General features: G+C 73.7%; 58 protein-coding genes (1 of these 58 running past the window's edge). 21 read left to right on the forward strand and 37 right to left on the reverse strand.

The features are described 5' to 3' along the window. Nucleotides 1-180: 180 nt before the first annotated feature. Nucleotides 181-777, reverse strand: a complete 597-nt coding sequence (locus tag ACWEGE_RS43240; RefSeq protein WP_449666322.1) for a TetR/AcrR family transcriptional regulator — start codon at nt 775-777, stop codon at nt 181-183. A 94-nt stretch (nt 778-871) separates the two neighbouring features. Here ACWEGE_RS43240 and ACWEGE_RS43245 point away from each other — a divergent pair, with 94 nt between their 5' ends. After that, nucleotides 872-1,630, forward strand: coding sequence for a class I SAM-dependent methyltransferase (locus ACWEGE_RS43245; RefSeq protein WP_449666323.1), 759 nt, complete (start codon nt 872-874; stop codon nt 1,628-1,630). A gap of 85 nt (nt 1,631-1,715) precedes the next feature. Here ACWEGE_RS43245 and ACWEGE_RS43250 read toward each other — a convergent pair whose 3' ends face one another. Beyond that, nucleotides 1,716-2,477: an SDR family NAD(P)-dependent oxidoreductase gene (locus ACWEGE_RS43250; protein ID WP_449666324.1), complete on the reverse strand. Its 762-nt coding sequence runs from the start codon at nt 2,475-2,477 to the stop codon at nt 1,716-1,718. A gap of 112 nt (nt 2,478-2,589) precedes the next feature. Further along, complete coding sequence (locus ACWEGE_RS43255; RefSeq protein ID WP_449666325.1) at nt 2,590-4,035, reverse strand: MFS transporter; 1,446 nt, start codon at nt 4,033-4,035, stop codon at nt 2,590-2,592. A gap of 97 nt (nt 4,036-4,132) precedes the next feature. Here ACWEGE_RS43255 and ACWEGE_RS43260 point away from each other — a divergent pair, with 97 nt between their 5' ends. Then, on the forward strand, nt 4,133-5,335 hold the full coding sequence (locus tag ACWEGE_RS43260) for a cytochrome P450 (protein ID WP_449666326.1): 1,203 nt from the start codon (nt 4,133-4,135) through the stop codon (nt 5,333-5,335). Nucleotide 5,336: 1 nt separating this feature from the next. Here ACWEGE_RS43260 and lexA read toward each other — a convergent pair whose 3' ends face one another. Beyond that, nucleotides 5,337-5,990: a transcriptional repressor LexA gene (lexA, locus tag ACWEGE_RS43265; protein ID WP_449666327.1), complete on the reverse strand. Its 654-nt coding sequence runs from the start codon at nt 5,988-5,990 to the stop codon at nt 5,337-5,339. A gap of 273 nt (nt 5,991-6,263) precedes the next feature. On the opposite strand from lexA, the gene ACWEGE_RS43270 reads away from it, so the two are divergent. From ACWEGE_RS43270 to ACWEGE_RS43280, 3 genes are all read left to right on the forward strand, one after another. Beyond that, entirely contained in the window at nt 6,264-6,776 is a 513-nt protein-coding gene (locus ACWEGE_RS43270; RefSeq protein WP_449666328.1) for a lytic polysaccharide monooxygenase auxiliary activity family 9 protein, read from the forward strand. A gap of 202 nt (nt 6,777-6,978) precedes the next feature. Next, nucleotides 6,979-7,833 (forward strand): MmyB family transcriptional regulator, encoded by an 855-nt coding sequence (locus ACWEGE_RS43275; protein WP_449666329.1) that lies wholly within the window; start codon nt 6,979-6,981, stop codon nt 7,831-7,833. A gap of 61 nt (nt 7,834-7,894) precedes the next feature. Beyond that, nucleotides 7,895-8,791 carry an NADP-dependent oxidoreductase gene (locus ACWEGE_RS43280; protein WP_449666330.1) on the forward strand — a complete coding sequence of 299 codons (897 nt, stop codon included), beginning with the start codon at nt 7,895-7,897 and terminating at the stop codon, nt 8,789-8,791. Here the strand turns inward: ACWEGE_RS43280 and ACWEGE_RS43285 are convergent. Continuing rightward, nucleotides 8,781-10,424, reverse strand: a complete 1,644-nt coding sequence (locus tag ACWEGE_RS43285) for a beta-1,3-glucanase family protein (protein WP_449666331.1) — start codon at nt 10,422-10,424, stop codon at nt 8,781-8,783. The genes ACWEGE_RS43280 and ACWEGE_RS43285 overlap by 11 nt on opposite strands. 203 nt (nt 10,425-10,627) lie before the next feature. Then, a complete protein-coding gene (locus ACWEGE_RS43290; protein ID WP_449666332.1) occupies nt 10,628-11,092 on the reverse strand; it encodes a hypothetical protein in 465 nt (154 codons plus the stop codon). Between the two features lie 218 nt (nt 11,093-11,310). Here ACWEGE_RS43290 and ACWEGE_RS43295 point away from each other — a divergent pair, with 218 nt between their 5' ends. From ACWEGE_RS43295 to ACWEGE_RS43305, 3 genes are read left to right on the forward strand one after another with little or no spacing between them, the layout of a single operon-like run. Beyond that, nucleotides 11,311-12,519 (forward strand): cytochrome P450, encoded by a 1,209-nt coding sequence (locus tag ACWEGE_RS43295; protein WP_449666333.1) that lies wholly within the window; start codon nt 11,311-11,313, stop codon nt 12,517-12,519. Nucleotides 12,520-12,550: 31 nt separating this feature from the next. Beyond that, on the forward strand, nt 12,551-12,940 hold the full coding sequence (locus ACWEGE_RS43300) for a hypothetical protein (RefSeq protein WP_449666334.1): 390 nt from the start codon (nt 12,551-12,553) through the stop codon (nt 12,938-12,940). Nucleotides 12,941-12,944: 4 nt separating this feature from the next. Further along, the gene (locus tag ACWEGE_RS43305) at nt 12,945-13,589 is read left to right on the forward strand and encodes a LuxR C-terminal-related transcriptional regulator (protein WP_449666335.1); all 645 of its coding nucleotides are present in this window, start codon (nt 12,945-12,947) and stop codon (nt 13,587-13,589) included. Nucleotides 13,590-13,641: 52 nt separating this feature from the next. Here the strand turns inward: ACWEGE_RS43305 and ACWEGE_RS43310 are convergent, their stop codons facing one another. From ACWEGE_RS43310 to ACWEGE_RS43320, 3 genes are read right to left on the reverse strand one after another with little or no spacing between them, the layout of a single operon-like run. Continuing rightward, a complete protein-coding gene (locus ACWEGE_RS43310; protein ID WP_449666336.1) occupies nt 13,642-14,784 on the reverse strand; it encodes a S53 family peptidase in 1,143 nt (380 codons plus the stop codon). Nucleotides 14,785-14,798: 14 nt separating this feature from the next. After that, complete coding sequence (locus ACWEGE_RS43315; RefSeq protein ID WP_449666337.1) at nt 14,799-16,925, reverse strand: hypothetical protein; 2,127 nt, start codon at nt 16,923-16,925, stop codon at nt 14,799-14,801. Between the two features lie 29 nt (nt 16,926-16,954). Continuing rightward, nucleotides 16,955-17,878 carry a DMT family transporter gene (locus ACWEGE_RS43320; RefSeq protein WP_449666338.1) on the reverse strand — a complete coding sequence of 308 codons (924 nt, stop codon included), beginning with the start codon at nt 17,876-17,878 and terminating at the stop codon, nt 16,955-16,957. 53 nt (nt 17,879-17,931) lie between these two features. On the opposite strand from ACWEGE_RS43320, the gene ACWEGE_RS43325 reads away from it, so the two are divergent. After that, nucleotides 17,932-18,879, forward strand: coding sequence for a LysR family transcriptional regulator (locus tag ACWEGE_RS43325; protein ID WP_449666339.1), 948 nt, complete (start codon nt 17,932-17,934; stop codon nt 18,877-18,879). Here ACWEGE_RS43325 and ACWEGE_RS43330 read toward each other — a convergent pair. The 4 genes from ACWEGE_RS43330 to ACWEGE_RS43345 all read right to left on the reverse strand — a co-directional run bounded on the left by ACWEGE_RS43330 (nt 18,833) and on the right by ACWEGE_RS43345 (nt 22,111). Beyond that, nucleotides 18,833-19,171 carry a hypothetical protein gene (locus ACWEGE_RS43330; protein ID WP_449666340.1) on the reverse strand — a complete coding sequence of 113 codons (339 nt, stop codon included), beginning with the start codon at nt 19,169-19,171 and terminating at the stop codon, nt 18,833-18,835. The genes ACWEGE_RS43325 and ACWEGE_RS43330 overlap by 47 nt on opposite strands. A gap of 15 nt (nt 19,172-19,186) precedes the next feature. Beyond that, on the reverse strand, nt 19,187-20,545 hold the full coding sequence (locus ACWEGE_RS43335) for a protein kinase domain-containing protein (RefSeq protein WP_449666341.1): 1,359 nt from the start codon (nt 20,543-20,545) through the stop codon (nt 19,187-19,189). 96 nt (nt 20,546-20,641) lie between these two features. Then, nucleotides 20,642-21,103 (reverse strand): HNH endonuclease, encoded by a 462-nt coding sequence (locus ACWEGE_RS43340; RefSeq protein WP_449666342.1) that lies wholly within the window; start codon nt 21,101-21,103, stop codon nt 20,642-20,644. A gap of 81 nt (nt 21,104-21,184) precedes the next feature. Then, complete coding sequence (locus ACWEGE_RS43345; protein ID WP_449666343.1) at nt 21,185-22,111, reverse strand: alpha/beta hydrolase family esterase; 927 nt, start codon at nt 22,109-22,111, stop codon at nt 21,185-21,187. 156 nt (nt 22,112-22,267) lie between these two features. Here ACWEGE_RS43345 and htpG point away from each other — a divergent pair, with 156 nt between their 5' ends. Beyond that, nucleotides 22,268-24,163 carry a molecular chaperone HtpG gene (gene htpG, locus ACWEGE_RS43350; RefSeq protein ID WP_449666344.1) on the forward strand — a complete coding sequence of 632 codons (1,896 nt, stop codon included), beginning with the start codon at nt 22,268-22,270 and terminating at the stop codon, nt 24,161-24,163. 123 nt (nt 24,164-24,286) lie between these two features. On the opposite strand, the gene ACWEGE_RS43355 is transcribed toward htpG, so the two are convergent. The 6 genes from ACWEGE_RS43355 to ACWEGE_RS43380 all read right to left on the reverse strand — a co-directional run bounded on the left by ACWEGE_RS43355 (nt 24,287) and on the right by ACWEGE_RS43380 (nt 29,415). Further along, nucleotides 24,287-25,714, reverse strand: a complete 1,428-nt coding sequence (locus tag ACWEGE_RS43355; RefSeq protein WP_449666345.1) for a glycoside hydrolase family 76 protein — start codon at nt 25,712-25,714, stop codon at nt 24,287-24,289. A 94-nt stretch (nt 25,715-25,808) separates the two neighbouring features. Beyond that, entirely contained in the window at nt 25,809-26,417 is a 609-nt protein-coding gene (locus ACWEGE_RS43360) for a cupredoxin domain-containing protein (RefSeq protein WP_449666346.1), read from the reverse strand. Next, nucleotides 26,414-26,854: a hypothetical protein gene (locus tag ACWEGE_RS43365; protein ID WP_449666347.1), complete on the reverse strand. Its 441-nt coding sequence runs from the start codon at nt 26,852-26,854 to the stop codon at nt 26,414-26,416. The genes ACWEGE_RS43360 and ACWEGE_RS43365 overlap by 4 nt, the downstream gene beginning before the upstream one ends. Nucleotides 26,855-26,913: 59 nt before the next feature. Next, on the reverse strand, nt 26,914-27,882 hold the full coding sequence (locus tag ACWEGE_RS43370) for a cupredoxin domain-containing protein (protein WP_449666348.1): 969 nt from the start codon (nt 27,880-27,882) through the stop codon (nt 26,914-26,916). 23 nt (nt 27,883-27,905) lie between these two features. Continuing rightward, on the reverse strand, nt 27,906-28,814 hold the full coding sequence (locus tag ACWEGE_RS43375; RefSeq protein WP_449666349.1) for a copper resistance D family protein: 909 nt from the start codon (nt 28,812-28,814) through the stop codon (nt 27,906-27,908). A gap of 4 nt (nt 28,815-28,818) precedes the next feature. Further along, complete coding sequence (locus tag ACWEGE_RS43380; RefSeq protein ID WP_449666350.1) at nt 28,819-29,415, reverse strand: hypothetical protein; 597 nt, start codon at nt 29,413-29,415, stop codon at nt 28,819-28,821. A 380-nt stretch (nt 29,416-29,795) separates the two neighbouring features. Here ACWEGE_RS43380 and ACWEGE_RS43385 point away from each other — a divergent pair, with 380 nt between their 5' ends. The 4 genes from ACWEGE_RS43385 to ACWEGE_RS43400 all read left to right on the forward strand — a co-directional run bounded on the left by ACWEGE_RS43385 (nt 29,796) and on the right by ACWEGE_RS43400 (nt 31,846). After that, nucleotides 29,796-30,332, forward strand: coding sequence for a copper resistance CopC family protein (locus ACWEGE_RS43385; protein ID WP_449666351.1), 537 nt, complete (start codon nt 29,796-29,798; stop codon nt 30,330-30,332). Nucleotides 30,333-30,361: 29 nt separating this feature from the next. Beyond that, nucleotides 30,362-30,700: a hypothetical protein gene (locus ACWEGE_RS43390; protein WP_449666352.1), complete on the forward strand. Its 339-nt coding sequence runs from the start codon at nt 30,362-30,364 to the stop codon at nt 30,698-30,700. A gap of 4 nt (nt 30,701-30,704) precedes the next feature. Then, a complete protein-coding gene (locus ACWEGE_RS43395) occupies nt 30,705-31,340 on the forward strand; it encodes a phosphoribosyltransferase (protein ID WP_449666353.1) in 636 nt (211 codons plus the stop codon). Between the two features lie 83 nt (nt 31,341-31,423). Continuing rightward, a complete protein-coding gene (locus ACWEGE_RS43400) occupies nt 31,424-31,846 on the forward strand; it encodes a DUF6292 family protein (protein ID WP_449666354.1) in 423 nt (140 codons plus the stop codon). 1 nt (nt 31,847) lies between these two features. Here the strand turns inward: ACWEGE_RS43400 and ACWEGE_RS43405 are convergent, their stop codons facing one another. The 5 genes from ACWEGE_RS43405 to ACWEGE_RS43425 all read right to left on the reverse strand — a co-directional run bounded on the left by ACWEGE_RS43405 (nt 31,848) and on the right by ACWEGE_RS43425 (nt 34,293). Then, complete coding sequence (locus ACWEGE_RS43405) at nt 31,848-32,210, reverse strand: VOC family protein (protein ID WP_449666355.1); 363 nt, start codon at nt 32,208-32,210, stop codon at nt 31,848-31,850. Next, nucleotides 32,207-32,635: a hypothetical protein gene (locus tag ACWEGE_RS43410; RefSeq protein WP_449666356.1), complete on the reverse strand. Its 429-nt coding sequence runs from the start codon at nt 32,633-32,635 to the stop codon at nt 32,207-32,209. The genes ACWEGE_RS43405 and ACWEGE_RS43410 overlap by 4 nt, the downstream gene beginning before the upstream one ends. Next, entirely contained in the window at nt 32,632-32,799 is a 168-nt protein-coding gene (locus ACWEGE_RS43415) for a hypothetical protein (protein WP_449666357.1), read from the reverse strand. The genes ACWEGE_RS43410 and ACWEGE_RS43415 overlap by 4 nt, the downstream gene beginning before the upstream one ends. A 65-nt stretch (nt 32,800-32,864) precedes the next feature. After that, nucleotides 32,865-33,302 carry a DUF4383 domain-containing protein gene (locus ACWEGE_RS43420; protein ID WP_449666358.1) on the reverse strand — a complete coding sequence of 146 codons (438 nt, stop codon included), beginning with the start codon at nt 33,300-33,302 and terminating at the stop codon, nt 32,865-32,867. A 166-nt stretch (nt 33,303-33,468) separates the two neighbouring features. Beyond that, nucleotides 33,469-34,293 (reverse strand): SDR family oxidoreductase, encoded by an 825-nt coding sequence (locus tag ACWEGE_RS43425; RefSeq protein ID WP_449666359.1) that lies wholly within the window; start codon nt 34,291-34,293, stop codon nt 33,469-33,471. A 78-nt stretch (nt 34,294-34,371) separates the two neighbouring features. Between ACWEGE_RS43425 and ACWEGE_RS43430 the strand changes: the two genes are divergently transcribed. Both ACWEGE_RS43430 and ACWEGE_RS43435 read left to right on the forward strand, forming a co-directional pair. Then, nucleotides 34,372-35,391, forward strand: coding sequence for a Ppx/GppA phosphatase family protein (locus ACWEGE_RS43430; protein WP_449666360.1), 1,020 nt, complete (start codon nt 34,372-34,374; stop codon nt 35,389-35,391). A 60-nt stretch (nt 35,392-35,451) separates the two neighbouring features. Then, nucleotides 35,452-35,640, forward strand: a complete 189-nt coding sequence (locus ACWEGE_RS43435) for a DUF2795 domain-containing protein (protein WP_449666361.1) — start codon at nt 35,452-35,454, stop codon at nt 35,638-35,640. A 39-nt stretch (nt 35,641-35,679) separates the two neighbouring features. Here the strand turns inward: ACWEGE_RS43435 and ACWEGE_RS43440 are convergent, their stop codons facing one another. Then, nucleotides 35,680-36,720 (reverse strand): glycosyltransferase family 9 protein, encoded by a 1,041-nt coding sequence (locus ACWEGE_RS43440; protein ID WP_449666362.1) that lies wholly within the window; start codon nt 36,718-36,720, stop codon nt 35,680-35,682. Continuing rightward, the gene (locus tag ACWEGE_RS43445) at nt 36,717-38,195 is read right to left on the reverse strand and encodes an HAD-IIIA family hydrolase (protein ID WP_449666363.1); all 1,479 of its coding nucleotides are present in this window, start codon (nt 38,193-38,195) and stop codon (nt 36,717-36,719) included. Before ACWEGE_RS43445 ends, ACWEGE_RS43440 begins: the two co-directional genes overlap by 4 nt. Before the next feature lie 90 nt (nt 38,196-38,285). On the opposite strand from ACWEGE_RS43445, the gene ACWEGE_RS43450 reads away from it, so the two are divergent. Together ACWEGE_RS43450 and ACWEGE_RS43455 are read left to right on the forward strand one after the other, a co-directional pair. Further along, nucleotides 38,286-39,635 carry an aldehyde dehydrogenase family protein gene (locus tag ACWEGE_RS43450; protein ID WP_449666364.1) on the forward strand — a complete coding sequence of 450 codons (1,350 nt, stop codon included), beginning with the start codon at nt 38,286-38,288 and terminating at the stop codon, nt 39,633-39,635. 422 nt (nt 39,636-40,057) lie between these two features. Further along, nucleotides 40,058-41,185, forward strand: a complete 1,128-nt coding sequence (locus tag ACWEGE_RS43455) for an FUSC family protein (protein WP_449666365.1) — start codon at nt 40,058-40,060, stop codon at nt 41,183-41,185. A 3-nt stretch (nt 41,186-41,188) separates the two neighbouring features. On the opposite strand, the gene ACWEGE_RS43460 is transcribed toward ACWEGE_RS43455, so the two are convergent. The 9 genes from ACWEGE_RS43460 to ACWEGE_RS43500 all read right to left on the reverse strand — a co-directional run bounded on the left by ACWEGE_RS43460 (nt 41,189) and on the right by ACWEGE_RS43500 (nt 49,692). After that, the gene (locus tag ACWEGE_RS43460) at nt 41,189-41,368 is read right to left on the reverse strand and encodes a hypothetical protein (RefSeq protein ID WP_449666366.1); all 180 of its coding nucleotides are present in this window, start codon (nt 41,366-41,368) and stop codon (nt 41,189-41,191) included. A 96-nt stretch (nt 41,369-41,464) separates the two neighbouring features. Then, on the reverse strand, nt 41,465-42,070 hold the full coding sequence (locus tag ACWEGE_RS43465; protein WP_449666367.1) for a flavodoxin family protein: 606 nt from the start codon (nt 42,068-42,070) through the stop codon (nt 41,465-41,467). Beyond that, nucleotides 42,067-43,377 (reverse strand): UDP-glucose dehydrogenase family protein, encoded by a 1,311-nt coding sequence (locus ACWEGE_RS43470; RefSeq protein WP_449666368.1) that lies wholly within the window; start codon nt 43,375-43,377, stop codon nt 42,067-42,069. The genes ACWEGE_RS43465 and ACWEGE_RS43470 overlap by 4 nt, the downstream gene beginning before the upstream one ends. Beyond that, entirely contained in the window at nt 43,370-44,320 is a 951-nt protein-coding gene (locus tag ACWEGE_RS43475) for a glycosyltransferase family 9 protein (RefSeq protein WP_449666369.1), read from the reverse strand. Before ACWEGE_RS43475 ends, ACWEGE_RS43470 begins: the two co-directional genes overlap by 8 nt. Beyond that, nucleotides 44,311-44,997 (reverse strand): SDR family oxidoreductase, encoded by a 687-nt coding sequence (locus ACWEGE_RS43480; RefSeq protein ID WP_449666370.1) that lies wholly within the window; start codon nt 44,995-44,997, stop codon nt 44,311-44,313. Before ACWEGE_RS43480 ends, ACWEGE_RS43475 begins: the two co-directional genes overlap by 10 nt. A gap of 34 nt (nt 44,998-45,031) precedes the next feature. After that, the gene (locus tag ACWEGE_RS43485) at nt 45,032-46,399 is read right to left on the reverse strand and encodes a PfkB family carbohydrate kinase (protein ID WP_449666371.1); all 1,368 of its coding nucleotides are present in this window, start codon (nt 46,397-46,399) and stop codon (nt 45,032-45,034) included. Beyond that, nucleotides 46,396-46,956, reverse strand: coding sequence for a D-sedoheptulose-7-phosphate isomerase (locus ACWEGE_RS43490; RefSeq protein WP_449666385.1), 561 nt, complete (start codon nt 46,954-46,956; stop codon nt 46,396-46,398). The genes ACWEGE_RS43485 and ACWEGE_RS43490 overlap by 4 nt, the downstream gene beginning before the upstream one ends. After that, complete coding sequence (locus ACWEGE_RS43495; RefSeq protein WP_449666372.1) at nt 46,956-48,629, reverse strand: carbamoyltransferase family protein; 1,674 nt, start codon at nt 48,627-48,629, stop codon at nt 46,956-46,958. The genes ACWEGE_RS43490 and ACWEGE_RS43495 overlap by 1 nt, the downstream gene beginning before the upstream one ends. A gap of 112 nt (nt 48,630-48,741) precedes the next feature. Next, a complete protein-coding gene (locus ACWEGE_RS43500) occupies nt 48,742-49,692 on the reverse strand; it encodes a UDP-glucuronic acid decarboxylase family protein (protein ID WP_449666373.1) in 951 nt (316 codons plus the stop codon). A gap of 87 nt (nt 49,693-49,779) precedes the next feature. Between ACWEGE_RS43500 and ACWEGE_RS43505 the strand changes: the two genes are divergently transcribed. From ACWEGE_RS43505 to ACWEGE_RS43515, 3 genes are read left to right on the forward strand one after another with little or no spacing between them, the layout of a single operon-like run. Next, nucleotides 49,780-50,646 (forward strand): polysaccharide pyruvyl transferase family protein, encoded by an 867-nt coding sequence (locus ACWEGE_RS43505; RefSeq protein WP_449666374.1) that lies wholly within the window; start codon nt 49,780-49,782, stop codon nt 50,644-50,646. After that, the gene (locus tag ACWEGE_RS43510) at nt 50,643-51,509 is read left to right on the forward strand and encodes a glycosyltransferase family 2 protein (protein ID WP_449666375.1); all 867 of its coding nucleotides are present in this window, start codon (nt 50,643-50,645) and stop codon (nt 51,507-51,509) included. The genes ACWEGE_RS43505 and ACWEGE_RS43510 overlap by 4 nt, the downstream gene beginning before the upstream one ends. Then, entirely contained in the window at nt 51,488-52,378 is an 891-nt protein-coding gene (locus tag ACWEGE_RS43515; RefSeq protein WP_449666376.1) for a glycosyltransferase family 2 protein, read from the forward strand. The genes ACWEGE_RS43510 and ACWEGE_RS43515 overlap by 22 nt, the downstream gene beginning before the upstream one ends. 53 nt (nt 52,379-52,431) lie before the next feature. Here the strand turns inward: ACWEGE_RS43515 and ACWEGE_RS43520 are convergent, their stop codons facing one another. Next, complete coding sequence (locus ACWEGE_RS43520; RefSeq protein ID WP_449666377.1) at nt 52,432-53,640, reverse strand: glycosyltransferase family 4 protein; 1,209 nt, start codon at nt 53,638-53,640, stop codon at nt 52,432-52,434. A gap of 23 nt (nt 53,641-53,663) precedes the next feature. After that, nucleotides 53,664-54,485: the 3' portion of a glycosyltransferase gene (locus tag ACWEGE_RS43525; RefSeq protein ID WP_449666378.1), read on the reverse strand. It continues 120 nt past the right edge of the window; the window shows 822 of its 942 coding nt (coding positions 121-942); its start codon lies beyond the right edge, outside the window; its stop codon occupies nt 53,664-53,666.

Here is a 54,485-nt window from a genome sequence, read left to right on the forward strand (position 1 = left end):
TGTCGATCCCGACCACCGGGAACGTCACGGTCTTCTTTTCTTTGGCCGCCAGTGATCCCCACACCCCCGCCGGGGGCAAGCCCCCGGACCCCCGCGTGTGGTTGCGTTGTTCTGTGGGGCGCGGCTTTGCGGGGGTGGTTTTTCGTCTACATTGGACTGACTGACTGACTGGTTGGCTGGTTACAGTAGGCGGCGCTGTAGTGCGTCGGCCATTACTGTGTGGACCATTTTTGGCAGTTCGTCCGTGTTGGGGAGGGTTTCCCGGCGGCGGCCCGCGAAGAGCAGGTGGGCTGCTCCGATCAAGGAAAGGGCCAGGGAGTTCGTGTCGGCGTCCGCGGCGATGCGGCCCTGTTCCCGCTCGGCCGACAAGTAGCCCGCCAGCATGTCGCGTGCCTCCGCCAGGATCGGGAGGCCGCCCTGCCCGCGCACGCGGGCGCGCAGCTCGTCGCGGAAGAAGACCAGGCTCGTCAGGGCCACCGTGACCGGGTCGAAGAACTCGATCAGGGCGTCGACGAGGTTTTCCGCGACCGCGCGGGTGCCCGCCGCCGCGCGCAGGAGAACGGCCTGGTCCGCCAAGCGGGCGAGGCGGTCGCGGACCAGTTCGGCCAGGAAGTCGTCGAAGTCGGTGAAGTAGCGGTGCAGGACACCCTTGGCGACGTCGGCTTCGGCGGTCACCGCGCGGCTGGTCAACGCGTTCGGGCCGTCGCGCAGGAGAACCCGCTGGGCCGCGTCGAACAGCTGCTTGCGCACATCGCGCAGGTGGACTCCGGTCGGCATGGTGGTCATTCTCCGGTACGCCCGGTGGTTGTCCTAGTGGGCGAGTGCCCATTATAGTGGGCGCATGCCCACTCGACCCCATGAAGCACGTTCGATGGCGGAATCCTTCGGAGCGGACGCCGAACGCTACGACCGGGCGCGGCCGGAGTACCCGCGCGAGCTGGTGGACCGGATCGTCGCCGCGAGCCCCGGAACCGAGATCCTCGACGTCGGCTGCGGGACGGGGATCGAGGCGCGGCAGTTCCGCGCGGCGGGCTGCCACGTGCTCGGCGTGGACCCCGACGCACGGATGGCCGAGTTCGCCCGCCGCGGCGGCCTCGACGTCGAGGTGGCGACGTTCGAGAGCTGGGAGCCGGCCGGTCGAATGTTCGACGCGGTGGTGTCCGGCCAGGCGTGGCACTGGGTGGACCCGGCAACGGGCCCGGCCAAGGCGGCCCGGGTCCTGCGGCCCGGCGGGCTGCTCGCGGTGTTCGCGCACGTGTTCCAGCCGCCTGCAGAGGTGGCGAAGGCGTTCGCGGAGGCGTACACGCGCCTGCAGCCCGACGCACCGTTCGCCGGGGAGACGCGGTCGGCGGAGCAGATGTACGACGTGATGTTCACCGGATTCGCCGACGCGATCGCCAAGGAGGACGCCCTCGGCGCCCCGGCCCGCTGGCGTTTCGAGTGGGAGCAGAGCTACACGCGCCGGGAGTGGCTCGACTTCCTGCTGACCACAGGCGGCCTGACAAGCCTCCCACCGGAGACGCTGGAGCAGCTGCTGTCCGAGGTGGGGGCGGCAATCGACGCGCTCGGCGGAAGTTTCCTGCTGGCACACTCGACTTTGGCGGTGGTCGCGGAAAAACCTCGAAAGTAGCCGAGGCGTTCGGGTCGGCGAAAAGGAAACCACGACCCGGGAAAGCACAATTCCCGAGCCGTGCCACCACCGCCGACCCGCCACTTCACCCGGCCGCAATCGGCCCGAGGAACGTCCCGCCGGACACATCCACCGTCTGCCCGGTGACCCACCGCCCACCCGCCCCGGCCAGGAACCCCACGACGTCGGCCACGTCCTCCGGCTCCCCGATCCGCCCGAGCGCCGTCATCGCCGTCAAGCCCGCGGCCGCCTCCGGGATGGCCAGCACGGGTTCCGTCATGTCCGTGCGGATCGGGCCGGGCGCCACGGTGTTGACCGTGATCCCGCGGTGGCCGAGTTCGTTGGCCAGCGTCGGCGCCAGCGCCTCGACCGCCGCCTTGCTCACCGTGTACCCGAGCTGCGTCCGGACCGCGATGCGGGTCGCCATCGAGCCGACCGTCACGATCCGGCCGCCGTCGTTCAGGACCGGCAGGAGGCGCTGGATCAGCAGCAGCGGCGTCTTCACGTTCACCGCCAGGAGCCGGTCCAGCTCGTCCTCGGTCAGGGCACCGATCGGGCTGTGCGAGCCGATGCCCGCGTTGTTGACCAGGATGTCCAGGCCGCCGTCGCCGAACGCCGACGTCACCGCCTCGGCCAGCCGGTCGACGGCCCCCGGCGCACCGAACCGGGCCGCCACGGGGAAGGCCCGGCCGCCCGCGTGCTCGATCAGCGCCACGGTTTCCTTGGCCGCCACCTCGTTGCCGCCGTGGTGCACCGCGACCACCGCGCCGTCCGCGGCCAGCCGCAGGGCCACCGCCCGGCCGATGCCCCGCGAAGCTCCCGTCACCAAGGCGTTCCTGCTCGTCATGTCCGGCTCCCCAAGGTCGGTGCCGGGCCGTCGTGGCCCGGCGCTGACCGAAGGTTTCCGCCCGGCGCTGACCGGCCGCGCACCGTGCGCGCACCCGCCCGGCCGGCGCCGGTCAGCGGCCGGCCGCGAGCGCGGGTTCGGGCCGCGACGCCGTCGGCGACCGGCGGGGCAGGAACGCGGCGACGGCCAGCGCGATCAGCGCCGCGGCCGATCCCGTGCCCAGCACCAGGCGGAACCCGTTCTGCGACGGCAGGGTGGCCGGGCCGAAGGAGATCGTCAGCCGGGCGAGGACCAGCCCGGCCGTGGCGCTGGAGACCGACGTGCCGATCGACCGCATCAGCGTGTTGAGGCTGTTGGCGGCCGCCGTTTCCGACACCGGCACCGCACCCATCACGAGCGACGGCATCGCGCCGTAGGCGAGCCCGATCCCGGCGCCGATGACGCACGAGATCAGCACCAGGTGCCAGATCGCGCTCATCAGCACGATGCCGAGCGCGTACCCGGCGGCGACGACCACCGCGCCGAGCATCAGCGTCGTCTTCGGGCCGCGGGTGGCCGAGATGCGTGCGGACACCGGGGCCAGCGCCATCATCACCAGCCCGGACGGCGCCATCACCAGGCCCACCGCCAGCATCGACTTCCCGAGGCCGTACCCGGTGGCCGCCGGCAGCTGCAGCAGCTGGGGCAGGACCAGCGACATCGCGAACATCGCGAAGCCGAACACCGCGGAGGCGATGTTGGTCAGCAGCACCTGGCGCCGCGCGGTCGTCCGCAGGTCCACCAGCGGCCGCGCGGTCCGCAGCTCCCAGCGGCCCCACAGCAGCAGGACGACCACGGCGGCCGCGAACAGGCCCAGCGTCGCCGCGCTGCCCCAGCCCCAGTCGGCGCCCTTCGAGATGGCCAGCAGCAGGCACACCAGCGCGACCGACAGGCCGGCCGCGCCCGGTACGTCGAACCGGCCGCCGGTGCGGACCGGCGACTCCGGCACGAGCGCGACGACCAGCGCCGTGACGACCACGCCGAGCCCGGCCGCGGTCCAGAAGAGCGCGTGCCAGTCGGCGTTCTCGGCCAGCAGCGCGGCCGCGGGCAGACCGAGCGCGCCGCCGACGCCAAGCGACGCGCTCATCAGCGCCGTGGCGGAGCCGAGCCGTTCGGCGGGCAGCTCGTCGCGCATGATGCTGATCCCGAGCGGGATGACGCCCGCGGCGAGGCCCTGCAGGGTCCGCCCGGCGACCATCGGCACGAGGCTGTCGGAGAGCGCGCCGATGGTCGAGCCCACGACGAGCGCGCCGAGGCTGACGAGCAGCATCCGCCGTTTCCCGTACATGTCGCCGAGTCGGCCCATGGTCGGCGTCGCGACCGCGCCCGCGAGCAGGGTGGCGGTGATCGCCCAGGTGGCGTCGGCCGCGGAGGCGTGCAGGAGCCCCGGCAGGGCCGGGATCAGCGGGATGACCAGCGTCTGCATCAGCGAGACGGTGATGCCCGCGAGGGCGAGGACCGCGACGACGAGGTTCGCGCGCGGTGACGCCTCCCCGGCGGCTCCGGACGGATCGGGCACGAGCAGTCCTCCGAAACGGTGATTAAATCAGTCGCTTGACTTAGCGTAGCAGCCTCCGGTTGACTGCCGACCGACCGACGGCCACCGCGGAGGAAAGATGACGACCACCGAGATCCCCGAGTTCCCGATGCCCCGGGCCGCGGGCTGCCCCTTCGACCCGCCGCCGGCCGCCCGCGCGCTGCAGGAGGCGGCCCCGCTCGCCCGCGTCCGGCTGTGGGACGGCAGCACGCCGTGGCTGGTGACCCGCTACGCCGACCAGCGGGCGCTGCTGGTGGATCCCCGGGTCAGCGCCGACGCCACCCGGCCCGGGTACCCGAGCCCCGCGCCGCTGCCGGAGGGCGGCACCGGGATCGGCTTCATCCTGATGGACAACCCGGAGCACGCGCGGCTGCGCAAGATGGTGACGGCGCCGTTCACGATCCGCCGGGTCGCCGCGCTGCGCCCGGCCGTGCAGCGGATCGTCGACGACCTGATCGACGAGCTGCTGGCCGGCCCGAAGCCGGTGGACCTCGTCGAGGCGTTCGCGCTGCCGGTGCCGTCACTGGTGATCTGCGAGCTGCTCGGCGTCCCGTACGCCGACCACGGCTTCTTCCAGGAGAACAGCAAGGTCATCGTCCGCCGCGACGCGAAGCCCGAGGAGCGGGCGGCCGGGCACCAGGCGCTGATCGGCTACCTCGACCGGCTGGTGGGGGTGAAACTCGAGAATCCGGCCGGCGACCTGCTGTCCGGACTCGCCGCCCGGGTCGCGGCGGGCGAGCTGACCCGGGCCGAAGCGGCGCAGATGGGCGTCCTGCTGCTCATCGCCGGCCACGAGACGACGGCGAACATGATCGCGCTCGGCACCCTGGCCCTGCTGGAGCACCCGGACCAGCTGGCGCTGCTGCGCGAGAGCGACGACCCGGCGCTGGTCGCGTCGGCGGTCGAAGAGCTGTTGCGCTACTTGAACATCACGCACAACGGCCGCCGGCGCGTCGCGCTGGAGGACATCGAAATCGCCGGCGGGACGATCCGCGCGGGCGAGGGCCTGATCCTGGCGAACGACCTCGCCAACCGCGACCCGGAGGTCTTCCCGGACGGCGACCGGCTGGACCTGACCCGCGACGCGCACCGCCACGTGGCCTTCGGCTTCGGCGTCCACCAGTGCCTCGGCCAGCCGCTGGCCCGGCTGGAGCTGCAGGTCGTCTACCGCACGCTGTACCGGCGGATCCCGACGCTGGCGCCGGCCGCCGGGCTCGGGGAGATCCCGTTCAAGCACGACGGGTCGGTGTACGGCGTGTACGAGCTGCCGGTCACCTGGTGAGTCAGACGCTGCGCAGCACCGAAACGACCGCGCCCAGGATCACCGCGCGGTCGCCGTCGATGACGTCGTAGGCCGGGTTGCGGGGCTCGAGGTACACGTGGCCGTCGCGGCGGCGGTAGACCTTGACCGTGGCCTCTTCGTCGATCATCGCGGCGACGATCTGGCCCGAGTGGGCCTCGGACTGCTGCTTGACCACGACGATGTCGCCGTCGCAGATGGCCGCGTCGATCATCGAGTCGCCGCGGACGCGCAGGCCGAACACCGTGCCGCGGCCGGTGAGGTCGCGGGGCAGCTTGAGGACGTCGTCGGTGTGCTCGACCGCCGAGATCGGCGTGCCGGCGGCGATGTCGCCGACCACGGGCACCGGCACCGAGTCGCCGTCTTCGGCCGTCGCGGAGCCGGTGAGGAACGCGCGCACGTCGATCGGCCGCGACACCGTGGCCCCGCGGCGCAGGAAACCCTTGTCTTCGAGGCTCGCCAGGTGCTTCGAGACCGACGACGTCGACTGCAGGCCGACGGCCTCGCCGATTTCGCGCGTGCTGGGGGAGTAGCCGTGCTGGACCACCCAGTCGCGGATCGCCACCAGGATCCGCTGCTGCCGCTCCGGCAGGGCCGAAGGGTCGAGGTGCTCGAACGTGTCGTCGTAGGTGGTCACCGGCGTGATCCTAGAGGCACGCGCCCCGCCGCTTCCTGCCGGTCCGGCCGTCGCGGTCCCGCTCAACGGAACACCGGGTGACAGTTGGCGCCTTACCAACACCATTCTTTACTTTGCCAGCCGTTGACCTGGGTAACCGTTCGACGTATGGTCTAGACCACAATTTCCTTCGCTCGTAACCCTTCCCGTCGCGGCGGACCTCCCGTGGAGGCCGGGGCCGCGGCTTCGCCGTGCCCGGCGGCGGGAGGCGAGCCTGTCCCCGAAGGAGCTGCTATGAACCGCAAACTGGTCGCGGCCGCCGTGGGTGCTCTCCTCGCCCCGGTGCTGGTGGTGCTCAACCCCGCCGGGATCGCGAGCGCGCACGGCTACGTCAGCTCGCCGGCCAGCCGGCAGGCGCAGTGCGCCCAGCACGTCGTGTCGTGCGGGGCGATCCAGTACGAACCCCAGAGCGTCGAAGGGCCGAAGGGCCTGCAGTCCTGCAACGGCGGGGTGGCCCGCTTCGCCGAGCTCAACGACAACGGCAAGGGCTGGCGGGCCGCGTCGGTCGGCCGCACGGTGACCTTCAACTGGACCTTCACCGCCCGCCACCGCACGTCGAACTACCAGTACTTCGTCGGCGGCCAGAAGATCGCGGAAGTGAGCGGCAACAACCAGCAGCCGCCGTCGACGGTCGCGCACCAGGTGAACCTGGGCAACCGCACGGGCCGGCAGACGGTGCTGGCGGTGTGGAACATCGCGGACACGGCGAACGCGTTCTACGCCTGCATCGACCTGCAGGTGAGCTGAGCCGCGGAGTCCATTGTGGCCACCGGCCCTCCGGTCACGCGAGTTCGCCGGGTCCGGTACGCGCAACTCGCGTGACCGGAGGCGGATCTCGTGTGATCGGAGGGGGATCTCGCGTGATTGAGGGGGCATCTCGCGTGATCTGAGGGGCGACACGAGTTCGAGGCGGGTGGTGAGGGCGGCCGCGGGCCGGGATCCTGGGGGCATGGCCTTGCACGATCTCGGTGCCGCGGTGCGCCGGCTGCGCGAAAACACCGATCCCGCCTCGGCCGGGCTGCCGGGCGGGCGGCGGCGGACCCGCGGGTTGCGGCGGGAGGAGCTCGCCGAGCTGGCCGGGGTGTCCGCCGACTACATCCGGCGGCTGGAGCAGGGGCGGCGGCACCCGTCGGCCGGCGTGGTGACCGCCCTCGCCGGTGCGCTGCGGCTCGGGCGGGCCGACTACGAGCGGCTCTGCGCCCTGGCCGGGTACGCCCCGGTGGACGGGCAGGTGCCGCGCGAGGCCGGGCCGGCGGCGCTGCGGCTGCTGGAGCGGTTCGGCGGCACCCCGGCGTTCCTGACCGACGCGGCGTGGAACGTCGTGGCCGTCAACAGCGCGTGGTTCGCGCTGCAGGCCGGCGGGCCGACCGGGCACGACCGGGACTGGAACGTCGCCTGGCGCACGTTCCGCGACGCGCCCCGCGGGATCAGCCGGACCGACGAGCGCGCGGCCGGGTTCCGGGCCATGCTCGCCGCCCGGCTGCGGGACACCTCCCTGCGTTACCCCGCGGACCCCGCCCTCGCCGAGCTCGTCGACGAGCTGCGGAGCACGAGCCGGCCGTTCGACACCCTGTGGCGCGCTCCGGAACCGGTGGCCGCGTACGAGAACCGCGCGGTGTTCCGGCATCCGGACGGCGGCTCCATCACCCTCGACGGCGCTTTGCTCGACGTCCCGGGGGACGACCTGATGGCGGTGGTGCTCACGGCGGCACCGGGCTCGCCCGACGCGGCGCGGCTCGGCGAGGTCGTCAGCGCGTCGGGCCGGCCTTCCGTCGTCGAGGTGGGCCAAACCGGCCCAGGCTGATCGGGCGCGCGGCCGCGATCCTGGTGGCGAAGTGGATCACGGACGAAAGCGAGCGAACCCGATGAAGGCAGTGCGGTTCCACGAGTACGGCGACCCCGGTGTCCTGCGCCACGAGGACGTGGAGCTGCCCGTCCCCGGTGCCGGGCAGGTCCGGATCCGGGTCGCCGCGACGTCGTTCAACCCGGTCGACGGCACCATCCGCGGCGGCTTCATGCAGGGCCCGATCCCGGTGGTGCTGCCCCACACGCCCGGCATCGACGTCGCCGGCGTGGTCGACGAGCTGGGTGCCGGGGTAACGGCCTTCGAGGTCGGCACCGAGGTGATCGGCTTCCTGCCGATGGACAAGCCCGGCGCGGCCGCCGAGTACGTGCTCGCGCCGGCCGAGGTGCTGACACCGGCGCCGAAGACCGTCCCGCTGGCCGACGCGGCCGCGCTGCCGCTGGTCGGCCTCACCGCGTACCAGGCGTTGTTCGACCACGGCAAGGTGACCGCCGGGCAGCGGGTGCTCGTCAACGGCGCCCGGGGAGCGGTCGGCGGGTATGCGGTGCAGCTGGCCGAAAACGCCGGTGCCGGCGTGATCGCCGTCGACCGCACCACCGCCGACGTGTCGGCGGTGGTGCCGGAGCCGGTCGACCTGGTGCTGAACCTCGCCCCGGTCACCCCGGAGCAGCTGGCGGCGCTGGTGCCGCTGATCCGCCCGGGCGGGGTCCTGGTCAACACGACGGTGTGGATGCCCGCGCCGGGCGACGAGGAGCGCGGCGTCCGCGGCATCGACCTGTTCGTCCGCAGCGACGCCGATCAGCTGGCCCGGCTGGTCGCCTCGGCCGACCGCGGCGAGCTGCGGATCGACGTCGCCGAGCGGGTGCCGCTGCCCGAACTGCCCGCCGTGCACGCCCGGGCCGCCGAGGGCGGCGTGCACGGCAAGGTGATCGTCGTCGTAGCGGCCGCTAACGGGTGAAGGTGAACCAGTTGACGTTGACGAAGTCCGCCGAGCCCCCGGAGAAGGTCAGGTAGAGGTCGTGCACGCCGGTGGCCGGGGCGACGATGTTGGCGGGCACGGTCTGCCACTGCTGCCAGCCGCCGTTGTTCGCGAAGTCGATTTCGGCGATCACCGGGCCCGTCACGCTGTCCAGGCGGGCCCGGATGGCGCCGCTGACCCCGGCGGCCGCGCCCGAGGCGAGGCGCGCGACGAACTGGTTCGGCGAGCTCGCCCCGAAGTCGACGCGGGCGTACTTCAGCCAGTCGCCGTCGGCGATCCAGCCGACGTCCACCCCGCCGCCGGTGTCGGCGCACGACTCGTTCTGGGTGCCGTTCTGGGCGTTGTAGGCCTCCGCCTGGATCGTGGCGTACGCGCTCGTGCCGCCGGAGCCGGGCGGGGTCGTGCCGCCGCCCGCGCCCGGCCCGAGCGAAACCGTCCAGGACGTCGGGGCCGGGTCCTGGAGGTGGCCGTCGACGGGCTGGGCGCCGGTCGGGCCCACGTCGTCGTACGGGAAGGCGTAGCCGATCGACGCGTACTGGTGCACCAAGCGGGCGTAGTGGTTGGTGGTGGCGTCCCGGTAGTACTGCGAAGGCGCGACGCCGTCGGGCTGGTTGTTCCCGCCGGCCACCAGCAGGCTGCTGCGGTTCAGCGCGGCGGCCAGCCGGGCGGCGACCGCGCCGCGGGCGTCGCTGCCGGAGTTGTACAGCGGCCCGCTCGCGCAGCCGAAGATGTCCGCCGCGCTCGGCTTGGTGAACGGCACGCCGTTGGTGTTCAGGCCGGCGAACACGATCGCGTCCCCGCTGACCGTGCCGGTGTAGGAGCCGATGCCGCCCTGGCCGTTGATCGTCAGCGGCGTCGACCGGTAGTGGTCCCAGACGGCGTTGAGGTAGTTGGTCCAGTAGCCGCCGAAGTCGACGGGGGAGTGGCCCGGCGCGAGCACCCGCACCACCTTGCCGGAGGAGTCGGTGACGACCAGCCGGTCCCACGGCGCGCCGTCGGCGTTGTGCTGCGCGCGCAGGCCGTCGGCGATACCGCCGAGGGCACCGTCGGGCAGCGGGCTGACCGACTGCGCGCCCGCCGCGCCCGTGGTGGCCATCGACACCGGCAGCGCCACCATGTCGACGTAGCTGATGTTCGCGTAGAGGTTCGCGCTGTTGTAGGTGAACTCGCAGAAGGTCCAGTTCGTCTGCCAGTTCGGGTCCGCGCTCGCGAACCCCGGCTGCACCAGACCCGGCCCGGGGTTGACGAAGAACTGGATCTTCCGGTCGACCGAGAACCACACCCGGCCGCCGATGAGGTAGTCGGTCAGCGGCACCGTGACCTGGGAACCCGGGCCACCGAGCGGGATCGCGTAGTCCGGGATCGGCGTCACCGGCGCGGACGGGTTGGCCAGCGGCTGGAACCGGCCGTCGGCGGTGACGAAACCGGGACGGCCCGCGGTGTCCGCGCCGCTGATGTAGGCGTAGACCGTGCCGCTGCCGGAATTGTTCTTCAGCGTCAACGGCAAGGCCGCCGCGGCGCGGGCTTTCGGCGCGGTGACGGCGGACCACAGCGGCGTGCTCGCCGCGGCGGCGACCAGGCCGGCGGTGACGAAGGTACGCCTCGACAGCATGGCACCTCCTCGAAGGCGGGCGGCTTCCGCGGGGCCGGCGGGCCCCGCGTCCACCGGGAACGGTGACCGGACGGTAGGTACGCGTTGCGCCGAGGTCAATGTCCCGCGGACCCGCTCGGGTACGGACGGCCCTCCACACTGCCCTTTGTGGCCCGGACCACCGATCGCGGTGGTCCGGTGGGCGTCCGATGTGGACGGTGCGCTCAGTGGTCGCGCGGGGCGGGGAGCCCGGCGGCGGCGAGGGCCGTCCAGAGCGGCGTCCCGCCGACCCGCGGGGTCCCCAGCCCGTCGACGAACCGGCAGCCGAACGCGGCGGCGGTCAGGGTCGTCGCCCGGCCCCGTGCGTCGACGAACCGGAGCTCGAAGCTGGGCCCCATGTCGGCGGTGCAGGCGAGGTCCGACGGTGGTTCCGGCAGCTCGCACGCCGTGGCGGCGACCTTCTTGATCGCGGCGACGTCGGTGGTGCGGGCTCCGGCGGCGGCGGTTTCGGAGGCGGTGGGCAGGGGCGGGTACAGCGGCCCGCTCACGACGAGTTCCCGGGGTTCGTAGGACGCGGAGCACAGCGCCGACGTCGACGCGGGCCGTGCGTTGGCGCCGCACGCGACGGCTCCCGAAACGACGGCGCCCACGACGAAGACCACGGCCGGGACAACGGACAGCCTGCGCATGCCAGACGCCTCCTTCGGTTCCATTGCCACGAGGACGGAACCACCCGGCCGCCCGGTTGCACGGCCGGTGCTCGCCCGATCGGGCGGAGAACCGCCGGTGCGGGCCCGGCGGCCCGGTTCGTGAGTACCGTGGATCGCGGGGGGACCGGGGGAGCGGCCGGTGACCGGCCCGCTCGCGTCCGCGCACGAATCGGCCGCGCACCCGGGAGGAGAAACCCATGACCGTCGGCACGGACACCCCGCGCCTGCCGTTCGACCGGCCGAACGTCCTGGAAATCGCACCGCTGTTCGAGGTGCTGCGCCGCCGGGGCCCGGTGGTGGCGGTGACCACGCCGGCCGGGGACCCGGCCTGGCTGGTGACCGGGTTCGACCAGGTTCGCGCCGCCTTCACCGATCCGCGGTTCGGGCGGTCGCACCCGGCGCCGGAAGAGGCGTCGCTGCTGTCGGACGCCGTTTTCCTCAGCCGTCCGCAAGGCGACCACGAGACCGAGCACGTGCAGCACGAGCGGATGCGGCGGCTGCTCGTGCCCGCCTTCTCCGCCAACCGGATCCGCCGGCTCGCCGGGCACATCCAGGAGCTCGCCGACGGCTGCTTCGCCGCCATGGAACGCGCCGCCCGCGGCGGCGAGCCGGTCGACCTGCACGAACACCTTTCGTTCCCGCTTCCGGTGCTGGTGATCTGCGAGCTGCTCGGCGTCCCGTACGAGGACCGCGAGCTCTTCCGGAGGCTGTCGGACCGGATGAGCCGGATGGACATCGGCACCGGCTCGGACGCCGCTCTCGACGAGTTCGCCGCGTACATGAGCCGGCTCGCCGCCGCCAAACGCCGCGCTCCCGGCCAGGACGTCGTCTCGGACATGGTGCGCGCGCAGGCCGCCGATCCGACCTTGGGCGACGACGACCTCGCCCGGCTCGCGGCCGGCCTGTTGTTCGCCGGCCACGAAACGACGGCCAACCGGATCGACCTCGGCGTCCTCTACCTGCTCACCGACCTCGCCCGCCGGGACGCGCTGGCCGCCGACCCCGAAAACCGGGTGCACGGCGTCGTCGAGGAGATCCTGCGGATGGCCGCCCCGAGCGGGCTCGGCGTGCTGCGGTACGCCCACGAGGACGTCGAGCTCGGCGGCGTGCGGATCGCGCGGGGCGACGCGCTCGTCCTGTCGATCGCCGCGGCCAACCGCGACGAAACCGTGTTCCCCGCCGCGGAGACGTTCGATCCGGAGCGCAAGCCGAATTCGCACGTCTCCTTCGCCTACGGTGGCTGGTTCTGCATCGGCGCCAGCCTGGCGCGCACCGAGCTGCGGGTCGTGTTCGGGTCGCTGTTCCGGCGGTTCCCGGGGCTGCGCCTGGCCGTCGGCGTCGATGAACTCCGGATCCGGGCCAACCGTGTCACCGGGGGAGTGGACCGAGTGCCGGTCCTCTGGTAGACCAACGGCGGTCGGGAGCGGAGGAAAAGACGTGACGTTGTGGGACAAGCTCGGGATGGACGCCAAGCTCATCAAGGTGCTGGAGGAGATCCCGCCGGGTCCGGACGCCGAGGAGTTCGGCCGCGCCTACGTCACGATCCACCAGCTGGCCGTCGAGCTGGACCAGCGGTTCCCGGAGGTGCGCAAGCAGCTGGACGTGCCGCTGGGCGGCGGCGCGACCCGGCACGCCGGGCTCGTCGAGCTGCTCGGCAAGGAGCTGGTGGACAAGATCAAGCGCTACGGCGACGTCTACCCGATCGAAGCCGCGCAGCTGTCGTCGGTGCGGTTCCGTGAGGTGCGGCTGCGCGGCCCGGGCGGCCGGGACCTGGTCGGGGCGTCGAAGACCGACCTGCCGCTGATCCGCCTGCGGCCGAAGGACTGACGCGGTGCTCCCGCCGCCGGTCCGGGTCCTGGTGGCCGATCGCGACCCGGCGGTGCGGGGCCGGCTGAGCACGGCCCTCGACGAGGCGGACGGCATCGAGCTCGTCGGCGCGGCCGGGGACGCGGCGGCGGCCCGGGTCACCCTCCGCCGCCGGTTGCCGGACGTGCTGCTGCTGGACCTGCGCCTGAGCCCGCCGGAGGAGTTCCCCCGCCGCCCGGCGGTGGTGGCGCTGGTGACGTTCGACTCGGACGCGCGCATCCTGCGTGCCCTCCGCGACGGCGCGGCGGGGTTCCTCCTGCGGTCGGCCCGCCCGCGGGACCTGGTCAAGGTGGTGCGCCTGGCCGCGGACGGCCACCTGGTGCTGTCCCCGGACGCCTCCCGCAGGCTGGTGTCGGCGTCGAGCCGGCTGTCCGGCCCCCGCGACGAACGGATGGCGGCGGTGGACCGGCTCTCGGCCGTGGAGACCGAGGTGCTGGTGGCGGTGGGTGCGGCGCTGACGAACGCGGAGATCGCGCAGCGGCTGGAACTGCCGGAGCCGGTCGTGCGGGAGCACGTGGCCAGGATGGTGCGGAAGCTGGGGTGCGCGCACCGGACGGGTGCGGGGTTGCTGGCCTACGAGCGCGGGCTGTGCCGCCCGGGCGGCCCGTGACCGGCTCTTTCCCGACGTCGGACGCCGGGAAAGAGCCGGTCGGGTCAGGCGCTCAGAAGCCCGCGAGGCCGTTCGGCACGCCGGCTCCCGTCGGGGCGTCGTAGCCGGGGCCCGCCACGCACAGGTAGTCGCCGCCGCACTTCTTGCCCGCGCCCGCCGGGTCGTTGTTCCCCGTGGTTACGTCGGTGAACGACCCGGCGTTCGCGTACAAGTCCGCCGGCTGAACGGCGCCCGCGTGCCCGGACCGGCCGATCAGGCCCGCGACGAAGGGCGCCGATGCGCTCGTGCCGCCGGCCGGGAGCCAGCCGCCAGCCTCGGCGTAGTGGATCGCGATGTCCTCGGCCGCCGCCGCCACGTCCGCGACGGTTCGCTTGCCGCAGTGGGTGTCCTTCTGCCACGCCGGTTTCGCGACGTAGGCCGAACAGCCGCTGCCGCCGTAGGTCCAGGCCTGCTCCGCCCAGCCGCGCGGGGAGTCCGGGTCACGGGCCAGCGACGTCCCGCCGACCGCGACCGTCGAGGTCAGGACCGCCGGGTAGCTCGCCGCCGTGAAACCGCTGTCGCCGGAGGAGGCCACCACCGTCACACCCGGGTGCCGGTAGTGGCTCGCGTACGCCAGCGGTGCCCCGCCTTCCCGGGCGCCGTAGCTGTTCGACACGACCTTCGCACCCAGGCGCACCGCGGTGTCCTCGGTCTCCGCGAGGTCGGCGAACCCGGGCGAGTTGCCCTCCACGACCAGGATCCGGCACGAGGGGCAGGCCGCCGACACCATCGAGACGTCCAATGTGGACTCCAGGGCCCAGCCGAAGTTCACCTCCGGCAGCGGGGCCGCCGCGCCCTGCTGGTTCACCTTGCGGAAGCAGCCGTTCGCCGTCGTGCACGGCGGCAGGCCGTACTGCGCCCGGTAGGCGGCCAGGTCCGCCTCCAGATCCGGGGCGTCGAAGGCGATCGAGATGCCGACGACCGCGTCCGGCCCGGCCTGGTCCGGCAGCCGGTAGGCCGAGGCCAGGTCGTCGGCACCCCAGCCGGCCGGGCCGAAGGCGCGTGCCGCATCCGGTGTGTAGGTGGTGAGGCAGCGCAGCACGCCCGGCTGCTCCGGGCACGCCGCTCGCGGCCCCGGCGCGGCACTCGCCGCCGGCGTCACCACGCCGGCGGCCGCAACCGCGGCCGCCAGCACTCCCAGCCATCTTCTGTTCACTGTGGACAGTCCCCTCATGACGCGTAGACGTGGTAGGCGGCGGTGATCGTTTCGGCGATCGTCGCCCCGGCGGCGTCGGCCGCCGTGACGCGCAGGGAGACGTCGATGCCGCGGAAGGTCTCCGTGGTCGCGGCGAAGCCCGCGTGGAAGACGCCGTCGCCGCGGGCGGTGACGGTCGCGTCCTGCCAGGTCGTGCCGTTGGTCGAGTACTGCACGGTTGCGGCCGTCACCGGCGAACCGGTGCTCTGCTGCAGGTGCCCGACCGTGAGGTCGAGGCCCTGCGGGCCGGACGCCGTCGACCCGTCCGGCCGCAGCCCGCCGACGGCGTACTGCAGCGTCAGCAGCGGCTCGACCGCGCAGTTCCGGTCCGGCCCGTCGCCCCCGCGGGCGCAGTACAACGCCGGCGGCAGCGTCGCGCCTTCGACGTGCCGCGACGGCCACGTCCACTCCGTGTGGCTCGCGGTGCTCTGGTGGTACATCGGTCCGGTGCGCCCGGCGTCGACCGTGAGCCCCAGCGTCGACGGCCCCGCACCGGCCTCCGCCGCGAAGGCGGCCTCGTAACCACCCGACGGGGTGCCCTCGGCGATGGTGGTGCCGTCCTGGGTGAGCCGGTAGTGCCCGGTGACGGTGTCCCGCGGCTCGCCGTAGTAGCCGAAGCCCAGGTGGCCCGGCTGGTTGTCGCTGAACGGCGTGATCGAGAACCGCAGCAGGTCACCGGCCCGCGTCGCCGCCGGCAGCGTGTAGACCGTGGGGTCGGCGGGCAGCGCCACCCCACCCGCCGGGTGCAGCGGGAAGCGGTTCCAGTCCTCGGTGACCGACGAGCCGCCCCGGTAGGTGTGGAACGCCTCGTGCTGGCCGCCCGCCCAGCCGGGGAACGGCCCGGGCTGGACGTACTTCGACATCCCCCCGAACCACGCCAGGTCCGGCGCGGCCGAGACGTACTCGGTCTGCTTGCGGGGCAGCTCGATCGGGTGCGACGGCCGGCCGCTGACGTCCTCGAACGAGAACATCCCGCTGCGCTGGCGCAGGCCGAGCGAGGAGTACTCGCTGAAATAGGTGGCGTCGACCGCGGCGACGTCCTTCGCCGTGATCACGTACCGCTGCTGCGGGATCACCCCGGTGCTCGCCTTCTGCAGCACGTATTCGTACGGCGTGCCGGGCCCGGGCGGGGACACGAGCCTGCTGTACGGGTAGGTCTGCAGCGCGCCGGTGCGCACCGGGGTGCTCGTGGGTGACACCGAAATCGGCACGCCGGGCCCGGCGTCGAAGTCGACCAGCAGTGCCGGCCCGGTCTTGGCGGCCCGGCGGAACAGGAAGCCGGTGTCGTCCAGCAGCGCCGGGCGCGGGGTCACCCAGGTCAGCTTGCTGGACGCCCGTTTCGCGTCGACGCGGACGGTGGCGTCGGCGGTCACCGTCAGCTCCGGCTGCGCGCTGAACCGCAGCTCGGTCGGGTTGCCGTCGGCGTCGGTCGTCCAGAACACGCCGAGCGCGCTGTAGTGGCCGTCCGGCACGCTGAACTTGGCCGTGCCGCCGAAGAAGTAGTTGAAGTTCTCGTCCGGGGCGAGGGTGTCGCCGTCGTCGGTGTTGTAGAGGAACGCGATGCCGGTGTCGGCGGGCCGGCCGGCGATGTCGGTGGCGTCGACGGACACCGTCCGCATCACCGACCGCGGCCGGACGGCCCGCCGCGACGGCGCGCCCGGCAGGGCGTACCGGACCCCGTCGGCGAACAACCCCTGGCCGCCGAACCGGCCGCGGGCGGTGTCCTCCTTGAACTGCTTCGCCAGCGCGGCCCCGAAGGTCGCCGGGTCCACCGGGGATTTCGCGCCCGCCAGCAGCGCCTTGACGTCGAACAGGCTCAGGTCGAGCCCGCGCCCGAGGTAGGGCAGCGCGGTGCCGGGCACCTCGTAGTCCCGGCCGCCGAGGCGCAGGTGCACCAGCGCCCGCGCCATCCCCTTTTCGGCGGCGGGCCGGACTTCGAAGGTGTCCCGGCCGTCCGGGGCGGTCCGGACGGTCACCCGGTCGCCGGTGGGCAGGGTGACGGTCGAGGGCGGCTCGGCGGCCACCGCCGTCGGCGGGGCGAGCCCGGTGAGCCCCGCCGAACCGGCGAGCAGGACCGCGAGTACCGAAAATCTTCTTCGCACTGGCACCTCCGTGTGGTGGTTGATCACCACTACCGACGAGCCAGCGGTCCCCGCCGTTGAGCCGGGTTCTCGATCTTCCGCGAATTACCCTGACCGGCCCAACGACGGACAGTGGCGTTGATCAGGACGACTCCGGCGACGCTGAGCGCGCCGCCCGCGAGGTCCACCCAGGTCGGCCTCTCGCCGAGCCAGGCGAAGGCCACCGCGAGCGCCACCGCGGGAACGAGGTAGAGGGCGGCCGTCGCGACCGTGAGCGAGTGCCGGGCCACCGCGTACCCCCAGGCGACGAACCCGGCCGCCGACGGGAACGCACCGAGGAACACCACGGCCAGTGTCGCTTCCGGCGGCGCCGTCGCGAAGGCGTGTACGGCGTCGGGCGCGAGCGGCGCGAGGAACAGCGTCCCGGCCCACATCGCGTAACAGGCGACCTCGAGCCCGGTGTAGTGCCGCAGCAACGGCTTGCTGCCGAGGTGGTAGACCGCCTGGACCGCGGCCGCGGCCAGCACGACCCACGCCGCGCCCGAGTAGCCCAGGCCGCCGCCGGTGGCGATGAGCGCGCTGCCGCCGAGCGCCACCGCGCTGCCCAGCAGCTTCGCCGCGGTGAGCCGCTCGCCCAGGAACGCGGCCGCGAGCAGCGCGCTGAACACCGGCGCCACCGAGACCAGCAGGCTCGCCGTGCCCGCCGGCACGTGCACCTCACCCCAGTTGAGCAGCAGCTGGTACGCGCTCATCCCGGCCAGCCCGCAGCCCGCGATCGCCGGCAGGTCCGCGCGGCGCGGGCGGCGCACGCCCAGCACGGGGGCGGCGAGCAGCAGCACGGCCGACGCCACCGCGAGCCGGGCGAACGACAACCCGGCGACGCCGTAGCCGTCCAGGCCCACCTTGATCGCGGGGAACGCCGACGCCCACAGGACGACGGTGACGGCCAATGCTGCGGTCGCTTTGAGCTTCACCAGTCCATCGTCGGCGGTACGATGCCGAAGTACCAGTTACTCTTTCTTGCCCGATGGGAAAGCCGGACTTCATGTTGGAGCTGCGTCGCCTGCGGGTCCTGCACGGGCTCGCCCAGCACCGGACCGTGGCCGCGACGGCCGCGGCCCTGCACCTGACCGGCCCCGCCGTTTCGCAGCACCTGGCCGCGCTCGAACGCGAGGCCGGCGTCCCGCTGCTGGAGAAGCGGGGCCGCACGCTCGCCTTCACCCCCGCCGGACGGCTGCTGCTCTCGCACGCCGAGGTGATCCTCGACGACCTCGCCGCCGCGGAGTCGGCGCTGGCCGCGGCGGCCGGGAACGGCGGCACCGGCACGGTCCGCGTCGCGGCCTTCGCCTCCGCGGCCCGGCAGCTCCTGCCGCGCGCCTGGGCCGGACCGGTGTCCCTGCGCCTGGTCGAGCAGGAACCCGACGTCGCGCTCGAGTCACTGCGCCGTCAGGACGTCGACGTGGCGGTCGTGCACAGCTATTCGCTCCTGCCGCGGGAAATCCCGCCGCGGTTCGCCGAGCGGGCCCTGCTCGACGACCCGGTGCTGCTGGCGCGCGACCCGGCCTCGCCGGGGCCGGCCGACGGCGAACCGGTGGACCTGGCCGCGTTCGCGGGCCGGCCGTGGCTGGTGCCGACGGCCGACCTCTCCTGCCACGCGATGATCCAGCGGGCCTGCGGCGCGGCCGGCTTCGTGCCGGAGGTCGCCGCGGAGTCCGCGGACTTCGCCGTCCTCGTCGCGCTCGCGGCCGCCGGCGCGGGTGTCGCGCTGGTGCCCGCCATGGCGCTGCCCGCCGGAACGCCCGGCGTCAGCCTGCACCCGCTGCGGGAACCGTTGACCCGCAGGGTGTTCGCGGTGACGCGGGCGGGACTGGCGCGGCGGCCGGACGTCTCGGCGGTACTGGACCGGCTGGAGCGGGCGGCGCGCGAAGCTAGTTCTTCTTCCGGGCCTGCTCGACGGCTTCCAGGAACGCCTTGACGCGGGCCAGCTTCCCGTACCCGTAGCGGAAGGTGTTGCCCGGCAGCTTGTCGCAGCCCATCGGCACGTTCGCCACGACCTCCGTGGGCGCGTCCGGGGTCACGAACACGACTTCGCCCGGCTTCCCGCGGGTCGCCTCCGTGTGCTTGACGTCGGTGAGCTTCGCGACCGGGAACCGGTGCGGCTTGTCGTCGGGGAGGAAGCCCAGCACCTTCGTGGCGACCTTGAGGGTGACGGTCCGGCCGTCGAAGTGGATCGACCGGCGCCGGTCCCGGACGTGGTGGGACTGCAACGGGCCTCCCGGCGGTCAGAGCGTCCGGCAGGTGAGCGCCGGGCGGGCGTCGGCACTTCCGTTCTGCGTCAGGGCGATCAGGCCGAACGTCGTGGTCTTGTCCGCGTCGAGCTTCGCGTTCCAGGCGGCGTTTTCGACCGTCACCGTGGAACCATCGACCGAGAAGGTGCCGTTCCACAAGCCGCTGATGCGGTGACCGGCGGGCAGCTGCCAGCGCACGCTCCAGCCGGACAGGCCCGCCGTCCGGTCGTTGCGCACCGTCACCTCCACCTGGTAGCCGCCGGGCCAGGAGTTCGTCACCTGATAACGCGCGGCGCAGCCGAGGTCGGCGGGGGTCGTCGGCGCCGGGTTCGAGGTCACCGGAGCCGGGGGAGGGGACGGGACCGGTACGGCGACGGTCGTCGTGTCGCCGGGGACGAGCACCGTGCCGATCACCACCCCGAGGGCCAGCAGGACCGCTCCGGCCGCGGCCAGGACGAGCCGGCGCCGCGGACGGCGGACGCGCAGCAGCCGGGTTCCGGCGCGGGGCCGCGGCCGCGGCGGCGGCAGGGGACGGCCGTCGGTGACCGCTTCGAGCAGCTCCTGGACCTCCGCCATGGCCGGGCGCGCTTCGGGGTCCCGCTGCAGCATGCGGGTGAGCACTTCGGCGAGTGGCCCGCGGTGGCGCGGCGGGACGATCTCCTCCTTGCCGATGCGCAGCAGGAGCGTGATCGCGTTGTCGTCGTTGCCGAACGGCGGAGCGCCCTCGAGCGCGCGGTAGAGCGTCGCCCCCAGGGAAAAGACGTCGGACGGGAAGCCGGCTTCGCGCCCGCCCGCGACTTCCGGGGCCAGGTAGGCCGGGGTGCCCGCGATGAAGCCGCCGCCGGTCACGGTGCCTTCGCCGGTGGCCCGCGAGATGCCGAAGTCGGCGATCTTCACCACGCCGGACTCGGCGAGCAGGACGTTGCCGGGGGTGACGTCGCGGTGCACGACACCTTCGGCGTGCGCGGCCGCGAGCGCGGACGCGATCGGCGCGCCGATGCGCGCCACCTCCTCGGCGGGCAGGGTCTCCCGGTCGAGCAGGACTTCCGCCAGGCTGCGCGAAGGCAGGTACTCCATCACCAGGTAGGGCCCGCCGGGCGCCTCGACGACGTCGTGCACCGTGATGGCGTGCGGGTGGCGCAGGCGGGCGGTCAGCCGCGCTTCGCGCAGGGCGCGCTCGCTCGCCTGGGCGCTCGCGGCCGGCCCGAGGGCGGCGTCGTAGTCCAGCTGCTTGACCGCGACGACCCGGTCGAGGCGCTCGTCGCGGGCGCGCCAGATGACACCCATCGAGCCCTGGCCGATCCGCTCGGCCAGCCGGTAGCGCCCGGCGATCAGCTCTCCTGCGTCGGTCACGCGACCTCCCCGGCTTTCCCCAGAGCACACGGATGCGGGCGGCGATCGGTTCGAGCCTAACGGCCTGCCCGCCGCCGCGCGACGGACAGGCCGGGCTCAGGCCCCGGGCCGGTGCAGCTGGTCCCACGCCGGGACGTACGGCGTGAACCGCAGCTTCATCCCGGCCTCGGCCGGCAGCTTGTCCGCCTTGCGGGCGTTGCAGCTGCGGGCCGTGCCGCCGCACGCGGCGACCGTGTTGAGCCAGTCGGTCCGGGCGCCGCCGCGGCTCAGCGGCGTCACGTGGTCGATCGTGGTGGCGCGCTGCCCGCAGTAGGCGCAGCGGTGGCCGTCACGGACCAGCACGCCGCGCCGTGACCAGCGCGGCGGCTGCGTATATCGCCACTTCATGACGACGTACCGCAGCAACCGCACGATCTTCGGGCGCGGGAACAGGCCGTACGCGAGACCCTCCTCGGCCTCGTGGATCTCGGCGACGTGGCGGACCAGCATGCGGATCGCGTGCGGGACCGAAACGGTCTGCAGCGGCTCGTAGCCGGCGTTGAGGACGAGTACCTTCACGGCGCACCTTTTCCTTCGTGAAATCCGGAAAACTTGTGCGCAACATCGTCGCCGAGCGGCTTGACCTGCGTCAATCGTGTTTCACCGCAGCGGATGGCTGCGGAAGAACCGCCAGATGACCGGGGTGGCGTCGATGACCGTCGGCGTCGCGGAGTCGTTGTTGGGCCGGGTGCTGGGCCAGACGTGCCCGGCCCCTTCGACGCGGTAGTGCTCGAGGGCGCAGCCGAGCCACTTCTGCGCGACGACGCCCGCCACCGGCGTCCACGACACCGGGTCCGGACGGCAACCGTCCCTTGTGGACCACGCGGCCAGCCAGTCCGGGATCGCGGGCAGGCCCTTCGCCGGGTTGCCGTCGTAGGGGATGGTCGTGTCGGCGGTGCCGTGGAAGTCGAGGATCGGCACCGATCGGCTCGGGTGGCAGGCGCCGCCCTGCGGGTAGAACGCGCCGGACACCGGGGCGAACGCGGCGATGCGGCCGGGCAGGCGGCAGGCGAGCACGCCGACGAACCCGCCGCCGTTGGACTTGCCCGCCGCGTAGATCCGCCGGTTGTCGACGCACAGGGTGCGCTGCAGCGCGGTCAGCAGGTCCCCGGTGAAGAGCACGTCGTCCGCGGCGGCCGAATAGGGTGCGCCGGTCCAGGCGGACTCGCCGTCGGTGCCGATCAGGCCCTGAGGGTAGACCGCGATCGCCTCGAGCGCCGAAAAGCCGGACAGCTCCTCTTGGTACTGCGACGTCCGCTTGTGCCCGTGGAAGGAGAGGACCAGCGGGTACGGCCGGTGCGGGTCGTACTGCGCGGGCAGGTGGACGGTGTATTCGCGGTCGAGGCCGCCCGAGGTGACGTACCGGGTGGTCGTCACCCCGGCCGGGAAGCCGGGCGCGCGCCCGCAGCCGGTGGTGCGGACGGGGTGGCCGGTGACGCCGGCCGCGGCGGCGGGCGCGGCGAAGGCGGTGGTCAGGGCACAGACCGCCGCGAAGACGGCGGTCCAGCGAGGCAGGCGTCCGGGCACTCGATCCTCCTTGATCGACAGCGGGGCGTGGCCAGCTTCACACCGGGAGCGCGCCCGTCCCAGATTGCGTTCATAAAGTGCGCGGTCACGCACTGTCGAACCCGCTCGGTAGGATCGACCCAACGTCGGCCTTCGGACACGCGGAAAGGGATGGAAGTGACTGCCCCGATCGAGACGCTGGAGTTCCAGTCGGAAGCGCGTCAGCTGCTCCAGCTGATGATCCATTCGATCTATTCGAACAAGGACACGTTCCTGCGGGAGCTCGTGTCCAACGCCTCCGACGCCCTCGACAAGCTGCGGCTGGAGTCGTACCGCGACAAGGACCTCGAGGCGGACACCGCCGACCTGCACATCGCGATCGAGACCGATCCGGAGGCGCGGACCCTGACGGTGCGCGACAACGGCATCGGCATGACCCGCGAAGAGGTCGTCGCCCTGATCGGGACGATCGCCAAGTCCGGCACGGCCGACTTCCTGACCAAGCTCAAGGAGGCGAAGGACGCGGCGGCCTCGCAGGACCTGATCGGGCAGTTCGGCGTCGGGTTCTACGCGAGCTTCATGGTCGCGGACAAGGTCACCCTCGTGACGCGCCGCGCGGGCGGCGCCGAGGGCGTCCGCTGGGAGTCGACCGGCGAAGGCACGTACACGATCCAGCCGGTCGAGGACGCGCCGCAGGGCACCGCGGTCACGCTGCACCTCAAGCCCGAGGACACCGAGGACCACCTCTACGACTACACGTCCGCGGCGAAGATCCGCGAGATCGTCAAGAAGTACTCCGACTTCATCACCTGGCCCATCCGGATGAAGGGTGACGGCGAGGAGGCGGAGGCCGAGACCGTCAACTCGATGAAGGCGCTCTGGGCGCGCTCGTCGAGCGAGGTCACCGAGGACGAGTACCACGAGTTCTACAAGCACGTCAGCCACGACTGGCAGGACCCCCTGGAAACGATCCGGCTGCAGGCCGAGGGGACCTTCGAGTACCAGGCGCTGCTGTTCCTGCCCTCGCACGCGCCGATGGACCTGTTCCTGCGCGAGCGCAAGCGCGGCGTGCAGCTCTACGTCAAGCGCGTCTTCATCATGGACGACTGCGAGTCGCTCGTCCCCGAGTACCTGCGGTTCGTCAAGGGCGTGGTCGACGCGCAGGACCTCTCGCTCAACGTCTCGCGGGAGATCCTGCAGCAGGACAGGCAGATCCAGCTGATCCGCCGCCGCCTGGTGAAGAAGGTCCTGTCGACGGTCAAGACGATGATGACCGCCGACGCCGAGAAGTACGCCACGTTCTGGCGCGAGTTCGGCCGGGCGGTCAAGGAGGGCCTGCTCGACGACTTCGAGAACCGCGAAGCCATCCTCGAGATCTCGTCGTTCGCCTCGACGCACGACGCGGAGAAGCCGACGTCGCTGCGCGACTACGTCTCGCGAATGAAGGAGGGCCAGGAGCACATCTACTTCATGACCGGCGAGTCGCGCTCCGCGATCGAGAACTCGCCGCACATGGAGGCGTTCCGCGCCAAGGGCTTCGAGGTGCTGGTGCTGACCGACCCGATCGACGAGATGTGGGTCGACGCGGTGCCGGGCTTCGACGGCAAGCAGTTCCAGTCGATCGCCAAGGGCCAGGTCGACCTCGAGTCGGAAGAGGACAAGAAGGCCACCGAGGTCGCCCGCGAGCAGCGGAACAAGGACTTCGAGAGCCTGCTGACCTGGATGGGCACGGCCCTGGGCGAGACGGTCAAGGAGGTGCGCCTGTCGTCGCGGCTGACGACGTCGCCGGCCTGCATCGTCGGCGACACCCACGACCTGACCCCGACGCTGGAGAAGATGTACCGCGCGATGGGGCAGGAGCTGCCGCCGATCAAGCGCATCCTCGAGCTCAACCCGGAGCACGCGCTGGTCACCGGGCTGCGCGAGGCGCACGCCGCCCGCCCGGAGGACGAGGGCCTGGCCGAGACGGCCGAGCTCCTCTACGGCATGGCCCTCCTGGCGGAGGGCGGCGAACTGGCCGACCCGTCGCGGTTCATCAAGCTGCTCGCCGGCCGCCTGGAGAAGACCCTCTGAGAAGTGACCGGGCTCGTAACTCGCGTGATTGAGCCCGTGACTCGCGTGATCGGGGCCGGAACTCGCCGGTTCCGGCTCCGATCACGCGAGATCCGGGTCTGATCACGCGGGTTCCGGGTTTCGTCAGGGGGCGGCGTTCATCAGGTCGAGGGCGCTCTGCTGGCGGGCCGCGTCGGGCTGGTCGAACGGGCCCGCCCACAGCAGGCCGTAGGCGTCCGCGCTGTTCCGGTCGTTCGCGTACGCGGCGTTCGCCTGTCGTTGCAGGTAGGCCGTGTACGGGTGGTCGGAGAGGGCCGCGTTGAGCACCGCCAGGTCCCGCACGTAGACGCCTTTGAAGCTCGGGCCGTCTGCGCCGCCACCGCCGGCCGTCTCGCCCGGGTCGCGGAGGATGCCGCCGGGGTTGAGCGAGCCGTTCGTCGTCGACGCGTTCGCCATCGCGCGGGCCTTCGTCAGCAGGCTCGCGTCGCCGGTCGCGCGGGACAGCTCGGTCAGCGCCGCCAGCGGCACGCCCTGGTTGTACGACCACACCGCCTGGCCGTTGTTCGCGCAGGCCGACGTCAGGCCGTCGTTGACCAGGTTCGAGCCGTTGATCATCCCGCTGCCCGCGAACCACGTCCAGCCCGCCCGGGCCCGCGCCAGGTACACCGTGTCGCCCGGGATGCGGTTGTGCAGGGCCGCGTTCAGCTGGACGTAGAGCGAGTTCGGGATGGCGTTCTTGTAGGTGCGGCTCGTGCTCCACCAGACCCCGCCGCCGCAGACGCCGTCCCAGTAGGCGTACATGTGGTCGGCGTCGGCGCGGGCGGTGTTCAGGTACTTGCCGTCGCCGGTCAGGTCGTAGGCGTCCACCCACGCCAGGCCCCACCACCCGGTGTCGTCGAGGTAGTCGTTGCGGAAGCTGCCGCCCTGTGCGGCGAGGTTCTTCGTGTACGTCGTGTCGATCGCGTAGCGGTAGCTGCCCATGCCGCTGACCCGGACGTTGTCGATGACCGCGGTGAGCGCGTTGGCCGAGTTCCACCACCCGGTCGTGTCGAACAGGCCGGTGCCGAGGTTGTACCGCTCCATCAGCGCCGTGGCGGCCGCGGTGCGGCGGTCCCAGGCGTTCCACGTCGGACGCGCCCAGCCGGTGCAGGCGATCGAGCCCGAACCCGCCGGCTGCCCGCACGCCCGCAGCAGGCCGACGCCCTTGTTCGCCCAGTCGTCGGCGTTGTACATCAGCGTCCGCCAGCCCGTCGCGCCGGACGGCGTTGCGGTGTCGCCGAGCTTGCTGCCCGACGCCCAGGTGCGCCCGGCGTCGAACGAGCGGTCCAGCCAGACGTGGTCGCCTGCCGTGCCGCCGGTGATCGCCGCCCAGCCCATGGCGTCGCCGTCGTCGAGGTGCAGGGCGATCCTCCGGCCACCGACGCCGGCCGAAGAGCCTTCGCGGTCACCCGGCGAGGAGGCGGGATCCCGCGCGTCGCAGTACTTGTTGCAGATCGTGGCGGCGGCCGCGGCCGGCGTGGCGGTCGGCGTGGCGGCCAGGACGAGGGACAGCAGGGGGACAAGGAAGTGCATCGGTCACCTTCCGCGCTGAAGGGCGATGCTCCCCATTTTCCGGTGCCGATATTATTGGTCCAGTCCTTTTCGCGACAGGTTCCCGGACAGGAATTCACGCCCGCCGCGAGCCCAGCAGGAGCAGGCACAGCACCGCGATCCCGGTGACGAGCCCGGCGACCAGCAGCATCGGGTCCAAGGTCGACGGCGTGGCCGCGGTCGCCTGCTGGACGGCGGGCTGCGGGACAGGGGTCGCGGGTACGGAGGCGGGCGCAGCGGCCGCGGACGTGGTGGGCGGCGTGGCCACCGGTGCCGCGGCGGCCGGGGTGCCGGTGGCCGAGGTCCGTGGCGGCGTGGTCCGCGCAGTCGTGCTCGGCGGTGCCGACGTGGGCGCGGGCAGCACCGTCACCGAGGCCCGCATGTCCGGGTGCACCGAGCAGTAGTACTGGTAGGTGCCCGGCTGCCGGAACGTGTAGCTCCAGCTCTGCCCGGCCGACAGCTGCGGGCCGCGAAAGGCGACCGGCGCGCTCGTCGTGACGACGTCGTGCGGGGCTTCGTCGTGCTGCATCCAGGTGACGGTGTCCCCGGCCCGGACGGTCAGTGCCGCGGGGGAGTAGGCGTAGCCCTGCATCATCACCTGCTGCGTCGCCGCGGCGGCCGGGCTCGCGAGCGGCACGTTCAGCAGCACCAGCAGGCCGGCGACGAGAAGGGCGGCGCGCCTCATCGGACGAACTCGATCGCGATCTCGACCCGCAGCCGGCGCCGGGCGAGCAGCCGCACCGGCCACCTCGCGTGGGCCGGCTTCCGGCGGGCCGGGAGCACGTACCCGGTGGCCCAGACGACGAGACAGCCGGAGTCCCGGTACCGGACGTCGCCGAGCAGGCGCACGGCCCGCCCGGCCACCCGGCCTTCGACGGCGAACGACTCCTCGGCGACGCCGTCGGCGAGGAAAGTCAGCTCCTCGCCGCGGAACGCCCGGCCGAGGAACGGGACCGAGCCGGGGTCGAGGGTGACGGTGAGCGCCGAGCCGGGCGTCCAGTGCCCGCCGGTCGCGGCCAGCCGGCCGCGGAGCAGGGGCGGGCGCGGGGAAACCTCGATGACGCAGCGGTCGCGGCGCAGGGCGTAGCCGGTCGTGGCGGGCAGGACGGCGGTGTCGGACATGGGGACGGCCTCCGGAGAAGGGTGCGGGTGGCCCGGTCGCGCCGGGCCACCCGCGGGGATCAGCAGCTCGCCTGGGTGAGCAACGGCGTGAGCACGTTTTCGAGCCACACCGTGTGCGTCTTGATGTACTGGTCGAGGTTCAGCAGGTCGGTCACCTGCTGTCCCAGCGACGTCTCCAGGTGCGCGCTCTTGATGTGCGCGACGATCGGCGCGAGCGTGTCGGTGACGACCTGGCTCCCCGACCCGTCGAACGCCGGGGCGAGCACGGTTTCCAGCCACACCGTGTGGGTCTTGAGGTACTGGTCCAGGTTGAGGATGTCCTGCACCTGCTGACCGGGCGAGGTCTCCAGGTGCGCGCTCTTGATGTGGTCGAGGATCGGCTGCAGGACCGCCTTCGGCACGCAGGAGCCACCGGCCGGGGTGGACGGCGCCGGCATCGAGTGGCTCGGTGCCGAGGTCGGGGCGGACGTCGGGGTCGAGGACGGCGGGGCACTGGTGGGGGCCGCACCGGTCACGGTGACCATCGCCTTCATGTCCGGGTGGATCGAGCAGTAGTAGGAGTACTTGCCCGCCTTGGTGAAGGTGTGGCTGAAGGTCTGGCCGGTCTGCAGGGTCGGCGAGGTGAACTTCTCCGGCCCGTCGGTGACCACGATGTTGTGCGGCGCGGTGTCGTGGTTGGTCCAGGTCACGGTGTCGCCGACGGCGATCGTCAGGTCGGCGGGCGAGAACTTGTAGCCCATGGCCTCGACCGGCTTGCCGGACGGCGCCGCGGCCGGGGCGGCCCCGCCGGCCTGCTCCTGCACGAGTCCCTGGTACAGCGGGACGGCCAGCGGCCCCTGCCGGGCCAGCGCGGCGAGGTCGACGTTCGCGGCCGGGCTCGGTGCGGCCTGCTCGGTCTGCCCGCCGCGCAGCGTGGCGAGGCTGAACAGCGCCGTCGCCAGGGCGAGGACCGCCACGGCGACCGGCCAGTTCCGTCGTCGCCGCACCACCTCCGGCTGCTCGGGGGCGGTGGGGGTGGGGTTGTCCATCGAGGACTCCTTTCGCAGGGCGATCACCGGCCGGGACTGGCCGTGACGAGGAAGCTCGCCGCGAGGAGGACCACGAGCACGAGCGTGGTCTCGGCGGCGACGGAATGGACGAAGGGGCGGACGGTGCCGGCGTCCCCGCGCAGGACGACGGCGAAGTCGAGGCGGCGGCCCACCCAGCGGCGGCTGAACTGCGCGGCCAGCAGCACGACGGCGAGCACGGCCAGCTTGACCAGCAGCGTCCGCCCGTAGGCCGTGCCGAACACCCGGCCGACGGAGCCGACGGTCTGCGCCGCGAGCACCACCCCGGCGGCGACCACGACGGCGACCGACGTCATCGCCAGCTTCGAGTAGCGGGGGATCACGGAGGCCAGCTCTTCGGGGTCGCGGCGGGCCAGGACGCCGAACAACAGCACGGCCAGGCCGCCGACCCACGCCGAAGCGCCCGCGAGGTGCGCGAAGTCGGCGACCTGCGTCAGCCACGGCCGGGTGCTCTCCACGGCGTGGCCGGTGAGCCCGGTCGTGCGGAGCAGGCCGGCCAGGACCGCGCCGGCCCCGACGCGCCAGGGCAACGCCGTGGCGGCGTCCCGGCCGCGTTGCAGCAGCCAGGCCAGCACCACCGCGCCGAGCAGCCACAGCAGGGCCCTGGCGAACCAGATCCGGCCGAACTGGCTGTCCAGTGCCTGGCCGAGCAGGTCCCAGGCCAGTGCGTCACCGGCCGGGCGCTGCGCGGCCCACGCCGCCTGCAGGCCCAGGCCGGCGAGCGTGCCGAGCAGGCCGAGGACCCAGCCGGTGACCAGCACCGAACGGGTGCCGCGGTGGCCGGCGCCGGCGGGCCAGAGCACGGCCAGGAACAGCAGGCCGCCGGCGAACAGCGTGAGACCGGCGTAGTCGGCGGTGCGGGCGAGCACGTACCACGCCTTGACGGGTTCCACCGGCTCACCGTCCACTGGGGACAGTCGTGGCGGGCACCATCGCCGGTTCCAGGCCACCGTCGGGCGTGCGGCAGTAGCCGAGGACGAGCGCTCCGGCTCCGGCCGGCCCGGTGACCCCGAGCCCGGTGGTGACCGCACCGAGCAGGGGCAGCCCGCCGAGGGTGTCGAGGACCTGTTGCGGCACACCGGGTTGGCACGCGGGCACGTCGGTCCCGGGCGGCGGTGGCGCCGGCGTCGTCGGCTCGGGCGAGGACGGGGGCGGGGGCGGCGGGGTGCCGGGATCGGGGGAGCCCGGGTCCGGGACCGGCGCCACGCCGGTGTCGCCGGGCATCGAGGGCATCGGGTCCGCCGGCCGGTCGCCCACCGGCACCGCGGGCAGTGGGGATGCGGGGCCGCCGGTGGGCGGCTGGCCTGCCGGAAGTGGTTGCGGGCCCGGGGTGACCGGGGAGGTGGGGTGTCCGCCGTCCGCGACCACGGGCGGGGTGGCCGCCGCGGTGCCCGGGCGCAGGCCGATGCCGGACGCGTAGCCGACGACGACCACGACCGCGCCGGCCAGGCTCGCGGCGATGACGTGGTCACGGCGCAGGGCGGGTCCTCGCACGGTTTCGTCCTCCAAAGAACGGGAATGGCCCCTTCGGGAAAGCGCTTCACGGGCAATTCCGAGGCGGCGGAAAGAACGGGATGTGGGAGCAATAAACCAGCCGGTGTGTTTCGTGGGGTGATGTTCACGTGAAGGCCGGGTAAAGTCGAGCGGCCCGTCGACGGCCCGGCGTGGTGAGAAGCTGAGCCGAAGGCTGCTCCTGCTGGGCTGTTCGGGTGACCGATGATGCGGACCTTCGGAGTAATGGCCCGATTTGACCGGTTCCGCGGTGGTGGCGGTGAGAATTGCTTAACGCAGCCGTTTCACGGACCTCCGCCGTGCCATCGGGACCCCTCGTTACGGTTCGTTCGTCGTTCGAATTCCCGAGAAGGCGAGCAAACATGACTTTCCGCTGGTCTTTCCCGGTCCGGATCGCCGCCGCGCTGGCCGCGGCCGCCGGTGCGGTCCTGCTGTGCGCGCCCGCGGCGGACGCGCACAGCGTCCTGGTGTCGAGTTCGCCGTCCGCGGGCGCGTCGGTCGCCGCGGGGCCGGCCGAGGCGGTGCTCGAGTTCAACGAGCCGGTGGAGAACCGGTTCACCGAACTCGCGGTCCTCGGGCCCGACGGCGCATCGCACTGGGAGGCCGGTCCGGTGTCCGTTGTGGACGACCGGGTCTCCGCGCCGCTGCGTCCACTCGGGCCGGCCGGCGCTTACACGATCCACTATCGCGTCACGTCCGCCGACGGCCACCCGGTTTCCGGCACCGTCCCGTTCCGGCTCACCGTGGCGGGCCCGGCGACGGCGGTACCGGCCGCCGCGGCGGTGGGGCGGCCGGACGAGGACGGCCCGATGCCGCTGTGGCCGTGGATCACCGGAGGTGCCGTGCTGCTCGGCACCGGGTTCGCGGTGGCCAGGCGCCTGAGCCGCGTGGACGCTTGAGGCCGTGGCCGGGCGGGTATCCCGGCCCCATGACGAATCTCGACGACACCACGACCGCGAAGCTCGACGAATTCGTGCTGGCCCGGCTCGCGGAGGACGAAGAGCGCGTCCGGGCGGGTGAACTGCCGCTGATCGACGAGGCCGAACGGCGCGGACGGCTCCGGATCATGTACGCCGACGACGGCGACGGGCTGATCCTCGCCGGCGGGCCGGTCGAGGCGATGGAAGACCGGCACCCGGTGCCGTTCGCCGAGAAGGCCGAGTTCCTGCGCCGCGAGATCCGCGACGTCCACGACGACGCGTCCGTCAAGCTGATCGCGTCGGTGTACGAAGCCCACCCGGGCTGGCGCGACGAGTGGCGCCCGTGAGCCGATGCCCGCGCGGATCTTCGCCGACCGCGAAGACGGCGGACGGCGGCTCGCGGCCGAACTGCGGCGGCGGGCGTGGCCCGACCCGGTGGTGCTCGGGCTCGCCCGCGGCGGGGTGCCGGTGGCCGCCGTCGTCGCGCGGCGGCTCGGCGCCGAACTGGACGTCGCGGTCGCCCGCAAGATCGGCGCGCCGGGCCACCGCGAATACGGCGTCGGCGCGGTCACGCCGGACGGCCCGGCGATCTACGACGAGACCGGCCTGCGTGCGCTGAGGCTGACGGCCGCGCGGCTGGCGCGGGCCGAGGCGCGGGAGCGGGCGGAGGCCCGGCGCCGGCTCGAGCTGTACCACGCCGGCCGGGCGGCGGCCGGGCTGACCGGCCGTGACGTCCTCCTCGTCGACGACGGGCTCGCGACCGGCGTCACCGCGACCGCGGCGCTGCGTGACCTCCGCGCGGCCCACCCCCGGACGCTCGTCTTCGCGGCACCGGTCGCCGCACCCGGGGCGGCCGCGCGGCTGCTGCGCGAGGCCGACGACGTCGTGTGCGTCGCCGAGCCGCCGGAGTTCCGCGCGGTCGGCCAGTGGTACGCCGATTTCCGCCAGCTGGCCGACGACGACGTCCTCGCCCTGCTCACCCCGTGACTCCACCCGGGGCACCCCGGATTGACCGGGTGGGTGACGGGGTATCACCCGATGGGGTCACCGACCGAAGGGGCGGCAGCGGGATGAGCGAACGGGACGGGCTCGGCGCGGCGGCGCGCGGGCTGCGGCAGTACCTGCTGGCCGTCGCGGCCAAGCTGGACGCACCCGCCTGGTTCTGCGAAGTGGACGTCCCGGCCGGCGCGTACGTGGCGTTGGACCGGCGGCTCGCGCGGTTCCCGGCCCACGAAACGGCCCTGCTGTGGGACGAACGCGACGGCTGGGCCGCGGCGGTCGAGTCGGCCAGTGGCGACGAAGTCATCGTGCTCGCGTACCTGGGCGAAGACGTCCTGCCCCCACCCGAAGCGGTGGTCGACTTCGTGGCCGGCCTGTACGGCGAGAAGTACCCCGGCCGCCCGGATCCCCCGGACTTCCGCAGACCCGGCACCCCGGACGGCTTCGACGAGCGCTTGGCCGCCTACGCGGGCGACCCGGTCGGCCGAGCCTGAGTCAGCGGGCCGGCAGCACGCAGAACTCGTTGCCTTCAGGGTCGGCGAGCACGATCCACGGGTCGTCGGCGGGGTCGTCGAGCACCTTCGCCCCGAGCATCACCAGGCGTTCGACCTCGGCGCGCTGGTCGCCTTCCCTCGGCGCGATGTCCAGGTGCAGCCGGTTCTTGACCGCCTTGTCCTCGGGGACCGGCTGGAACAGCAGCGCCGGGCCTTCGGCGAAGTCCACCTGGCGGTAGCCCACGCCGTGGGAGTCGGTCCACGTGCGGGTTTTGCCGTCGCCGAGGGCGGCCGCCCAGAATTCGGCCAGCAGGTCCGGCTGCCGGCAGTCGACCGCCACGGCCAGGATGCGGGCCGCCGTCACGCGTCCGCCACGATCCGGTTGATGGCTTCGGCGACCAGGTCCGGTTCGGACACCGTCACCGTCAGTCCGGGGTGACGCAGCCGGCCCCACGGGTCGATGCCCCGGACGGGTTCCCGGAACCGGAGGCACACGCCACCCTGCGTCGTCGTCCCGAAGGTGAGGCCGCGGTCGGCGAGCGAAAGCCGGACGCCGAAGACCCGCAGCGCGCGGTACGGCCCGGTGGCCTCCGCGCCGGCCAGGTTGCCCAGCGGGGTTTCGACCAGCCACGGTCCGAACCGGACGCGCAGGCCGGCCGCGTCCAGCTCCAGGCCGGCCCGCGGGCCCAGGAGCCGGCGCAGCCACGCAGGACCGGCGAAGTCCGCGTGGAGCCGGTAGTGCACGACGACGGCGGGCTCGCCCACCGCCGCCGTCTCGCTCGCGGTCATGCGCCGCCGCCCGGCGGCGGGAGGTCCGGCTCGTCGTCGGCCGGGAGTTCGGGGTCTCGCCAGTCTTCGGCGCGGGACGGGCCGTTGCCCTGCAGGGTCCCCCGCAGCTCGGCCTTCATCGCGTCGTCCTCCCGGGGCGAATGCCGGTCGCTTTCGCGGTGCATGGGAACCTCCTTCACGCGGTGTTCTTGGGCGGCTACCCGGTGGCGGCGGGCGAGAAACGACCGGATCACCGCGAACGCAGGGCGGTCCGGTTGACCGCCCGCGCGGCGACGATGCCGAGCACCAGCGCGGCGGCCGCGGTCAGCCCGTGCAGCCAGTTGTCCGCCCAGTTGAGGTTGATCGGGTCCTCGGGGTTCACGAGCGCGGTGGCGAGGACGCCGTACGCGGTCATCCCGGTGAAGCCGACGAACAGCACCCAGCAGTAGATGATCGCCCCGGTGCGCCGGGTCGCGGCCAGCAGCCCGAGCACGCCCACCGCCGCGTGGACCAGGTTGAGCAGCGGGGTCACGCTGAAGATCCACACCGCCCGGCCGGTTTCGTGGCCGACCGCGGCGGTTTCCGGGGTCAGGAACCCGGCGATCCCCAGTGCGAGGTAGAGCAGCCCGAGGACGGCGACGACCGGGCGGAGCCAGCCCGCCGGGGAGCGGGATTCGGCGGAAGACATGGTGTCTCCTTTCCTCCGCGGCCGGATACCCCGTCACGCGTGCGGAAAACGGACGAATGGAAGGGGCCGGACGACGGGCTGGGAGTCCGCCGTCCGGCCCGCGGCCGGGACCCGCGCCGGTCCCTGCAGCCAGGACGCGGGCCCCTGGTCTCAGGGGGAACGAGCCTCAGGGGGAACGCCAGTCGTGCCCGCGGTGGGCGGTCCCGTGCTGGGCACCCGTCAGCAGCAGCCCGCCGTCGACGACGAGCGACGTCCCGGTGATGTAGCCGGCCGCCGGGGTGGCCAGGAACGCGACCGCGGCCGCCACCTCGGCCGCGTGGCCGGGGCGGCCGAGCGGGATGCCCGGCCGGTCCTGCTCACGCGGGTCGGCGTCGGTCTGTCCCGTCATCGGCGTCGAAATTTCGCCCGGGGCCACGGAGTTCACGGTGATGCCGTGCTCGGCCAGCTCCAGGGCGAGCACTTGGGTCAAGGCGCCCGCACCCGCCTTCGCGGCGCAGTAGGGCGCGGCGCCGACGCGGGGCACGTGTTCGTGGACGCTGGTGATGGTGATGATGCGGCCGCCGCGCCCGGCGTCGATCATGTGCCGGGCCGCGCGCTGGGACAGCAGGAAGACGCCGTCGAGGTCGACGTCGAGGACCTGGCGCCACTTCTCGTAGTCCAGGTCCACGGCGAGTTCGCTGCTGCCGGTGCCGGAGCAGTTGACCAGGACGTCGATGCCGCCGAGGTCCGCGGCGAACGCGTCGACGACGTCGGCGGCGCCGGGCAGCTCGGTCAGGTCGAGCTGCCGCACGTGCGCGGCAACCCCGCGCGACCGGGCTTCGGCGGCGGTTTCCGCCGCGCCGTCGGCGTCGGCGTGGTAGGTGATGCCGACGTCCAGGCCTCCGCCGGCGAGGGCGACGGCGACCGCGCGGCCGATGCCGGAGTCGGCGCCGGTGACGACGGCACGTTGTGGCGAAGCGGCGTCGGCGGGCAGAGGAGCCGGGAGCGACACGGGCATCTCCTTTCGTTCCCGGTCGGCTACCACCCCTCCCGGGGACTAAACGTCGGCGTCGCGGGGTAACCCGGCCCGATGAGACTGGCCGTGCTGGACATCGGGTCGAATTCGGCCCAGCTGCAGGTGGTGGACGTGTCCGCCGGGGCGCCACCGCTCCCGGCGCACGCGGTCAAGGAGCCCACGTTGCTCGCCGAAGAGCTGCTGCCCGACGGAACGCTGAGCGACACCGGGATCGAGCGGGTGACCGCCGCGGTCGGCCGGGCCGTGGACGCGGCGGTGCGGCTCGGCGTCGACCAGCTCTACCCGTTCGTCACCGCCGCCGTGCGCGACGCGGTGAACCGCGACGAGGTGATCGACCGCATCCAGGCGGTCGCCGGGATCCGGCCCCAGTTCCTGTCCGGCGAGGAGGAAGCGCGGCTGACGTACTTCGCCGCGCGCCGCTGGTACGGCTGGTCGGCCGGGCGGCTGCTGCTCATCGACATCGGCGGCGGGTCGATGGAGCTGGTGCTCGGCCGGGACGTCGAACCGGAGCTGGCGGTTTCGCTCCCGTTGGGCGCCGGCCGGCTGACCCGCGAATTCCTCACCGCCGACCCGCCGACGCGCAAGCAGCTGAAGGCCCTGCGCCGGCACGTCCGCGACACGCTGTCCGAGGTGGTCGACCGGCTGCGCTGGGAAGGCCCGCCGCGCCGGGTGGTGGCGACGTCGAAGACGTTCAAGCAGCTGGCCCGCCTCACCGGCGCGCCGCCGCAGCGCAAGGGCCCGTTCGTCACCCGGGAACTGGTGGTCGCCGACGTGCGCGGGTGGATCCCGCGGCTCGCCCGCGTCCCGGCGGCGGAGCGGGCGGGCCTGCGCGGCATTTCCAAGGCGAGAGCCCGGCAAATCGTGGCCGGTGCGGTGGCGGCGGAGGTGACGTTGTCGACGCTGGACGTCTCGAGCGCCGAGGTCTGCCCGTGGGCGTTGCGGGAGGGAATCCTGTTGCGGCACCTGGAACAGCTCGCCGAGTCGACGCCGCTGCCGCTGCAGCCGCTGACCCGTCATCCGGACGCCACGGTCCGCCGGCTTCACCCGGCGGGGGAGCAGCCGGTGCCGTCCTGAGCGTGTGCCGGCCGCCAGGCGGGGTAACCGCGCCGTTCCCCGAACGGAAGGAGAGCTCCCGTGAGCAAGCCGAACCCGATCGAACTGCAGAAGTACCTGTCCGGCGTCGACTACCCGGCGAAGCGTGACGACCTGGTGCGGGCGGCCGAGCGGAACGGCGCCGACCCGGGCACCCTGGACGTCGTGCGCCGCCTGCCGGACCGGACGTACGAGGGGCCGAGCGGCGTGAGCAAGGAGATCGGCGGCTGATCCTCCGCGCGCGGCCCGGGCACCACGCCCGGGCCGCGGTCACCGCGAAGACGTCATTTCCGGGACCACGGCACCCGGCTGGGCGAGAGCGGTCACCGCGCGGCAGACGTCGGCCGGGTCGATCGTGTCGAGGCAGGGGTGGCCCGGGACCGGGCAGACCCGGGCGCGCGTGGCGCGGCAGGGCGCTTGCTGGTCGCCGAGCACCACCGCGGGGACACCGTAGGGCGCCCACCGTTCCTGCGGCACCACCGGGGCGAACAGCGAAACCACCGGGGTGCCCGCGGCCGCGGCGAGGTGGGCGGGGCCCGTGTTCGGCGCCACCACCACCTGGGCTCCGGACAGCACCGCCGCCAGTTCGGCCAGGGACGTCCGGCCGCCGAGGTCGACCGCCGACGTCCCGGCCACCTCGCGGGTCAGCGCGCGTTCCGACGGGGCGCCCGTCACGAACACCCGGTGCCCGTCGGCCGCCAGGGCCCGCACCGCCTCGCGGCTCCAGGCCGCCGACGGCTGCCGCGCGGGCACCGACGCCGCGGGGTGCACCACGACGTACGCCCCGCCGCCGGTCAGCCGGGCCATGGGCGGCAGCGGGCGGCGCAGCGCCAGTGCGCCGTGGTCGTCCGGCGGCAGCGAGAACCCGGCCGCTTCGGCGAGGGACAGCATGCGGACCGGCTCGGGCGGATCGCCGTCGACGCGGTGGCGCAGGTCGAGCAGGCTGCCCGGGTAGTCCTCGGAGATCGCGCCGGTCCACGGCACCCCGGCCTGCCGGAGCAGCAGCGCCAGCGGGAGCGGCGACTGGTGGAACGACGTCAGGATCAGCGCGCGGTCGAACGACTTCGAGCGGATCAGCGACACGAACGCACCGGTGTCCTCGGCGGTCACCGGCGGTGGCTCGGGGTCGATCCAGGGCGCGGTCCAGGTGAGCACCTCGGCCACGCCCGGCAGCAGCTCCCCGGCGGCGCGCCCGTGCGGCCCGGTCAGCAGCGTCACCCGCGCTCCGGACGCCGCGACCGCGCGGACGCAGGGCCCGGCGAGCAGGACGTCCCCGAGGTTGTCCTGGCGGGCCACGAGCACCCGGGTCATCCGGCGACCCCGGCGACGCGCAGCGCCTCGGCCAGGTCACGGGCCACGGCGGCGTGCCGGCGGGCCCGGGCGATCTCCGGTTCGAGCGTGCGCTGCGTCGGCACGAGCACCGCGCGGGCGCCGGCGGCGAGCGCGGCGTCGACGTCGGCACCGGTGTCGCCGATGACCACACAGGACGCGGGGTCGACGCCGAGCTCGCCGGCCGCCCGCAACACCATGCCGGGCGCGGGTTTGCGGCACGCACAGCCGTCGCCGTCGTCGTGGACGCAGACCTGCCAGGTGCCGAACGGGCCGAACAACTCCCGGACGCGGGCGTTCACCGCGTCGAGCTGCTCGGGGGTGATCAGTCCTTTCGCGACACCGGACTGGTTGCTCACCACGCCGACCGGGATGCCGCGCTCGCGCAGCCCCCGCACCAGTTCGACGGCGCCGGGCACCGGGCGGACGCCGTCCGGGTCGTTCAGGTACGGGACGTCGACGATGAGCGTGTCGTCCCGGTCGAACAGCACCGCCACCGGGGGCCGGGACCGCCGGGCCGCGAGCTCTCCGCGCAGCCGGTGGTGGCACGCGGCGGGCGGGATCAGAACGCTGGTGACGAGCATCCGCACCACCTCGCCGGGGGTCCGCGGGCCGGGCAGGATCCGGCGGGTGGCGAACTCCGCCGTCAGCCCGGCCCAGACACCGGCGGCGAGCAGCGCCTTTCCGCGCTGGTTGAACAGAGGCAGCGCCAGCGCGGCCAGACCGGCCACCGTGGACAGTGCGTGCAGGCCGAGCCTGCCGTGCCCGGCGCCGGTGCGCTGCCGCCAGAGCACGCCGTGCTTGGCCCGCATCAACGCGTTGTCGGCGTTGCCGCGCTGGGCTTTGAGGCTGTAGAAGAACCCGGCCCGCCGGGCCGGGTGCGTCGTCAGCCGTTCGCCCTGGTCGATCCGGTGCCCGGCTTCGGCGACGCGCAGCGCGAGATCGGAGTCTTCGCGGAAGGCGCGGGGAAAACGCTCGTCGAAGCCGCCGGCCTCGACCAGCGCGCTCCGGCGGTAGGCCATGTCGGCGGTGATCCACCGCGCGTGTTCCAGCCCCGCGGTACCGCGCTCGTCGTCGGTCGGTCGCCGGTCCGCCGGCAGCGGGACGGTGATGCGGCCCTGGGAGGCGGCCACGTCCGGCGGCAGCGAGCCGAGGTCGCGTTCGAGCTGCCGCGCCCAGTCGGCGGCGAGCACGACGTCGTCGTCGACGAACGCGATCCACTCGCTCTTCGCGGTGCGCCAGCCGAGGTTCCGCGCCGCGGCCGGCCCGCGCCCTCCGGAGCGGAGCACGCGCACGGCGCCGGGAACGTCCAGTTCGGACCCACCGGGGCGGTCGTCGACGACGAGGATCTCGGCCGGCCGCGGTTCCGGGCCGGTCAGCAGGTTTTCCAGCAGTGGCCGAAGCGTCTCCCGGCCCGTCGTGGGAATCACCACGGTGTAGTCGAGCGAAGCAGTCACCGCGACCGGTTACCCGGGGCGGCGGTGGCCAAACGGCGTGTCGAAGTCCCCGCGCCCGGGTAACCGGCGGGCGACGAGAAGGAGGTGCGGATGACCGCGGGGACGATCGAAATCCGGAACCCGGCCGACGGCAGCGTGGTGGGCACTGTGCCGGCCGCGGGCGAAGACGAGATCGACGCGGTGCTCGCGCAGGCCCGCCGGCTCCGGGCGCAGTGGGCCCGGACCCCGGCCGCCGAGCGCGGTGCGCTGCTGCACACGGCGGCCGAACGGCTGCGGGCGCACGCCGACGAGCTGGCGAAGACGAACGAAGCCGAGACGGGCAAGCCGCGGGACGAAGCCCGCGAAGGCGTGCTCGCCGGCGCGGGCACCTTGGACCAGTACGCCGAACTCGGCCCGGTCCACCGCGGCCGCAGCCTGCTCGGCGACGTCGGCGCGACGGACCTGATGGTGCCCGAGCCGCGCGGGGTCGTCGTGGCGCTCACGCCGTGGAACGACCCGGTCGCGGTCGCCTGCGGTCTCCTGGGCGCGGCGCTGGCCACCGGGAACACGGTGGTGCACAAGCCGAGCGAGCGCGCACCGCACACCGGGCAGCTGCTCGGCGAGGTGCTCGCGGGCGTCTTCCCGGGCGGCGTGCTGCAGACCCTGCACGGCGACGGCGGGGTGGGCGCGATCCTGGCGATGCACGCCGGCGTCGACGTCCTCGCCCACGTGGGCAGCACGGCGACCGGCCGGTCGATCGCCGCGAGCGCGGCGGCGACGGGGGCGAAGACGCTGCTGGAGAACGGCGGCAACGACCCGCTGGTGATCGACGAAGACGTCGATCCGGTGTGGGCGGCCGGGCAGGCGGCGCTGGGGGCGTTCGCCAACTCGGGCCAGATCTGCGTGGCGGTCGAGCGGATCTACGTGTGCACGGCGGTCGCGGAGCCGTTCCTGGCGGCGCTGGTGAAGGAGGCCGAGACCCGGACGCTGGCCCCGCTGGTGGACCGGCGGCACCGCGAGCACGTGCACGCCCACGTGGCCGATGCGGTTTCGCGCGGCGCTCGGTTGCTGACGGGCGGGCAGATCCCGGACGGCCCGGGCGCCCACTACCCGGCGACGGTGCTGACCGAGTGCGGGCCGGAGCTGCGGGTGATGACGGAGGAGACGTTCGGCCCGGTGGCCCCGGTCCGGGTGGTGTCGAGTTTCGACGAGGGCCTGGCGGAGGCGGCGAAGGGCGAGTACGGCCTGGCGGCGACGGTGCTGACGGGCTCGATGGCGCACGCGCAGCGGGCGTGGCGCGAGCTGCCGACGGGGACGGTCAAGGTGAACAACGTGTTCGGCGGTGCCCCGGGCGGAGCGGCGCACCCGCGCGGCCGAAGCGGGAACGGGTACGGCTACGGACCGGAGCTCCTGGACGAGATGACCCAGACGAAGCTCGTGCACATCGCGCCGCCCGCATGACCGGGCCGCGGGGGAGAGGCGAGCACCGGCCGGGCGCGCCCGGGGATGCGGGGAGAGACGGCGGCCCGGCTGCGGCGGATGCGGAGGAGGGGCCGGGCGGCGGTTCCTCGCCGGGTGGCGGTTCGGCGGGGCTTGGCTCCAAAGGGGCGCGGGGCGGCCCCTCGCCGGGTGGCGTTTCAGCGGGGCGGGGTTCCGAGGGTGTGCGCGGCCGGTCGAGCGCCGGCTCCTCGCCGGGTAGCGGCTCGTCGCCGAGTGGCGGTTCCGAGGGTGTGCGCGGCGGCTCCTCGCCGGACGGCGGCTCTTCACCGGGCGGCGGTTCGGCGGGGCGTGGTTCCGAGGGTGCGCGCAGCCGACCGCACAGCGGCTCCTCGCCGAGCGGCGCCTCCGCGGCAGACCGGCGTCCCCGATCGGCCGCAGGCCGGTTGGCAGGCGCGCTGCGAAACCGGGCCGGCTCCCTCGCCGCCCCCGAAGGCGAAGAACACGACCGCACCCCGATCGGCTGGGTCGCTCGTGCCCTGCGCGTCCCCGGCCGTGAGCGGCGCATCCTCGTCCAGAGCGCCAAAGCCACCCTCGCCGCCACCGCCGCCTGGTTGCTCGCCACGCTCGTCCTGCGCCTGCCGCAGCCCTTCCTCGCCCCCTACGCCGCCGTCTTCCTCGTCGAGGCCACCGTCTACCGGTCGCTGCGCGGGTGGCTGCAGCAGGTCGGCTCGGTCGCCTCCGGCGTTGTCCTCGCCGCCGTCGCGGGCCAGTTCATCCCCTGGCAGGCCGTTGCGCTCGCCACCGTCGTCTTCCTCGGCCTGCTCGCCGGGAGCTGGCGGCGGTTCGGCGACGCCGGGGTCTGGGTCGGCGTCACCGGCATGCTCGTCGTCTCCTACGGCACCGCGCGCGAACCCGTCCTGCTCGGCGACCGCCTCCTCGAGACCGCACTCGGCGCGGCCATCGGCGTCGCCGTCAACACGCTCGTCTTCCCGCCGCTCTACGGGGAACGGCTGGCCGCGGCCGCCGGGCGGCTCGGGAAAGCCCTCGCGGGGCTCCTCGAGTCGCTGTCCGACCTGATCCGCCGGGACGAGCCGCCCGAAGACCTCGGCGGCCTGCTGTCCCAGGCGCACGACATCCGCAGCCAGGTGCTGGCCGCCGAGGAGGCCGTCGGGCTGACGCGCGAAGGGCGAATGCTGAACCTCCGGCGCGGCCGGCCCTCGGCCGGGGCGCACCACGAACGTCCGCTGCGGGCGCTCATCGGGCTCTGGCCCGCGGTGTCGCAGCTGCTCGCCGCCGTCCGGACGATCGCGGGCGGGCGGGAGCACCCGTTCGAGTACCCGTGGCCGGACGCGCGCGACGCGCTGGCCGACCTCATGCACCACCTGGCCGGAGCCGTGCAGGCGGTGGCGGTGGCCGGCCGGCCCGTCGAACTCGACGACTGCCGCGCCCTGCTCGAAAAGCTCGAGAACCGGCTGGTGACCGCCGAGGAAGACGGCGTCCCGGCCCGGCTGGGTCTCGGCACGATGACCCTGCCCGCCCGGCTCCTGCTGGAGCAGCTGGAAAAGCGCTGAGAACTACTGGACGGCGATCGCGTCCGCCTCGGACCGGTGCCGTCGGCAGGCCGTGCACACCATCGTCTGACCCAGCAGCGTGCCGTCGCCCGACACCAGCCGCGCGACGTGCAACGCCGGCAGGCCGCACTCCTCGCAGGGGATCGGCTTGCTGTCGCGGCTGATCATGACTCGGTTCGGCATGGTGAAGCCCCCTGAGAGGATCGAAGGTCCCGGTGGGTTACCCCCGTGTCCTACGCCACACTCGTCCGGCGCAGTGATGTCACTCGAATGGTGTAGTCATTTGGCCGGGTACTGCTGCTCTCGCAACACTTCGGCGAGGTGGACGGCGTTGCGCACCAGGGTCGCGTTCGTCGAGGCCACGGCCTCCGGCGTCTCGTCGAGGTCCTGGTAGTCGCCGCCCTGCATGGCCTCGCCGTTCCAGTAGGTCGCGCCCTGGGCCGGCACCGTGAAGCCGACGTCGTTCAAGGCCTGGAACAGGTCCGCGATGATCTTGTGGGCGCCGTCCTCGTTGCCGACGACCGCGGCCACCCCGACCTTGCCGAACATCGCCGGCCGGCCTTCGTCGTCGGTTTCGGACAGCTCGGCGTCGAGCCGTTCCAGGACCCGCTGCGCGACGCTCGACATGTGGCCGACCCACGTCGGGGTGGCGATCAGCAGGATGTCGGCGGCGGCGATCTTCCGCCGGATGTCCGGCCACTCGTCCCCGTTGCCCATGTCGGCTTCGACGCCGGGACGCACGTCGTGGTCGACCACCCGGACCAGCTCGCCGGTGGCGCCGCGTTCGGCGAACCCGTCGAGCAGCTGCCGCGCGATGAGGTCGCTGGTCGACTTCGCGGGCGACGGCTTGAGCGTGCAGGTCAGCGCGAGGACGCGCAGGGTCATGACTGCCTCCTGGGATGGGTGCCGACGCCGAGGTGGGCGAACCCCGCCTCGGCGAGGACGTCGGGATCGAGCAGGTTCCGGGTGTCGACGACGACCGCCCGGTCGGCGGACGCGGCCAGCCGGGCCCAGTCGAGGTCGCGGAACTCGGGCCACTCGGTGAGCACGACGAGCGCCGCGGCGTCCTTGGCCACCAGGTACGGGTCGTCGACGACCTGGACCGCGGCCGCGCCGGGCACGCACGCGACGGCCGGGTCGTGGGCGGTCAGCTCGGCACCCGCGCGGGCCAGGTCATCGGCCACGGCCAGCGCGGGGGAGTCGCGCAGGTCGCCGGTGCCCGCCTTGAAGGCCAGGCCCAGCAGGCCGATGCGGGCGCCGGCGAGCGACCCGGCCGTCGACCCGGTCACGGCCTGGCGCACGGCCCGCACCACCCGGGCGCGCTGCCGGGCGTTGACGCGGACCGCGTCGCGCAGGATGCCGAAGTCGACGTCCGCCGATTCGGCCGCGTGCAGCAGGGCCGAAGTGTCCTTCGGCAGGCACGAGCCGCCCCAGCCGGGGCCGGGGGCGAGGAACTCGGGGCCGATCCGGGCGTCGAGGCCCATCGTGCGGGAGACCTCGCGGACGTCGGCGCCGAACCGCTCGCACAGTTCCGCGAGGACGTTCACGTAGGACAGTTTCACGGCGAGGAACGCGTTGCTCGCGTACTTCGCGAGTTCGGCGCTGGCCGAGTCGATCGCCACCACCGGCGCGCCGGTCGGCTCGTACAGCCCCGCGACCCGCCGCGCCGCGGGCGAATCGGCCGGGTCGGTGCCGACCACCACCCGGTCCGGGTGGAGGAAGTCCTCGACGGCGTGCCCTTCGCGCAGGAACTCCGGGTTGGCCACCACCGGCAGGTCGTCCCGGCCCAGCAGGCGGGGCAGCCGCGCCGCGGTGCCGACCGGCACCGTCGACTTGGTGACGACCACGCAGCCGGGCCGCAGCAGCCGCCCGAGCTGCGGCACCACGTGTTCGAGCACGCCGAGGTCGGGGCGGCCGTCTTCGGCGGGCGGCGTGGGCAAGCACAGGAAGACGAGGTCCGCGCCGTGGAGCTCGGCCTGGGCGGTGGTGAAGCTCAGCGTCCGGTCGGCAAGGCCCTGGCCGACCAGCTCGGCCAGGCCGGGCTCGGCGATGGACACCTCGCCCCGGCCCAGCTCGTCCACTTTGGACTCGTCGGCGTCCACGCAGGTGACGCGGTGCCCGAGCCGGGCGAAGCAGGCGGCACTGGTCAGGCCGACGTAGCCCGCGCCGACGATCCCGACGTGCTCAGCCATGGGCCACCCGCATTTCCAGCGCCGAGCGCGTCGCGGCCAGCACGCGTTCCTCGCCGAGCAGCAGCAACCCGCCGTCCGGCTCCTCGCCGTGCGGATCGCCGACGTTGCCCGCCCAGAGCACGACGTGCTGCCGCGCGGACGGCGGCGGGCCCCACAGCCGCGGCGGGGTCGGGCCGAACAGCAGCACCGACGGCGTGCCGAACGCCGTGGCGAGGTGCCCGACGCCGGTGTCGCCGCAGACGACCAGCGCCGCGCCGGCCACCAGCGCGGCCAGTTCCGCCAGGTCCGTGCGCCCGGCCAGCACGGCGTCGTCACCGAGCCCGGCCGCCTCGGCGATCGAGATCGCGAGGTCGCGTTCGGCGGCGCTGCCGGTGAGCACCACGCGGTGCCCGTCGGCGGCGAGGTCCCGGACGACGGTCGCGAACCGCTCCGGCGGCCAGCGCCGGGCCGGGAAGGCCGCACCCGGGTGCACCACGACGGCGTCCGGCGCCGGGCTCGGGCCCGGCGGAACGGGCAGGTGCAGGGCGGAGCGGTCCGCTTCCAGGTGGTGGTACTCCACGAGCCGGCACCAGCGGTCCACCTCGTGCACGTCGTCACGCCAGTCGAGGCCCGGGACGTCGGGGAAGTCGGGGTGCCGGTGGGTCAGCAGCTCGGCGGGGTCGGCGGCCAGCAGGTCGTGGAGGCTCTCCGGGCCGCTGCCGTGCAGGTTGACCGCGAGCCGCGGCGGGGAGCCCGGCCAGGCGAGCTCGCCGAGCCGGGGTGTCGGGAGCAGTTCGTCGACCGCGTCGATCAGCTCCACCAGGTCGCGCAGCTGCTCCGGCGCGGCCAGCACCAGCCGGTCGCCGGGGTAGGCCGCACGCAGGGCGCGCAGCGCGGGGACCGCCGTCAGCAGGTCCCCGACGCCGAGCGCGCGCAGCACGAGGACCGCGGCGCTCACGGCCACGACCCCTCCTCGGACGCGCACACGACCATCTCGCGGACTTCGGCGCCGGGCGGCTGCTGCAGCGCGAAGACGACGGTGTTCGCGACGTGCTCGGGCTGGTTGAGCTTCGCGTCCGGCGGCGGCTTGTACTGGTCGGTGCGGTCGTCGAAGAAGTGCGTCCACATCCCGCCGGGCACGAGCAGGGTGACGCCGACCCGCCCGGCGAGCTCGGCGGCGAGCGCGCGGGTGAAGCCGACGACGCCGAACTTCGAGGCGCAGTAGGCGGTCGCGTCGCTCACCGCCTTGATGCCCAGGGTGGACGCCACGGTGACGACCGTGCCGTGCGAGCGTTCCAGGTAGGGGAGCGCGGCGCGGATCACCGCGGCCGTGCCGAACAGGTTCACCTTGACCACCCGCTCCCAGTCCTCTGTGGACACAGTGGACAGCGGTCCGCAGGCGTCGGTGCCGGCGGCGGTGAAGACGCCGTCCAGGCCGCCCGCGCGTTCGGCGAGCTCCCGCACCGCGGCCTCGGTGGCGGCCGTGTCGGTCAGGTCGGCTTCGACGTACTCGGCCGGGTCCTCGGGCCGGACGCGGTCGAGGACGTAGGGGGTACCGCCGGCCTTGCGGACGGCGTCGACGGTGGCGGCGCCGAGGCCGGACGCGCCACCGGTGATCAGGACGTTGCCGAGGGGTCGCATCGCGCTCCTTCGAGGTCGGAGGGGTCAGGCAGGGTCAGGCACCGGCCGCCGCGGCGACCAGCCGGGAGGTCGAGTAGCCGGGCACGGTCGGGACGAGCACGACCTCGCCGCCGTGCCGTTCGACCACCGCGCGTTCGGGCAGGTCCGCGTCCGCGTAGTCGCCGCCCTTCACCCACACGTCCGGGCGCAGCTTCTCCAGGACGGCGGTGGGGGAGGGCTCGTCGAAGACGGCCACGGCGTCCACGAAGGACAAAGCGGTGAGCAGCCGGGCCCGGTCGCGGTCGCGGACCAGCGGACGGCCGGGTCCCTTGAGGCCCCGGACCGAAGCGTCGGAGTTGAGGCAGACGACGAGCGCGTCGCCGAGGGCGCGGGCCTGCCGCAGCAGGCTGACGTGCCCGGGGTGCAGCAGGTCGAAGCAGCCGCCGGTGGCGATCAGCCGGCCACCGGTTTCGCGGATCCGTTCGGCGAGGCCGAAGGCGTCGGTCGCCGGCTGCGGGTCGGGTACCGGGCCGTCGTTCGTGGACAACGCCGTGGCGCCGCCGTCGGCGACGAACCGGGCGGCCGCCTCGACCGCCGTCACCACGGCTTCGGTCGTGTCCGCGCCGCCGAGCAGGGCCGCGGTCGCCGCGGCGGCGAACCGGTCGCCCGCGCCGCAGGTGTCCGGCGCGGTGTGGCCCGGCGTCCTGGCCGCGGCGGGGATCGGGACGGTCGTTTCGCCGAGGCCGTCGGAGAGCACCGCGCCGTGGGATCCGACGGTCACCGCGATCGCGTCGGCGTGCCAGTGGCCGCGCAGCAGCTTGGCGAGCTCGGCCGGTTCCTCGTGCCCGGCCAGCACCGCGCGGGCCTCGGCGAGGTTCGGCGTGACCAGCCGCGTGCCGGGCACCGGCTGCGCCCCGCGCGGGTGCGGGTCCCACACGACCGGGATCCGCTCGGCCACCTCGCGCAGGAGGCGGCGGACGTCGGGATTGCGGGTCAGCCCGCGGCCGTAGTCGGCCACCAGGATCGCGCCGGCGTCTTCGAGGACTTCGCGCACCCGGTCGGGCAGCGGATCGGCGGTCGCCGTGCCGTCGCCGGAATCGAGGCGCAGCAACGACTGCCCGCCCGCGCGGACACGGGTCTTGCACACCGTCGTGCCGCGCAGCGGCAGCGGCAGCACGGTGACGTCCGGTTCCAGCAGCCCGGTGAGCGCGTGGCCGCCTTCGTCGTCGCCGAGCGGCGTGACCAGGACGACCTCGGCCGCGGACCGGGCGGCCAGCAACGCGGCCAGGCCGGCCCCGCCCGGGCGGCGGCGCCGGGCCGTCAGGTCGACCACCGGCACCGGCGCCTCCGGGCACAGCCGCTCGGCGGTGCCTTCGGCGTCGACGTCCAGCAGCGTGTCGCCCAGGACGACCAGCGGCTTCACGCGGTCACCCCGAGCGCGTCGTCGAGGGCCGCGCAGAGGCCGTGGACCAGCGCCAGGTGCATCTCCTGGACGGTGGCGACGGTCGGCGCTTCGACCGTCACGGCGTCGTCGCACAGGGCGGCGAGCGGGTTGGGGGCGGGGCCGGTCAGCGCCCACGTCGTGACGCCGAGTTCGTGCGCGGCCTTCGCCGCGGCGACGACGTTCTGGCTGGTACCGCTGGTGGACAGGCAGACAAGCACGTCACCCGGCCGCCCGTGCGCACGCACCTGGCGGGCGAAGACCTCGTGGTCGCCGTAGTCGTTGACGATGGCCGTGGTCGCGGAGGTGTCCGCGTGCAGCGCGATGGCCGAAAGCGGCTGCCGTTCGTGGCGGAACCGGCCGACGAGCTCGCCGGTCAGGTGCTGGGCCTCGGCGGCGCTGCCGCCGTTGCCGCAGGCGAGCAGCCGGCCGCCGGCTTCGAACACGCCGGCGAGGTGCCGGCCCCACGCGGTTATCTTGGGGGCGGATTCGCGGGTCCGCTCGGCGGCTTCGGCCAACGCGGCGAGATGGTCTTCCATCACGGCACCTCCTTCTTCTCCGGCGACGCCGCGCCGGTTCGAGTGGATCGGGGACGCCGGAGCACGAACGGCCCCAGCGCGAGCAGGTCGATCGGGGCGGAGCCGAAGCATTCGAGGGCGTCGCGGGGCGAGTCGACCATCGGGCGGCCCGCGGTATTGAGGCTGGTGTTGATCACGACGGGCAGGCCGGTCCGGCGCTCGAAGGCGGCCAGCATCCGGGCCAGCACCGGGTTTTCGCGCTCCTCGACGGTCTGCACGCGGGCCGTGCCGTCGACGTGCGTGACGGCGGGGATGCGCTCGCGCCAGTCTTCGGCGACGTCGTGCACGAAGAGCATGTACGGGCTGGGCAGCGGGCCGCGGGTGAAGATCCCGGCGGCCCGCTCGGCCCGCACCATCGGGGCGACCGGGCGGAACTGCTCGCGGCCCTTGACGTCGTTGAGCCGCTCGAGGTTGGCCTTGCGGCCCGGGTGGGCCAGCAGCGACCGGTGGCCCAGCGCCCGCGGCCCGAATTCGGCGCGGCCCTGGAACCAGGCGATCACTTCGTCGTTCGCGAGCGCTTCGGCCACGGTTTCGGCGAGGTCGTCCGGCCGTTCGTAGGGCAGCTTGGCCTTGATCAGGATTTCTTCGAGCTCCTCGTCCGTCCACGCCCGGCCCAAACCGGCGTCTCCCATGGACGTGCGGGGTTCCCCGGCTTCGGCGGCCAGCTGCAGCGCGGCGCCGAGCGCGGTTCCCGCGTCCCCGGCGGCGGGCTGCACCCAGATCCGGTCGAACGGGCTCTCGGCGTGCAGGCGGGTGTTGGCCACGCAGTTGAGCGCGATCCCGCCCGCCAGCGCCAGGTCGCGCTGGCCGGTGGCCTCGTGCAGCCAGTCGGTCAGTTCGAGGAGGACGTCCTCGAGGACTTTCTGGACACTCGCCGCGAGATCGGCGTGCCGCCGGGTCAGCTCTTCGCCGGCTTCGCGGCGCGGGGCCAGCGAAGCCAGGTCGACGCCGGCGGCGTGGAAGCCGCCGTCGCCGGTGACGTGCACGTGCTCGCAGAGTTCGTCGAGGAACTCCGGCGTGCCGTAGGAAGCGAGCGCCATGACCTTGTACTCGTCGCTGGACCGCGCGAAGCCGCAGTGCTCGGTGAGGTCTTCGTAGAGCAGGCCGAGTGAATGCGGCAGTTTCTGCGCCGCCAGTTCCTTGAACCGCCCGTCGCGGTATTCCCCGGCCAGGTAGGACGTGCTCTCGCCGCGGCCGTCGGCCACCAGCACGGCGCAGTCGCCGAACGGCGCGGCGAGCGCGGCCGACGCGGCGTGCGCGACGTGGTGCCGGACGAACTTGACGATGTCCGGGTCCAGTCCGGGCAAAGCGGACTTCAGGAACAGGGGTGCCCGCTTGGCGAACTCCGTCCGCAGCTCCTCGCCGCTCGGGTCGTGCCCGGGCAGGCCGGGCTCGACCAGCGCGGGGTCGTAGGAGTATCCGACGGCGTCGAGGTCCTTCGCGGACAGGCCGGCTTGTGCCAGGCACCAGGCGGCGGCCTGGACGGGCTGTTCCCAGGTGGAGAACGGCACCGCCTGCTTGCCGTGCTTGCGCCGGCTGAAGCGTTCTTCCTCCGCCGCGGCGACGATCTCCCCGTCCACCACCAGCGCTGCGGCCGGGTCGTGGAAAACGGCGTTGATCCCGAGTATGCGCATCGACCTGCCTCTGGCGTTTCGGTGCGGACTCGCAGGGCCCGCTCTCGCCTATAGCGCTACCCGGCGAAGTCGTTGATAAACGATGGCGCGCAAAAGCCCTGGGCGTCGCTACTCACGGCAACGGCGCTCGCCGGAACCACGCGGCGGTGCGGCGGAGACCGTCGTCGGCGTCGACCTTCGGCTCCCAGCCCAGGACGTCGCGGGCGAGGGCGATGTCGGGGCAGCGGCGCTGCGGGTCGTCGACGACCGCGTCGACGTTTTCGATGGGGGAGCCGGAGCCGGTGATGTCCTTGATCCGCTCGGCCACCTGACGGACGGTCAGCTCGTCCGGGTTGCCGATGTTCACCGGTCCGGGGTGGCCCGACCGCGCGAGCGCGAGCAGGCCGCGGACGGTGTCCTCGACGTAGCAGATGGACCGGGTCTGTTCGCCGGTGCCGGTGACGGTGATCGGCTCTTCCTTGAGCGCCTGGTCCAGGAAGGCGGGGATCATCCGGCCGTCGTGGGCGCGCATCCCGGGGCCGTAGGTGTTGAAGATCCGCGCGATCGCCGTGTCGACGCCGAATTCGCGGCGGTAGGCCGACGTCAGCGCTTCGGCGTAGCGCTTGGCTTCGTCGTAGACGCTGCGCGGCCCGATCGGGTTGACGTTGCCCCAGTACCGTTCGCGCTGCGGGTGTTCCAGGGGGTCGCCGTAGACCTCGCTGGTGGAGGCGAGCACGAACCGGGCACCGGTGCGGCGGGCCAGTTCGAGCGCGTTCTCGGTGCCGTGGGAACCCGCGCGCAGCGTCTCGATCGGCAGGGCCAGGTAGTCGCGGGGCGAGGCGGCCGAAGCCAGGTGGAACACGACGTCGGTCGCGCAGTTCAGCGGCATCGGCTGGGTGACGTCGTGGCGCACGAACCGGAACCGGTCGTGGCGGCGCAGGTCGTCGAGGGCGTCCGCCGAGGACGTCGCGAGGTTGTCGACGGCGACGACTTCGATGTCCTCTTCGAGCAGCAGCTCGCACAGGTGCGCGCCGACGAAGCCGGCACCCCCGGTCACCACCGCACGCTCGAACCGCCTGGTCACTCCCGGATCCGTCATGCCGTGGCGGCTACCCGGACCCGGTGGCCGCAAACCCGTGTAAGGAGGTGGCGAGCGGGTAAGCGCCGAACCATGCGAGTTCTGCTCACCGGTTGGGCCAGTTTTCTGCACGGAGAAGCCACGGCGGGTGACGTCCTGAGCCTGCGCGCGGCCGAGACGGCGCTGGCGGCGGCGGGGATCGACCACCGGGTCGCGTGGAGCCCGGGCTTCCGGCCCGGCGCCCTGCACCTGGCCGACGCGCCACCCGCCGAGTTCACCCACCTGGTGTTCGCCTGCGGCCCGGTCCACGGGCCGCAGGTGCGTTCCCTGCACGAGCGGTACGCCGCCTGCCGCCGGATCGCGGTCGGGGTGAGCGTGGTCGACCCGGAAGACCCGGCGGTGACCGGGTTCCACCGGGTCCTCCCGCGTGACACGGTCCCGCGTGACGGCGGGGCCACTCCGGACCTCTCCCTGGCCGCGTCCGTCTCGCCGGCACCGGTGCTCGGCGTCGTCCTCGCGCCGCACCAGCCCGAGTACGGCGGCGCGGGGCGGCACGACGAGGTGCACGCGGCCCTGACCGGGTGGCTCGCCGGTCTCGACTGCGCCCGCGTCCCGCTCGACACCCGGCTGGCGCACCGGGACTGGCAGCGGTGCGCCACCCCGGACCAGTTCGTCGCCGCGCTGTCCAAAATGGACGTCGTGGTGACGACCCGGCTGCACGGTCTGGTTCTCGGGCTGAAGGCCGGGGTGCCGGTGCTCGCCGTCGACCCGGTGGCCGGCGGCGGCAAGGTGACCGCACAGGGGAAAGCCCTGGGCTGGCCGGTCGTCGCGGCCGAGGACGCCGGGGATCCCGCGGTGCTGGACTCCCGGCTGGAGTGGTGCCGGTCGCCGGAGGCCACGGCCGATCCGCCGGTGCCCACCCTGGCCGGGCTGGTCGAAGCGCTGGTGGGTGCGCGGTGAGCGCGCGCACGACCGTCGTCATCGCCACCCGCGACCGCGCCGCCGAGCTGGCGCGCACCCTGACCCGGCTGTCCTCTTTGGACCCGAAGCCGCCGGTCGTCGTGCTGGACAACGCCTCCGGGGACGACACCGCCGAGGTCGCGCGGCGGTACGCGAACGTGCGGGTGATCCGGCTGCCGCAGAACCTCGGTGCCGCCGCGCGCACGCTCGGCGTCCTCGCGGCAGACACGCCGTACGTCGCCTTCAGCGACGACGACTCGTGGTGGGCACCGGGCGCGCTGGCCGAGGCGGAACGGATCTTCGACGAGCACCCGCGGACCGGCTTGCTCGCCGCGCGCACCCTCGTCGGCCCGGAATGCCGGGACGACCCGGTGACGCCCGAAATGGAGCGCAGCCCGCTGGGCCGACCGGACGGCGCGCCCGGGCCGCTGGTGCTCGGCTTCCTGGCCTGCTCGGCGATCGTGCGCCGCACGGCGTACCTGCAGGTGGGCGGGTTCAGCCCGCTGCTGCACTTCGGCGCGGAGGAACAGCTGCTGGCCTACGACCTGGCCGCGCGCGGCTGGGAGGTCTGCTACGTCGGGCGCCTGCGAGCCCACCACCACCCGTCCCTGTCCCGGCCGCCGTCGTCGTGGCGGCGGCGGGCGGAACTGCGCAACCGGCTGCTCATCGCGGTCCTGCGCCGGCCACCGCGGGTGTGCCGGCGCGAAGTCGCGCGGACGCTGGTGCGGGCGCCCGGTGCCGTTCTCGGCGCGGTCCCGCGCCTGCCGCGGGCGCTGAGCTCCCGGCGCGTCCTGCCCGCCCACGTCGAACACCAGGCCCGGACTCTGGAAAGGACCGCCGAATGGCGCGAATCTCGGTCGTGATCATCACCTGCAACCGCCGCTCGCAGCTGCGCGAGACGTTGGCGCACATGACGTCCACGTCGGACGCGGCGCCGATCTTCGTCGCGGACAACGGCTCCGCGGACGGCACGGCCGACATGGTCGCCCGCGAGTTCCCCGGCGTCCGGCTGTTCCGGCTGGCGGAGAACCTCGGTGCGGTCGCGCGCAACATCGCGGTCGAAGAGGTGACGACGCCGTACGTGGCCTTCTGCGACGACGACACGACGTGGCAGCCGGGCGCGCTCACCCGGGCCGCCGACCTGCTGGACGCGCATCCCGGCCTCGGCTCGGTGACCGGACGCTGCCTGGTCGAACCCGGCCTGGCCGAGGACCCGATCACGCCGGAGCTGCGCGAGTCGCCGGTGCCGGGGCCGGACTGGCTGCCGGGACCGGCGCTGCTCGGCGTCATGGCGGGCCTGACGGCGGTGCGGGTCAGCGCGTTCCGCGAGGTCGGCGGCTTCTCGACCCGGATGTGGCTCGGCGGCGAGGAGGAGCTGTTCGCACTGGACCTCGCGGCGCGCGGGTGGTGGATGTGCTGGGCCGAGGACGTCGTGATCCACCACGCGCCCTCGAAGCTGCGCGACCCGCGCCACCGCCGCCGCCTGGGCATCCGCAACACGATGTGGACGCTCCTGCTGCGCCGCCCCTGGCCGGCGGTCTTCCGCCGCGGCCGTGACGTCCTGCGCACCGCCCCGCGCGACGCCGCCACCGCGGCGGCCCTGCTGGACGTGGCCCGCGGCCTGCCGTGGGTGCTGCGGAACCGCCGGGTGGTCCCGCAGCACGTCGAGCACGGCCTGCGCCTGCTGGAAGCCCCGCAGCGGGAGTCGAAGGCCCGCCGGTACGTGGGCTGACGCGGTCGTGAGTGGTAAGGCGGGTTAGAACCCGCCTTACCACTCACGAGGGGTCAGCGGGCCTCGGCGGTTGCGGCGGTCTGGGGGACCAGCTTGTGGTACGCGCGCAGCGTGTCGGCGGCGACGCGGTCCCACGAATACCGGGCGACCGCGCGGTCGTGGCCCGCGGTGCCGTAGGCGTGGCACAGCGCCGGGTCGTCGATCAGCCGGCGGACGCGGGAGGCGAGTTCCTTCGGCTGGCGCGGGCGGACCAGCAGCCCCGTGACGCCGTCGACGACCGTGTCGGTCAGGCCGCCCACCGCGGCCGCCACCACCGGGACGCCGCAGGCCATCGCCTCCAGCGGCACGATCCCGAACGGCTCGTACCACGGCGTGCACACCACGGCGTCGGCCGAGCGCAGCAGCGCCGGCATGTCCTCCCGCGACACCTGGCCGGGCCAGCGGACGCGATCGCCGACGCCCAGCTTCTCGGCCAGCTGCCGCAGCCGGCCGGCCTCGGCGTCCTGGGAGAGCCGGCCGCGCTCCGGGCCGCCCGCGACGACGAGCTCGGTGTCCGGCAGCTGGGCCAGCGCCGTGATCGCGATGTCGAACCCCTTGCGCGGGACCAGCCGGCCGACGGTGACCAGCCGGTGCGGCAGCCGGCGGCGGGCGATCGGCCCGTCGGGGGAGAACCGGCCGAGGTCGACGCCGCAGGGCACGATGGAGATCCGCGACCGCGGCACGCCGAGGCGGGAGAGCTCGAAGACCTCGTCGGAGCAGGTGGCGATCACCCGCCCGGCCTGCCGTCCGATGATCCGCTCCAGCCGGATCCGGTCGGCCGGGCTGGTGTCCTTGTCGCCCTGGTAGCGCTTCTTGACCACGCCCAGTGCGTGGAAGGTCTGGGCCACCGGCGTCCCGGTCGCGCTCGCCGCCAGTGAGGTCGCCAGCCCGGACATCCAGAAGTGCGCGTGCGCCACGTCCGGCCGATCGAGCGCCCACCGGTCCCGCAGGAAGCTGCCGAACTCGCCCATGTAGGGCAGGAGGTGGTCCTTCGGCTCCCTGCGGGGCGGCCCGGCCGGCACGTGCACGACGCGGTAGCCCTGCGGTGTCCGGACTTCCGGCGGCTCGTCGCGGCTTTCCCGGCGCGTGTAGACGGTGACGTCGTGCCCGGCGCGCGTCAGCGCCGCCGACAGCTCGGCGACGTGCACGTTCTGGCCACCGGCGTCGGCTTCGCCCAGCGCGGCGAGGGGATTGGCGTGCTCGGACACCATCGCGATCTTCATCGGTGAGGCGTTCCCTTCGAGGTTCAACGGGCCGTCTCGGCGAGGAGGTGGTCCCAAGCGGTCAGGAAGGCGTCCAGCCCGTAGTGCTTCAGGGCGTGTTCACGGGCGTTCTTGCCCGCGAGCGCCGCGAAGTCGGGCTCGTTCAGCAGCTCGCGGAACCCCCGCGCCAGCACGGAGACGTCGGTGGAGAGCACGCCCGCGTCATCCGGCACCGCCTCGACCGCCTCGGTGGCGGCGAAGACGACGACCGGCATCGCCAGGTGCATCGCCTCCAAAAGGGACAGTCCCAGCGACGTCCACCGGGCGGTGTGCAGGTAGACGCGGCGGCGGGCGATCTCGTCGTGCAGCTTCGGCGCCGGGACGTCGCCCAGGCCGCGCAGCGGCTCGCCGAGCTCTTCGGTCCCCATGCCGAAGACGTCGACCGGGGCGGCCTCGGCGAGCGTGCCCAGCAGGTCGGCACCGGTGACGCGCTCCCGGCGGACCGGCTCGTTGATCATCGACACGCCGGCGGCGAGCTCGCCGGTGTAGCGCGGGCCCGGATCGGGGATGCCGTGCGGCACGACGGTGACCGGCGCGCGGCCGCAGTCCCACATCGCCGCGTTGAAGTGGGTCACGTGCGCGACGGTGATGTCCGGCCGGCCGGCGAGCGGGTGTTCGCTGGACGCGGCGTACGGCCGGGGCGCGTTGTGTTCCACGTAGACGGCCGGCACGCCCAGGCGCGCGGCGAACTCGAGCTCCTCCGGGCGTTGCAGGACGACGACGTCGGGCTCGGCCTCGGCCAGCCGGTCCAGCGGAATCTCGGTCACCGACGGCCAGTCACGCCCCGCCTTGCCGAGGCCCCACGG

The organism is Amycolatopsis sp. NPDC004747, from assembly GCF_053601335.1.

Excerpts from the sequence above, each read along its gene's own strand:
- ACWEGE_RS43260 (WP_449666326.1), top strand. The coding sequence starts at position 4,133 with ATGACGACCACCGAGATCCCCGAGTTCCCGATGCCCCGGGCCGCGGGC.
- ACWEGE_RS43505 (WP_449666374.1), top strand. The coding sequence starts at position 49,780 with ATGCGAGTTCTGCTCACCGGTTGGGCCAGTTTTCTGCACGGAGAAGCC.
- ACWEGE_RS43285 (WP_449666331.1), bottom strand. The coding sequence starts at position 10,424 with ATGCTGTCGAGGCGTACCTTCGTCACCGCCGGCCTGGTCGCCGCCGCG.
- ACWEGE_RS43410 (WP_449666356.1), bottom strand. The coding sequence starts at position 32,635 with ATGACCGCGAGCGAGACGGCGGCGGTGGGCGAGCCCGCCGTCGTCGTG.
- ACWEGE_RS43370 (WP_449666348.1), bottom strand. The coding sequence starts at position 27,882 with ATGGACAACCCCACCCCCACCGCCCCCGAGCAGCCGGAGGTGGTGCGG.
- ACWEGE_RS43325 (WP_449666339.1), top strand. The coding sequence starts at position 17,932 with ATGGGAAAGCCGGACTTCATGTTGGAGCTGCGTCGCCTGCGGGTCCTG.
- ACWEGE_RS43290 (WP_449666332.1), bottom strand. The coding sequence starts at position 11,092 with ATGCGCAGGCTGTCCGTTGTCCCGGCCGTGGTCTTCGTCGTGGGCGCC.
- ACWEGE_RS43240 (WP_449666322.1), bottom strand. The coding sequence starts at position 777 with ATGCCGACCGGAGTCCACCTGCGCGATGTGCGCAAGCAGCTGTTCGAC.
- ACWEGE_RS43430 (WP_449666360.1), top strand. The coding sequence starts at position 34,372 with ATGAGACTGGCCGTGCTGGACATCGGGTCGAATTCGGCCCAGCTGCAG.
- ACWEGE_RS43385 (WP_449666351.1), top strand. The coding sequence starts at position 29,796 with ATGACTTTCCGCTGGTCTTTCCCGGTCCGGATCGCCGCCGCGCTGGCC.
- ACWEGE_RS43280 (WP_449666330.1), top strand. The coding sequence starts at position 7,895 with ATGAAGGCAGTGCGGTTCCACGAGTACGGCGACCCCGGTGTCCTGCGC.
- ACWEGE_RS43495 (WP_449666372.1), bottom strand. The coding sequence starts at position 48,629 with ATGCGCATACTCGGGATCAACGCCGTTTTCCACGACCCGGCCGCAGCG.
- ACWEGE_RS43465 (WP_449666367.1), bottom strand. The coding sequence starts at position 42,070 with ATGACCCTGCGCGTCCTCGCGCTGACCTGCACGCTCAAGCCGTCGCCC.
- ACWEGE_RS43470 (WP_449666368.1), bottom strand. The coding sequence starts at position 43,377 with ATGGCTGAGCACGTCGGGATCGTCGGCGCGGGCTACGTCGGCCTGACC.
- ACWEGE_RS43415 (WP_449666357.1), bottom strand. The coding sequence starts at position 32,799 with ATGCACCGCGAAAGCGACCGGCATTCGCCCCGGGAGGACGACGCGATG.
- ACWEGE_RS43390 (WP_449666352.1), top strand. The coding sequence starts at position 30,362 with ATGACGAATCTCGACGACACCACGACCGCGAAGCTCGACGAATTCGTG.
- ACWEGE_RS43450 (WP_449666364.1), top strand. The coding sequence starts at position 38,286 with ATGACCGCGGGGACGATCGAAATCCGGAACCCGGCCGACGGCAGCGTG.
- ACWEGE_RS43295 (WP_449666333.1), top strand. The coding sequence starts at position 11,311 with ATGACCGTCGGCACGGACACCCCGCGCCTGCCGTTCGACCGGCCGAAC.
- ACWEGE_RS43440 (WP_449666362.1), bottom strand. The coding sequence starts at position 36,720 with ATGACCCGGGTGCTCGTGGCCCGCCAGGACAACCTCGGGGACGTCCTG.
- ACWEGE_RS43270 (WP_449666328.1), top strand. The coding sequence starts at position 6,264 with ATGAACCGCAAACTGGTCGCGGCCGCCGTGGGTGCTCTCCTCGCCCCG.
- ACWEGE_RS43515 (WP_449666376.1), top strand. The coding sequence starts at position 51,488 with ATGGCGCGAATCTCGGTCGTGATCATCACCTGCAACCGCCGCTCGCAG.
- ACWEGE_RS43365 (WP_449666347.1), bottom strand. The coding sequence starts at position 26,854 with ATGTCCGACACCGCCGTCCTGCCCGCCACGACCGGCTACGCCCTGCGC.
- ACWEGE_RS43520 (WP_449666377.1), bottom strand. The coding sequence starts at position 53,640 with ATGAAGATCGCGATGGTGTCCGAGCACGCCAATCCCCTCGCCGCGCTG.
- ACWEGE_RS43355 (WP_449666345.1), bottom strand. The coding sequence starts at position 25,714 with ATGCACTTCCTTGTCCCCCTGCTGTCCCTCGTCCTGGCCGCCACGCCG.
- ACWEGE_RS43275 (WP_449666329.1), top strand. The coding sequence starts at position 6,979 with ATGGCCTTGCACGATCTCGGTGCCGCGGTGCGCCGGCTGCGCGAAAAC.
- ACWEGE_RS43395 (WP_449666353.1), top strand. The coding sequence starts at position 30,705 with ATGCCCGCGCGGATCTTCGCCGACCGCGAAGACGGCGGACGGCGGCTC.
- ACWEGE_RS43460 (WP_449666366.1), bottom strand. The coding sequence starts at position 41,368 with ATGCCGAACCGAGTCATGATCAGCCGCGACAGCAAGCCGATCCCCTGC.
- ACWEGE_RS43250 (WP_449666324.1), bottom strand. The coding sequence starts at position 2,477 with ATGACGAGCAGGAACGCCTTGGTGACGGGAGCTTCGCGGGGCATCGGC.
- ACWEGE_RS43245 (WP_449666323.1), top strand. The coding sequence starts at position 872 with ATGGCGGAATCCTTCGGAGCGGACGCCGAACGCTACGACCGGGCGCGG.
- ACWEGE_RS43420 (WP_449666358.1), bottom strand. The coding sequence starts at position 33,302 with ATGTCTTCCGCCGAATCCCGCTCCCCGGCGGGCTGGCTCCGCCCGGTC.
- ACWEGE_RS43360 (WP_449666346.1), bottom strand. The coding sequence starts at position 26,417 with ATGAGGCGCGCCGCCCTTCTCGTCGCCGGCCTGCTGGTGCTGCTGAAC.
- ACWEGE_RS43400 (WP_449666354.1), top strand. The coding sequence starts at position 31,424 with ATGAGCGAACGGGACGGGCTCGGCGCGGCGGCGCGCGGGCTGCGGCAG.
- ACWEGE_RS43490 (WP_449666385.1), bottom strand. The coding sequence starts at position 46,956 with ATGGAAGACCATCTCGCCGCGTTGGCCGAAGCCGCCGAGCGGACCCGC.
- ACWEGE_RS43480 (WP_449666370.1), bottom strand. The coding sequence starts at position 44,997 with ATGCGACCCCTCGGCAACGTCCTGATCACCGGTGGCGCGTCCGGCCTC.